Below are 56304 nucleotides of genomic sequence, written 5' to 3' on the forward strand. Positions count from 1 at the left end.
ACCGTAGCGCATGTCGAGGAACAGGCCATTATTCTGCTTCTTGCCCAGGTCGATCCGGTAGCGCAGGCCGCCTTCGGTCAGGGTCCATTCATCAATGGGCTCGCCCACCAACCATTGGGTGAGACTTTGTGGCAGGTAGCGATGCTGCACGGCGAGTGTATGGGCCTTGCTGTGTTGCCAGGCTGGCGATGTCGTCAGCGCCAGCAGCGTCGCGATCAACCCGTCCAGGTGCGTGGGTTCCGGTTCCTTGAACAGCGAGACCAGCACCACCCCTTGTAACCAGTCGACAGTGACCTGCTCCAGGCCCGGCCAGCAGCGTCCGCGGCCATGGAGCAGGCGGCGGGTTTCTTCCGGTACCGATGCCAGGGCGGTCAGCAAATGGTCGTGAAGGGTTTGAAGGGCTACGCAATTCATTCAAGCAACGCCAGGGATTCGAAAGGCCGGCATTTTAACCAGCGTTTCAGCAGGTGCAATCTGTGGCGAGGGGATTTATCCCCGCAGGGCTGCGCAGCAGCCCTACCTGCCAACTCGGCGTGTCAGGAAGAATGAGTCTGCTGCATTGGGGCTGCTTCGCAGCCCAGCGGGGATAAATCCCCTCGCCACAAAGGCACTACTAACTGCCGCTGGTGGCCAGAATGCTCGCCACCTGTTGTGGCTGGCAATTGAGATAGGCCGAACGCTTGAGCCAACCCGGGTCCGGGTACCAGGAAAACATGAATTGCCCGCCCTTGAGTTTGTCGATCACCTGGCGCGCCACTTGCGGGCGTACGGCAGGGCAGCCCTGGCTGCGCCCGATACGGCCCTGGCGCACGCTCCACAACGGGTTCACGTAGTCGGCGGCATGGATCACGATCGCCCGATCACGGGCCAGGTCATTGAAGCCCGGCTCCAGGCCATCCATGCGCAGTGAATAGCCGTGGGTGCCCTGGTAGCTTTCCTGGGTGCGAAACAGTCCCAGGCTGGATTGATAGCTGCCCAGGCGATTGGAAAATTGCGTGGCGAAGTTTTCTCCCGAATTCTGACCGTGGGCCACCAAGTCGCGCAATACCAGCTTCTTCTGGCGCAGGTCGAAGATCCACAGGCGCCGGGCCGTGGAGGGTTGCGAGTAATCGATGACCGCCAAGTGGCGGGCGTGGCCGGCACCATTGGCGACCGCGCATTGCATGGCGCTCAAGGCACTTTTGAGCGCCAGGGGATTGAGTTCCGGCGCTGCCTGGGCGAGGCTGTGGTAAAGCGTTTGCGGCTTTGGCTTTTTTTCGGCCAGCGCCGGGCTGCAAATGATGCCAAGGCCCAGCATGACCAGGCAGAATCGGCGCAAAAAGCCCGATACAGGCGAAGGGGTTCCAACGTGGTGTTCGTTCGCGGCATCCCGTCCGATTTCGTTTGTCTGCATGATGGCGGGTCGTACCTGTCGCAAAATTCACCGTCAACGAGACGGCCATGGATTGGAGTAAAGCAGTTGTTCAAAAAGTCCGCATGTTACCTGAGCCTTTTATTGCTCACTGCGCCATTGGTCGCCACAGCCGAAGACAGCGATCCGGCACTGGTGCAGACCACCCTGGCGCAATGGGTGGTTGCGTGCCCGGACGTCGCGGTGGGTGCCGACTTTCCGACGTTGCTCGACTTGCAGGCGTTCTATCAGCAAAACGCAGGCCAGGCAGTCTGGGCGGACGACGAACGACGGGCGGCGTTGCAGGTCCAGTTGCAACAACTGGCCGATGACGGCCTGGATCCGGCCCGCTATAACCTGCCGGTCGAGGGGGCAGTCCAGGCCACTCACTGTGCCGACATCGCCATCAGCCAGCGCTACCTGCAAGCCTTGCATGACCTGCGTTTCGGCTACCTGCCTCAAGACCGGCTGGAACCGGTATGGAAGGCCAACCCACCGCCCCAGGATCACCCCGCCGTGGTGCTGGCCATCGCCGGACTGGGCCGGCAGAACCTGGCCGACGCTTTTGAACAGGCACGGCCGAACCTGGACCTTTACCGCAACCTGCGCGGCCTCTATGCCCGGCTGCGGCAACAGCCTCTGGCCGAATGGCAAGCGGTGCCGGGTGGGCCGTTGCTGCAACCGGACAAACAGGACGCCCGCGTCCCCGCCCTGGCCCAACGACTGTTCAACGAGGGTTACCTGAGTACGCCGCCGCAGGTGAGCGACGAGCATTACAGCCCCATGCTGGTGGCGGCGATGAAGAGTTTCCAGGCCCAGCATTCGTTGCAGGCCGATGGCGTGGTGGGACCGTGGACCGTCACCGAGCTGAACATCAGCCCGGCCATGCGCCGCGAGCAGTTGCGCATCAACCTGGAGCGCATGCGCTGGCTGGCCCAGGACGTGGAGACTGACAGTGTCCTGGTAAACGTGGCAGCGGCGCAGTTGACGGTTTACCAGGGTGGCGCGCCAGTCTGGCAAACCCGCACCCAGGTGGGGCGTGCGCAACGGCAGACACCGTTGCTCAAATCCCACGTCACCCGGCTGACGCTCAACCCGACCTGGACCATTCCGCCGACCATTATGCGCGAAGACAAACTGCCCGAAATCCGCCGTGACCCGGAGTTTCTCGCTCGCCACAACCTGAGGATCCTCGACAGTGATGGCCTGCCGTTGCTGGCGGAGGATATCGACTGGGAGCACCCGGGCAACCTCATGCTGCGTCAGGATCCAGGTCCGAAGAACCCGTTGGGCAAAATGGCGATCCGTTTTCCCAACCCGTTTTCGGTGTACCTGCATGACACACCGAGCCAGTCGTTGTTCAGCAAGGGCCCGAGGGCCTTCAGTTCAGGCTGCGTGCGGATCGAGCAAGTGATGCACTTGCGCGACCTGCTGGTCAGCCCGGCCGAACGCGCACGCACCGACACTCTGCTGGCCACTGAGTCGACCCATGAATTCAGGCTGGCCCGACCCGTGCCGATCCTGCTGGGGTACTGGACAGTACAAGCGGACAGCCAGGGCCAGGCGGTGTACATCCCGGATATCTATGGGCGTGACGTGACGCTGTCGGCCGCCCATGGTCGGGCGCTCTGAGCGCTTAGTTCCGAGCGCTTAATTCCGAGCTCAGGCGCATACAGTCGCGGGCGCGTGGGTGTTTTCGTCGAGCGTTGCGAACAAGCGCTGGCCGATAACATCGGCGGCCTGCAAATGTTGTTGCGGATCGGCGGTTTCCGAGTCGAGCAAACGCTGGGAACTCACTACCTGGGCGCCGCAATAACCGAAAATGCCATGGTCGATTTGCGTGGTCATCGCCTCACCGTAGCCGTGGCGCTGGAAGCTGTCGGCATCGGCGCCACCGACGCCTACCAAATGGATCCGCAAGTGCCCCAGCTTCTGGATAAACGGCTTGTCGAGGCTGAAATCGAACGCCCAGCTGTTGGAAAACACCCGGTCGATCCAGCCCTTGAGCAGCGCGGGCATGGACCACCAATAAATCGGATAGACCAGCACCAACGCGTCGGCACGGTCGATTCTGGCTTGCTCGGCCAGCACATCCGCGGGTGGCAAGGCCTCGCGGTGGTGCACAGCGTGGTCGGCAAAACTGAAGCGTGGCTCGAAGCCTTCGGCAGCCAGGTCGGCGATCTCGAACGTATCGGCAGGGTTGGCGCGGGTGATGCCCTCGGCGATTTTCCCGGCCAGGCTATGAGTGAGGGAGCGCGGATCGTGGTGAGCCACAACGATGAGTGCATGCATGGCGAAACTCCTTCTGGTCACGAGGTCTTGATGACAGGTATGCTTAAGTTACGCTTAGTAAGTTACGGTTGGTAAAGTTAGCATGTCAAGCACTGACGAACATTCGCAGCCTGCACCTCGTCGTCGTTTATCCCGGCATGACCGGCAGCGCCAATTGCTCGATGTCGCCTGGCGACTGGTGCGCGAGGAGGGCAGCGACGCCCTGACGCTGGCCCGATTGGCGGACCAGGCGGGGGTGACCAAGCCCATCGTCTACGACCACTTCATTAGCCGATCCGGGCTGCTGGCAGCGCTTTACCAGGATTTCGACGCCCGTCAGACCGCGCTGATGGATGCGGCCCTCGACGCCAGCGACGCCACCCTGCAAAGCCGGGCGGCGGTGATCGCGTCTTCCTACGTCGAGTGCGTGCTGCTGCAAGGCCGGGAAATTCCCGGGGTGATCGCGGCATTGACCAGTTCGCCGGAGCTGGAGCGCATCAAGCGCGAATACGAGGGTATTTTTCTCGACAAGTGTCGCGCGGTACTGGAACCGTTCGCTGGCACGAAGGGCATCACCCAGGCCGGTTTGCGGGCGATGCTGGGGGCGGCGGAAGCACTGTCCAATGCCGCCGCCACCGGGGAAATCAGCGCTGCCGAGGCGAAGGAAGAGCTGCTGGCCAGTATTGTGGCGATGGTGACCAGGACCGCCGATAACCCTTCAAGCTGACCCACCGCCATCGCGAGCAAGCTCGCTCCCACAATGGAATGCTGGCGAGCCCCTCCTGCCATTACCACAATCCCCTGTGGGAGCTGAGCTTGCTCGCGATGACGTCAGTGCATTCAACATCTGCGCAAGCCGACCCATGGCTATCGCGAGCAAGCTCGGCTCCCACAACTGAACATGCACTCATCACTTACCCTTGTGGGAGCGAGCTTGCTCGCGATGATGGCGGCACATTCAGCCTATCTGCTAACTGACCGACTGATATCCAGAGCAAGCCCCTCCTGATGGCGGACTGCACTTTTATGAAGCCGCAGGCGCGGTGATCGCACCATCCCAAGGCAGTTGGCGGTGCTTGCGCAGCGGTGGCGGGCGCCGGTTGGCTTGCGGTGACTGAGCTGACGCCTTCGCGGGCAAGCCCGCTCCCACAGGGGATTAGCGGTGAATGCTCGACCGTGAATAGGGTGTGGAGAAGGTTTGGCACGCTCGCTGCAAGAGGCTATCCAGGCCCACCGCGAACACAGTCGAGTGGGCAGCCCCGTCGGTCAACGAAGATCGAGTGCCAGCAGGCCGGGGGATAACGGTAGGTCGGGGCGCAGTCGCCGGGCCGATACCGCACAGAACAGGCAAAGACGCCTGGAACCGCAAGGTTTCAGGCGTCTTTTTTTTGCTTTCAAAATCGTGATGGGCTTTTGTCGGGTGCTTTCTATGAATTCCAACGTTGCTTCTCTGAACAAGCTGCAAACGCTGATCGTGATCGGCAATGGCATGGTCGGCCATCACTGCGTCGAGCAACTGATCGAGCGCGGTGCCCTCAATCATTACCGCGTGCATGTGTTCAGTGAAGAGCCGATGCGTGCCTATGACCGCGTGCACCTGTCCGAGTACTTCTCGGGCCGTGACGCCGAGTCCCTGGCCCTCGGTGAGGCTTCGTTGTACCAGACCCCCGGTGTCACGTTGCACCTGGGGGTGCCGGTGCTGGAAATCGACCGTGATGCGCATCAGGTCGTGACCGCTCAGGATCGCATCAGCTACGACAAACTGGTGCTCGCCACCGGTTCCTACCCGTTCGTGCCGCCGATTGAAGGCGCCGAAGGCGATTCGTGCCTGGTCTATCGCACCCTGGAGGACCTGGACGCGATCCGCGCCGCCGCCAGCAACGCCCGCCGCGGCGTGGTGGTCGGTGGCGGCCTGCTGGGCCTAGAAGCGGCCAACGCCCTCAAGACCCTCGGCCTGGAGGCCCATGTGGTGGAATTCGCCCCACGGCTGATGCCGGTGCAGTTGGACACCCAGGGCGGTTTGGCCCTCAAGGCACGCATCGAGAAGTTGGGCGTCGGCGTGCACCTGTCCAAGGGCACCCAGTCCATCAGCATTGGTGAGCAGTACCGTTATAGGATGAATTTCGGCGACGACGATTTCCTCGAAACCGACCTCATCGTGTTTTCCGCCGGTATCCGCGCCCAGGATGCCCTGGCTCGCCAGAGCGACCTGCAGATCGGCCCGCGCGGCGGCGTGGTGATCGACGACCATTGCCAGAGCAGCGATCCGGACATCTTCGCCATCGGCGAATGCGCGGCCTGGAACGGCAGCATTTTCGGCCTGGTCGCCCCGGGCTACCAGATGGCCCGCAACGTTGCGGCCCGGCTGTGTGGCGAAAGCGCTGAAGCCTTCACCGGCGCCGACATGTCCACCAAGCTCAAGTTGCTGGGCGTGGACGTCGGCTCCATCGGCGACGCCCATGGCAACACCCCGGGTTCGCGCAGCTTCCAGTTCATCGACGAAACCAGCGCCAGCTACCGGCGCCTGGTGGTGGACGCCGACGGGAAACGCGTGATCGGCGCGGTGCTGGTGGGTGATAACAGCTACTACGACACCTTGCTGCAATACATGCAGAACGGCATCGCCTTGCCCAAGGACGCGGCCAGCCTGATCCTGCCATCGTCCGAAGGCGCTCCGACCCTGGGCCCGGCGGCGTTGCCCGAAACCGCCACGATTTGCTCGTGCCACAACGTCACCAAGGGCTCGATCTGCTCGGCCATCGACGGCGGCTGCACCGATCTGGGCCAGCTCAAGTGCGACACCAAGGCCGGTACCGGTTGCGGTGGTTGCGCGGCCCTGGTCAAGCAAGTGTTCGAGCATGAATTGATTGCCCGCGGCGTCAGCGTCGACAAGAGCCTGTGCGAACACTTCGCCTACACCCGCCAGGAGTTGTATGCGCTGGTGCGGGTGGAAGGCATCATCAGTTTCGAAGAACTGCTGGCCAAGCACGGTCGTGGTCACACCGGCTGCGACCTGTGCAAACCGGCGGTGGGCTCGATCCTGGCGTCGTGCTGGAACCAGCCGATCATGGACCCATCCCTGGTGGCGTTGCAGGACACCAACGACACCTTCATGGCGAACATGCAGAAAAACGGCACCTATTCTGTGGTGCCGCGTATCGCCGGCGGGGAAATCACCGCCGACAAACTCATCGCCATCGGCGTGGTCGCCAAGAAATACGATCTCTACACCAAGATCACCGGCGGCCAGCGCATCGACCTGTTCGGCGCCCAGTTGCACCAGCTCCCGGACATCTGGGCCGAGCTGATCGAAGCCGGTTTCGAAACCGGCCATGCCTACGGCAAATCCACGCGCACGGTGAAGTCCTGCGTGGGTAGCACCTGGTGCCGCTACGGCGTGCAGGACAGCGTGCAGATGGCCCTGACCATTGAGGATCGCTACAAAGGCCTGCGCTCGCCGCACAAGCTCAAGTTCGCGGTGTCCGGCTGCACCCGCGAGTGCGCCGAGGCCCAGAGCAAGGACGTCGGCGTGATCGCCACCGAGAAGGGCTGGAACCTCTACGTGGCCGGCAATGGCGGCATGCGCCCGCGCCACGCCGAGCTGTTCGCCACCGACCTGGATGACGAGACCCTGATCCGCTACATCGACCGCTTCCTGATGTTCTACATCCGCACCGCCGACAAGCTGCAACGGACCTCGGTCTGGCGCGAAAGCCTGGAAGGTGGCCTGGATTACCTCAAGGACGTGATCATCCACGACAGCCTGGGCCTGGGCGTCGAGCTTGAAGCACAGATGCAACTGGTGGTCGACCGCTACGAATGCGAATGGGCCAATGCCTTGAAGGACCCGGAGAAGCTCAAGCGCTTCCGCACCTTCGTCAATGACCAGCGCGGCGATCCGGACGTTCACTTCGTCCGCGAGCGCGGCCAGCGTCGGCCGGTTCACGCCCATGAACTCCACTTGATTCCCGTTACCGAGGAGGTGCTCTGATGAGCCAGTCAAACGTCGTTCGTATTCCCGCCCGCGATGTCGCCCAGCAACCCTTGCACTGGCGGGCCCTGTGCAGCCGCGACGATCTGGTGCCCAACTCCGGCGTGGTCGCCTGGCACGACGGCAGCCAAGTGGCGCTGCTGTACCTGCCTGAGCATCAGGACAAGCCGCTGTACGCCATCGACAACCGCGACCCCAAGTCCGGTGCCAACGTCATCGGCCGTGGCTTGCTGGGCAGCATCAAGGGCGACCTGGTGATTGCGTCGCCGATGTACAAGCAGCATTTCCGCTTGGAAGACGGCCATTGCCTGGAGTACCCGGAGCAAAGCTTGCGGGTGTGGCCGGTGCGGCTCAATGGTGATGTGGTGGAGATTGGCGAAGACTGATCCTAACCATCGGGTGACCTGAAAACTGCATGAAGACCTGTGGGAGCGGGCTTGCTCGCGATAGCGGTTTATCAGTCAATGTTGATGCTGCTGACCCAAAGCTATCGCGAGCAAGCTCGCTCCCACAGGGTAAAGCCTTGACTGACAGGCCTGGGTTCAAACATGCCTTTAGCTAAATGTGGGGATGAACAATGAAAACCGCCGCCCAACTGGTGAGACTCAAGAGTGTGCAGAACCAGCAGGTTCACAGCATCGCCCCCGAGCAGACGGTGCTCGAAGCGCTGCAGATCATGGCCGAGAAAAATGTCGGCGCGCTGCCGGTGATCGAGGACGGCCAGGTGGTGGGCGTGTTCAGCGAGCGGGACTACGCGCGCAAGATGGTGCTCAAGGGGCGGTCGTCGGTGGGGACGACGGTGCGCACCATCATGAGCGCACCGGTGGTCACCGCCGACAGCCAGCAGAGCATCGACCGCTGCATGGAAGTCATGACCGACAGCCACTTGCGACACTTGCCGGTGCTGGATAACGGGCAGTTGATCGGCCTGTTGTCCATCGGTGACCTGGTGAAAGAAGCGATTGTCGAGCAGGCGGACTTGATCCGGCAGTTGGAGCACTACATTCGCGGGCACTAAACCCCGCTGACTCCTTTCACTACCGGATCAAATGAACTACATGCTTGCCAGATATACCTGTGGGAGCGAGCTTGCTCTCGATAGCGGTGGACCCGTTGCCATTGATGTTGACTGGCCTGGCCCTATCGCGAGCAAGCTCGCTCCCACAGTGGCTTGTGTGTGGCTACTTGATCGTTCCCATCACCACCAAGAACCTCATTTGTTCGTTCGGTGACCTCCATGCTTCGATGGCCTTAATGAATCGGCCGCCAACCTAGACCGGATCGGCAGCGGGACGGTGCTGGCGCAGCAGTTCGATCTGCTGGGACGGGATCAACTCGCGCAACGCTTTATAGAGCGCGCGGGTTTCCAGCAGGTTCCAGATGCGCAGCATGGTTTCCAGCGCATCCAAGGGTTTGCTGATGAAATCCCGGGCGCCGAGGGCCAGGGCTCGCAGGCGCGTATCTCGGGTCGCATCGGCGGTCAGGACCAGGATCGGCAAGTAGTCGTTGGCCGGGATGCGTCGGTTCAGTTGCTCCAGCACGGCAAAGCCGTCGAACGCCGGCATGTGCAGGTCGAGGATGACCAGGTCCGGCTCGAAGCTGTTGAACAGGTCCAGCGTACGCAAAGGCTCGGTGCTGCTCAGCACATTGTGCAGCCCTTCGCGGGCCAGCAGTTGTTCCATCAGGTCCAGGTTGGGGCGCTGATCGTCGACGATCAGAATGCGCAAGTCGCGATTCATGCGGGCTCCGGTAGATAGTGCTCGAGGTGGCCGAGAAAGGCCTGGATATGGATGGGTTTGGTCAAAATCGCCGTGGCCCCGGCGTCGCGCAGGGCACGATGGGTCAGGTCGCTGGCATCGGCGGTGATCATCAGCACCGGCGTGGCCGCGGTGGCCGGGGACTGGCGCAGGCGCCGCAAGACTTCCAGGCCTTCCAGGTCCGGCAGGGTGACGTCCAGCAGGATCAGTTGTGGGCTGTGCTGGCGAGCCAGGTCGAGGCCCATCTGGCCTTGCATGCTCGATAACAGCTGAATGCCGGGCCGGCGCTGCATCAAGGTCTCGATCAGCGCGAGGCTCGACAGGTTGTCTTCGATGCAGAGGATTTTGCCGTGATAGTCCACGGGCGGGCGCGTCACTGTCAGGGCGGCGATGGGCGGTAAATGCGTGCCGATCACTTGGGTGGCGGGCAGTCGCAGGGTAAAACAGCACCCGTGCCCGGGCTCGCTGTGGACCTGCAGGCTGCCCTGCATCATCTCCAGCAGGTTCTTGCTCAAGGACAAGCCAAGGCCAGTGCCTTCGACCTGCGGATCGGCGCCCAGGCGTTCGAAGGGCTTGAACAGTTGATCCAACTGGTCAGGGGCGATGCCATGGCCGGTATCGTGGACGGCGATGCTCACCTGGTGGGCCTGGACGCTCACTTCGAGGCGCACCTCGCCGCCGGGTCGGTTGTATTTGATGGCGTTGGACAACAGGTTGAGCAACACCTGCACCAGACGCTGGCGATCGGCAAGCACACCGCTGTCGTCGGGCAGTGCAGGCAGGTCGACCAAGTGGATCCCGGCGTCGGCGGCCATGGGGGAAACCAGCGTCAAGGCTTCGTGCAGCACGGTCGCCAGGGCGATCGGTTCGATGTTCAGGGGCAGGCGTCCGGCCTCGATCCGGGCGATGTCCAGCACCTCGTTGATCAACGCCAGTAAGTGCTGGCCAGCCCGCAGGATGTGGCTGACCTGGGGACGTTGGCCGGCGGTGGAGTCCATGTCCAGCAGTTGAGCGAAACCGAGGATGGCGTTCAATGGCGTGCGCAGTTCGTGGCTCATGCGCGACAGGAATTCGCTCTTGGCTCGGCTGGCGCTTTCCGCTTCTTCACGGGCGGTGCGCAGGGCGATTTCGGCGGCGCGCCGGTCGGTGATGTCGCGGGTGATCTTCGAGAAGCCGCGCAGGGCGCCCGTGCCATCGTATTGGGCGGTGATGACCACGCTGGCCCAGAAGCGGCTACCGTCCTTACGGCAACGCCAGCCTTCCTCCATGTAATGCCCGTCGCGGGTGGCTTCGCGCAGGGCCATGTCCGGGTGCGCCGGGCATTCCTCGGGCAGGTAGAACAGGGAGAAGTGCTGGCCAATGATTTCCTGCTCGGTGTAGCCCTTGATCCGCTGCGCGCCGGCGTTCCAGGTGGTGACGTAACCTTGGGCATCCAGGGCGAAGATCCCGTAGTCCTTCACCCCGTCGATGATCAGCCGCAAGCGCTCCTCGTTATCGCGCAGGGCTCGCTCGCGTTCGGCGAGCAACTGTCCGGCCTCCACCAGCCGCGTGCCGAGCTGGCCGATTTCGTCCTGCTCCGGCGGTTGTGGCAATAAGGGTTGGCCCAAGGCCAGGCGCTGGGCGTTGCCTTGCACCTGCTGGACCCGGGCGACAATGCCCTTGGACAGGAACAGCACTGCGACAATGGCCCCGAGCAATCCGCACACCGCCGCCAGCAATGTGGCGAACAGCAGGCGCATGCGTGTGGCCGAGGCGGCGGCGCTGCGCTCGGCGAGCAAGCCATCCTCACGTACGCGCATGGCGCTGATCTGCTCGCGCAGCACGTCCAGCACTTGTTTGTTTTCGATCAGGATCGCGGTGATGGCGTCGGGGTCGTCACGCTTGCCGTTGCGCAAGGCGAGCAAACCGTCGAGTTTGTCGGCGATCAGCGGGGTGATGGTCTTGAGGTGCTCGCGCATCCTGGCATCGCGAATGTTGTGGTCCAGGCGCTGCAACGCCGCGTGGATCAGCGGCGTGGCCTGTTCGTAGCTGGGCAGGAAATCTTCGCGCCGGGTCAGCAGGTAACCGCGCACGCTGGCCGCGGCCTCGGCCAGCAGGGTGTGGACCGTCTGGATATCACCCTGGACGAGCAGTACCCGGCGCACATCCTCTTCGGCCCGTGCGGTCTGGCGTTCGGTGATGTAGATCAGCACCAGCGACAGCAGCAGGACCACCAGGGGCAGGGAAATCACCACCAGGGCCTTGCCCCGCAACGGCAGGTCGGCCCAGCGGCGGGCGGCGACAAACCTCATGGCCATTCTCCGGTGGGTTGCGCCACCAGCCCCAAGGCCACACCGCGCACGGCGGCCTGGGTCCGGTCGGCGGCGCCCAGTTTGCCGATGACCCGCTCGACGTGGGCCTTGGCCGTGCCGGGGGCGATGCCCAGCTTTTCACCGATCTCTCGATTGCTGAAACCGCCGGCCACCAGCCCCAATACCTGGCGTTCACGGGCGGTCAGGGCCTGGACCTGGGGCGTGCCACTGGCGCCACGCTCGGCCATGCGCCGCAGCAGACGCGCGCTGACGGAACTGTTCAGCGCCTCGTCACCCTGGGCGACCCGTTTGAGCGCGTCGAGCACTTCAGCGCGGCTGGCATCCTTGAGCAGGTAACCGACCGCGCCCGCGCCGATGGCAGCTTCGAGGTGATCGGGGCTGTCATCCATGGTGAATATCACCACTTTGATCCCGGGCTGACGCTGCTGCAGGAGTCGCGCCGCGCCCAGGCCGTTGAGGACCGGCATGCGAATGTCGAGAATCGCGATGTCCGGCTGTAGCCGCTCGCACAGGTCGAGAGCCTCCTGGCCATCGCGGGCCTGGCCGACGACCTCGAACCCCGGGCTGTCGGCGAGCATGCTGACAAACCCGGTGCGGGTGACTTCGTGGTCATCGGCCAGCAGCAGGCGCAAAGGACGGTTCATGGCTGTACTCCGGCGGACGGTAGCGGCACGCTGGCCAGCAAGCGGGTGCCACCGCCAGGCTGGCTGCAACAGGCCAGGTGGCCGCCCAGCAGGTTGGCGCGCTCCTGCATGGCGGCCAGGCCCAGGTGGTGGCTACCGTTGGTCTCGATGGGTTGTTCCAGGGCAAAACCACGGCCATCGTCTTCTACCCGCAGGCTGGCGTGGCCATCTTCCACCGCCAACCCCAGGCCCACGCGGCTGGCCTGGGCGTGCTTGAGAATGTTGTTGATGCCTTCCTGGGCAATGCGAAACAGGGCGATCTCGGTGTTGCCCGGCAGGCGCACGCTGCTGTGTTCGGCCCAGCTCACGGTCAGCCCCGCGTCACGCAGGCGGTCGGCCTCCTTGTCGACGGCTTTGTACAGGCCAAAATCATCCAGCACATGGGGGCGCAGGCCTCCGATCAGTTGTCGGCCCTCGCCGACGCAGCCTTGGGCCAGGTCGAGGATGGCTTGCAACTCGCTCGCCAGCGCCGGCGGCAGCGACGGGCAACGACCGGCGAAACCCTGCAAACGCTGATGCAAACCGGCCAGGTTTTGCGCCAGACCGTCGTGCAGGTCGTAAGCCACGCGCTTGCGTTCGTCTTCCTGGGCGCTGAACAAGCGGTGGACCAGCTCGGACATGGTCCGCTCGCGGGCCTGCAGCGCCTCGACCAGGCGGCTGTTCTCCAGGTGCGCCGCCAACAGCGTCGCCAATAATTGCAGCGACTCGATGTCTTCGTTGTCCGGCGCGCCGAGGGCCACGCTGTTGCCCAGCAGCAATGCCCCGAACGCCACGCCCTCTGAGGTGCGCAGGGGAATGCGCAGGACCTGGGGCAGGGCACTGCCGGGGGCTTCCAGCCAATTCGGGCCGAGTATCTGCGGCTGGGCCAGGTTGGCGAGCAGGTCGACGCGCTCCGCGCTGCCGTGGCTGGCGAGGGTGCGCAACGCGTTGTCCGGCGCCCATTCCAGCAGCAGGCCGTGGTCCATCGCCATGAACGCGCACGCCCGTTGCAGCGCACGCTGACGCATGGCCGGCAGTGGCAACTGCGTCAATTCATGGCCGGTGCCCAGCAGCAGGCCCAGGCGCGCGGCACGGCTTTGCGACTGGCGATACTGGCTGCGGATGGCCAGGGCGCTGCCGGGATCATGGGGCGGGCTTTGCATGGGGGGCTCCAGCATGGAAAAAGATCGAACGGTTCGCGGTGATGCCATTAGACCGTGTCACCGGCACCGGGCCTATCTGCCGAATGGCATAGGCGATTGGCACCGGTTGGCCGATGGCGAAGGCTCGGGAGGTCGGCAAAGTGGGCTCATTGAACCCCAAAGGAGTCTTCCGATGAAAATGAAAACCTGTGCCATTGCTGCTTTTTTCCTGCTGAGCGCGCCGCTTGTCCAGGCTGTCGAGGCCACACCTTATGTGTATCGCACAGTGGCCGAGCAACCCAAGAATGTGAACGACCGGGAAATCGCCGCGCTGTTCGACCGCTGGAACGCCGCGCTGCAAACCGGTAGCGCCACCGCCGTGACCGGTCTTTATGCCCCGGATGCGATTTTGCAACCGACGGTTTCCAACAAGGTGCGCAACACGCCGGCGCAGATCCAGGATTACTTCGAGCATTTCCTGGCGGGCAAACCGGTCGGACAAATCAACTACCGGGAAATCCGTCACCTGGGTCCCGACGCTGCGATGGACAGCGGTGTCTACACCTTTACGCTGACCCAGGCCGATGGTTCCAAGCGCGAAGTCCAGGCGCGCTACACCTTCCTCTATGAGCGCCTCGATGGCCAGTGGAAGATCATCAACCACCACTCTTCGGCCATGCCGGAAGTGCCGAAGACCTTGCATGCCAGTCACTGACAACAGCGCTCGCAAAAGACCTGCCTGTGGGAGCGAGCTTGCTCGCGATGGCGGTGTTTGTCAGAAACATAGAGGCTGACGGATACTCCGCTATCGCGAGCAAGCTCGCTCCCACAGGACTCTCGACCAATTCCATCCCCGTTTTTAAACATCCTTTGCATAAACAACTTGGATTCCTGCGCGAACATTAATTAGAATCAGTCTCATTTGAGACTTTGCGCAGGCTTCTGGACATGTGTGATGCAGTTACGCCGACGGAGCAATCCCTTCATGCGTTGTACCGTGACCATGGGAGTTGGCTGGAAGGCTGGTTGCGCCGGCGCATGGGCAATGCCTGGGATGCGGCGGACCTGCGCCAGGATACCTTCCTGCGGGTGCTTGCCAGCTCCCAGACCCTGGCGGATCTGCACGAACCCCGGGCTTATCTGCTGACCGTCGGTAAACGCCTGCTGAGCAATTTCTACACCCGGCGCAATCTGGAGCAGGCGTATCTCGACGCCTTGGCGAACCTGCCTGACGCCTGCGCGCCGTCTCCGGAACAGCGTTGGCTGCTGCTGGAAACCCTGCAAGCCCTGGACGAATTGCTCGATGGCCTGCCGTCCTTGGTGCGGCGGGCTTTTTTATGGAGTCAGCTTGAAGGCCTGGGTTATCGCGAGATCGCCGAGCGCCTGCAAGTCTCCGAGCGCACCGTGAAGCGCTACATGGCCCAGGCCTATGAGCATTGCCTGTTGGTGGACTTCTGATGTCGTCGACGCTATCCCCCGAGGCGCGTGAAGCGGCACGGGCGGCTGCCCGCTGGTTGACCCTGATGGAGTTCGATGGGGACGCGTTCGACTCGGCGGCCCTGCAACGCTGGCGCGACAGCAGCGCTCACCACGAGGCCGCCTGGCAGAAGGCCCAGCGATTGCGCCAGCGCTTTGCCGGAGTGCCTGCCTCCCTGGGCATGGCAACCCTGGACCGCCCGACGCTGGCCCGGCGAACGGTGCTCAAGCGGGCATTGGGCGTCGCGGCATTGGTCCCGACCGCCTGGCTGCTGGGACGGGAGCTGCCGCTGGAGGCCTGGCGCGCTGATTTGCACACCGCCACGGGCGAGCGACGGCGCTGGGCGCTGGTGGATGGCAGTGCGCTGCAACTGAACACCGACAGCGCCGTCGATCTGGACCTCAAGGCACGGCGCCTGGTGCTGCTGCGCGGTGAGATGGCCCTCAAACTCGCCGGGAGCACGCCGCTGTCCGTTCAGTCACCTTATGGGCTCATTACGGTCCAGCGTGGCGAGGTCTGCCTTCACTTGGGCGAGCGCGACTGCCGGGTGTCGGTGGTCAGCGGTTCGGCGCAACTGCAACCCCTGCACGGGCCACCGCTGAGCCTGGAAGAAGGTCAGCAGGCCAACGTCCAAGCCTCAGGCGCCGGCCCGGTGCGGGCGTTCGACGTGGCACAACTGGGCTGGCGTGACGGGGTACTGGTGGCGCAGGACCAGCCGCTGGGGCAATTCCTGCGGGAACTGAGCCGCTATCGCCCCGGCGTGCTGCGCTGGGACGAAACCCTGGAATCCCTGCGAATCACTGGCAGCTTCCGCTTGGACAACACCGATCGAATCCTCACGCTGCTGGCGGCCAGCCTGCCGTTGGACGTGCACATGCGCACCCGTTACTGGGTCACGTTGACGCTTCGTCAAACTTTGGCCTGAGGCTTGCGGTAACCCCCTGTGGGGAGGGAGCTTGCTCCCGCTGGGTTGCGTAGCAACCCCAAACCCGCCGCCGCGATGTGTCAGGTTGATGCAGTCTGCCTCGTTGGGGGCGCTGCGCCCCCGGCGGGAGCAAGCTCCCTCGCCACGGGGTTTGAGGCCTGTTCCGATTTTGTGTCCCCTTTTTTTGTCTCGCTTGTCATTCAAGGCAACTGAACAAAAACGAGAGCGCTTTCCAATGTCCGCAGTTGTCCCTTTGCGTGTGCGCCCGGCCTTTGCCGGCCGGCGTCCGTTGTTGAACCTGAGCCTCATGCTGAGTCTGGGTGCCAGCCCATTTTTCATGTCATCGAGCCAAGCCGAAGAAGCCGCCCGGCGCAGTTATCAGGTGCCGGCCGGCAGCCTCAGCGCGGCGTTGACCCGGTTTGCCGGGTTGGCGGGGGTCAACCTGTCGGTGGATCCGGCCTTGGTGAGCGGGCGCAACAGCGTCGGGCTTTCGGGGGAGTATGGGGTGGAAGAGGGGTTTGCCCGGTTGTTGCGGGGTTCGGGCCTGCAATTGCAACCGGTGGGGGAGCAGGCCTACATCCTGATGCCGGCGCCAGAAGGCGGCAGCCTGCAGCTGGCACCCACTTCGATTCTCGGCGCCACGGCGTCGACGGACAGCCCGGTGTACGCCGGCGGTCAGGTGGCACGGCGTGGTTCGCAAGGCTTGCTGGGCTCGCGGGATTTCATGGAAACGCCGTTCAGCATGACCACCTACACCAGCACGACGGTCAAGAACCAGCAGGCGCGCACCCTGGGCGACCTGATCGCCAGCGACCCCTCGGTCCGCACCACCAACCCGGCGGGTGGGCGCTATGAGCAGTTCACCATTCGCGGTTTCAGCCTGTTCAACAGCGATGTCGCGTACAACGGTCTCTACGGCATTCTGCCGACGTACACGATCGACATGGAGATGGCCGAGCGCGTCGATATCCTCAAGGGGCCGAGCCAGCTCATCAACGGTATCTCGCCGCGAGGCAGCGTGGGGGGCGGGATCAACGTGGTGCCCAAACGCGCCACCGACAAGCCCATCACTTCGTTCACCGGCAGCTATGCCTCCAATAACCAGCTTGGCGGGGCGGTGGATGTGGGTCGGCGCTTTGGTGAAGAAGACAAGTTCGGGATTCGTTTCAATGGCGTGAAGCAGGCGGGCGACACCGAATGGGATCACCAGAGTGTGGATCGCGAGATGGCGGTACTGGGCCTGGACTTTCGCGGTGAACGCCTGCGACTCTCGACGGACATCGGCCACACCGAACGCAACACCGACGCGCCCCAGGAACGCGTGCAGGTCGGCGTCAATGCCCAGATCCCTCACGCCAGTGATGTGCGCGACAACTACGCCCAGTCCTGGAGCAAGGCGCGCACCCAGGACACCTTTGGCACGGTGAACGCTGAGTTCGATGTCAGTGATTCGGTGATGCTGTATGGCGGCGTTGGCGCGCGCAAAAGCGACCACGATTTCCTTCGGCACAACGTTTCGGTGACCAACGACGCAGGGGATTTCACTGTCCAGCCCCGTGACTTTACCCGGGAAGAAAATGTCCGCACGGCCACGGCCGGGGTGCGCAACTGGTTCCATACCGGTCCGGTGAGCCATGAGGTCAACCTGGCGGCCAGCTATTTCTACATGGATTTCGAAAATGGCGGCGCCCGTTACGCCAACGGTCGCAGCAACCTGTATGACCCGGTGCAGACCCCGACGCCAAGCAACCCGACCCGCCAGGACGACAAGGTCTACACCGAGAACCGCTTCAGCGGCGTGGCGTTGTCCGACACCCTTGGGTTGTTCGAGGATCGCTTGCTGCTGACCCTCGGCGCCCGTTGGCAACGGGTGAAGGTTGATGACTGGACGAATAACGTCAAGGGCGACACCGCCTACGATGAGGAAAAGGTTTCGCCCTCGGGTGGCATCCTGTTCAAGGCGACTGACAAGCTGTCGCTGTATGCCAACTACATGGAAGGCCTGAGCCAAGGCAAGATTGCGCCATCGACGGCGGTGAACGAGGATGAGATTTTCCCGCCGTTCATCAGCCGCCAGGTCGAGGTGGGTGCCAAGTATGACGCCGGTCCGTTCGCCGTCACCGCTGCGGTGTTCCGGATCAAGCAGCCAGCTTACGCAACCGACGCCACGACACGCGTCTTCGGCCCCAACGGTAAGCGTGAAAACACCGGCGTGGAGCTGAGTGTGTTTGGCGAGCCGCTGAAGGGAACCCGCTTGCTCGGCGGCGTGATGTTCATCGACAGTAAACTGACTGACACCACCGACGGCAGTTTCGATGGCAACCGCGCACCGGCCACACCGAAATACAACGTCAACCTCGGCGCCGAGTGGGACGTGCCGACGGTACAGGGCCTGACCCTGACCAGTCGCGGCATTTATTCCAGCTCGCAGTACCTGGACCAGTCCAACACCAAGGAAATCGATGCCTGGACGCGCTTCGACGTGGGGGCTCGCTACGGGTTCAAGGTCGACGAAAAAAACATCACCCTGCGGGCCAACATCGAAAACGTGGCCGACAAGCGCTACTGGAGTTCGGCCGGCGCGTCGGATGACAGCGAGCCAGGCTTGACGCTGTCGACCCCGCGCACCTACCTGCTTTCCGCGACGGTGGATTTCTAGACCGATGTGCCGCTCCAGGGAGGGAGCTGACTGGGTTCAGATGTCGCGAAACAGATCGTGGGCATCCAACAGTCGCCAGGCGATCTCGGGACGTTTTTCCAGCCCACGGCGGATGGCGGCGGGAATCGACTGGCGAATCTTGCGGCACAGGCCGGGCTGGTCCTGGAATTCGATGGCGATGCCGCGCATGGTCCGCACTTCGTTGTAGCCAGGCTCGACGCGCAGGCGGATCCCCAGGTTTTCATACAGGCGCTGTTGCAGGCGCTGGAGTTCGTCGAGGCTCTGGATGTTTTCAAGGCGCTCGAGCAGGCGTTTTTCTTCCTGGCGGTTCAGGCATAGGATGCGCAGGTCGCTGCCAGGCGCTTGCAGCAAGGCATCACGCCCGCAATCGCAGACGCCGGGCGGGCAGGGGGGGCGGATCGGGATCGACGCGGTCATGGGCTCCACAAAGTCTGCTGCACAACGAAACAGCGAGCTTATCGCCGGCCCAGGCAATGTGATGCCTGGCGGCATGTGGGTCAAGCCTGTTGGAGCGGCCGCTGGTCTGGCGCAGCGGTGTGCCCCACCGTTTTATTGTGGGAGCGAGCTTGCTCGCGATAGCGTCGGATCAGTTGCATTGATGTTGACTGACCCATCGCTATCGCGAGCAAGCTCGCTCCCACAGGGATCCAAGTCGGACACAACAGGTGTGTTCGCTGAAATCCAAATGTGGGAGCGAGCCTGCTTGCGATAACGGTGGGCAGTCGAGGAAATTACAACCCCAACTCGGACAACCCCGGATGATCATCCGGCCGGCGGCCCAGGGGCCAGTGGAACTTGCGCTCGCTTTCCTTGATCGGCATGTCGTTGATGCAGGCGTAGCGGTTGTACATCAGGCCTTGCTCGTCGAACTCCCAGTTTTCGTTGCCATAGGAGCGGAACCAGTTGCCCGAGTCGTCGTGCCATTCGTAGGCGTAACGCACGGCGATGCGGTTATCGGTGAAGGCCCAGAGTTCCTTGATCAGTCGATAATCCAATTCCTTGGCCCACTTGCGGGTCAGGAACGCCTTGGCTTCTTCGCGGTTGTGCGCGAATTCGGCGCGGTTACGCCATTGGGTATCCAACGTGTAGGCCAGGGATACTTTTTGTGGGTCGCGAGAGTTCCAGCCGTCTTCGGCCAGGCGAACTTTCTCGATCGCCGATTCACGGGTGAACGGCGGCAACGGCGGACGAACTTCAGAAGAGGCAGACATGGCGAATCTCCAATGAGTTGATGAATGACACAGGGTTCAACGGTCAGGCGTGTAGCAAAATCTTGAGCATGTCCTGGGCGTGGTCAGCTGCGCTGTGGTCGCCCATGACCAGCGCCACGGTAATGGCGCCGTCGATCAGGATCAGTAGTTGACGGGCCAGGGCCTCCGGGTCTTCGACACGTTGTTCGACGCACAGCCGGGTCACGTAATCGAGCAGTTTCTGTTTGTGCATCTTCGCCACCTGGCGGACCGGATCTTGTGGATCGCCGGTTTCGCCGCTGGTATTGATGAAGGCACAGCCGCGAAAACCTTCGCTGTCGAACCAGCCCTTGAGCACGGTAAACAAATTGAGCAGCCGCGCAGTCGGTGTGGGCGCCTTGTCCACTTCGCTGCTGAACCATTGCATCCAGCGCTCGTCCCGCCGCTTGAGGGCGGCCACGATCAGGTCGTCCTTGTTGGCGAAGTATCGATAGACACTTTTCCGGGAGACGCCGGCGGTTTTCACCAGAAGGTCCATGCCGGTGGCGGCAATGCCACTTCTATAGATCAACTTTTCGGCGACATCGAGGATGATGTCTCGTGTTTCATTACCAGTGATTTCGTTCATGTGGCTAAAGTAGAATGATCGTTCTCCTTGGTCAAGTGTTTTTTTCTCGACCGACAGGAAGACCCGAACCCATCCATGGTGTAAGCTCATCCGTTCTTCGGAATCGACCTTTTGCGAGCCCTATGCCGTCGCTCTTCAAACGCTCCCAGCTGCCCAAGTTGCGCAGCTTTGCACTGACCGCCGACGCGGTGACCATCCTCGATGGCGCTGCCCAGTTCCGCCGTTGCCTGCTGGAGAAAATCGCCCAGGCCACCCAGCGCATCTACATCGTCGCCCTGTACCTGCAACAGGACGAGGCCGGCCAGGAAATTCTCGATGCCCTGCATGCCGCCAAAGCGGCGCGTCCGGAACTGGACGTGGTCGTGGTAGTGGATTGGCTACGGGCCCAGCGCGGATTGATCGGCGCCAAGAAGCAGCCGGGCAACTCGGCGTGGTACCAGGAACAGACCCGCACCCATGCCAGCGAAGTGCCGATCTACGGTGTACCGGTGCAGACCCGTGAACTGTTCGGCGTATTGCATTTGAAAGGTTTCGTGATCGATGACTGCGTGCTCTACAGCGGCGCCAGCCTCAATAACGTCTACCTGCACAAGTTCGACAAATACCGCTACGACCGCTATCACTTGCTGCAGAACACGGCACTGGCCGACTCGATGCATCACCTGGTGCAGCATGGCCTGATCACCTCCAGGGCGGTGCATCGTCTGGACCTGCCGAACCTGCCCAGCACCCGCAGTTTGCGCAAGGACATCGGTGATCTGCGCAGCCGCCTCAAATACGCGACCTATGACACCAGCGTCGGCAGCCTCGATAAGAGCGGCCTGTCGGTCAGCCCGTTGCTGGGCGTGGGCAAGAACAATCCGTTGAGCCGGGTAATCGGCGAGCTGATTGCCAGCACCCGCCAGCAACTGACCATCTGCACACCGTATTTCAACCTGCCCCTGGCCGTGACCCGGGAGCTCAATCGCGCCCTGGCCCGTGGGGTCAAGATCGACATCATCGTCGGCGACAAGACCGCCAACGACTTCTACATTCCGCCGAGCGAGCCATTCAAGATCATCGCGGCGCTGCCATACCTCTACGAAATCAGCCTGCGACGCTTCGCCAAACGGCATCAGCGCGCGATCGACAGCGGCCAATTGAACCTGCATCTGTGGCGTGACGGGGACAACACCTACCACCTCAAGGGCATGTGGGTCGATGAGCGCTACACCTTGCTGACCGGCAACAACCTCAACCCGCGGGCCTTTCGCCTGGACCTGGAAAACGCGCTGTTGCTGGACGATCCCAAGGGCGAGCTGCTGGCGCCGCACCAGGCCGAGCTTGAGCAGATCTACCGCCACACCCGCCGGATCGAGCGTTACCTGGACCTGGAAACCCTGCCGGATTACCCCGAGGCCGTGGCCCGGTTCCTGAAACGGGTCAGCCGGGTGCGGATAGAACGGCTGCTTTACCGGATCCTGTGAACACCCGCGCCATGTCGGAAAAAGACACCATCTCCATCCAGCTGGTGCGTGAGGCGTTGTTGCAAAGCTGCGCACCCGGGACGGCTACCGAGGAGGTCCTGAGCAAGGTCGGCATAGACCCGGCGCTGCTCGACGACGCCCAGGCGCGGGTCCCGGCCCATGCCTATGCGCGGCTCTGGCGTTTGCTGGCCCAGCGCCTGGATGACGAGTTTTTTGGCATGGACCCGCGCAAGCTCAAGTCCGGCAGCCTGGCGTTTCTCTGCCAGTGCGCCATGGCCCAGCCCACGCTGGCGAGCGGCTTGACGGCGGGACTGGGGTTTCTGTCGCTGATGCTCGAACACCTGCCGGCCCAGTGGATGCGCCAGCAAAGCCTGGCGGAGATCGTGCTGCTGGAAGATGACCAGGCGCCGCGCCGGGCGTTTACCTATTTTACCTATTGGATGATCGTCCATGGCGTGGCCTGCTGGCTGGCCGGGCGGCGCATTCCCATTCTGTCCGTCGAGCTGCGTTGCCCGGCGCCGGATTTCTGCGACGACTACCGGGTGATGTTCTCCCAGAACCTGCGCTTTGACCGACCGCGCACCCGGATGATTTTCGCCGCCGAATGCCTCGACCTGCCCATCCGGCGCAACGCCGATGAACTCAAGCGCTTCCTGGCCCGGGCCCCGGCCAACATCCTGGTCAAATACCGCGATCCGCAAAGCCTGGCCAGCCGTATCCGCCACGACCTGCGGCAATTGCCTGCCGAACAGTGGCCGGAAACCGAGGCCCTGGCCCAACAGTTGTGCGTGTCCGCCTCGACCCTGCGCCGCCGCTTGGCGGAGGAGGGCCAGACCTACCAAGGCCTCAAGGACAGCGTGCGCAAGGATCTCGCGATCACCTGGCTGGCCGAGCCCTCCATCAGCTTCGTCGAAATCGCCTCGCGCCTGGGCTTCGCCGATGCCAGCTCCTTCTACAAGGCGTTTCGCAAATGGTCCGGGTCCAACCCGGGGCATTATCGCAGCCTGATTCTCAACGAATCCGACTGATCCAAGAACCCCTGTGGGAGCGAGCTTGCTCGCGATAGCGTCAGATCAGCTGCATTAATGTTGACTGACACACCGCCATCGCGAGCAAGCTCGCTCCCACAAGGGGAGGGCTTTGTCTTGCACACTCATAAAACCGTCATTTTTCTTTGATAAAAGCCTGTGCAGGTGCCGGAAAAGCCGGGCCATCCATCAGGGTAGTGTATGCACGTGACCGTTTTGGGCAACGCATGAACGTATTGGTCACCGGCGCCGCAGGGTTTATCGGTTTTCATACGGCCAGGCGGTTGTGCCGCGAAGGCCATCAGGTCATCGGCATCGACAACCTCAACAGCTACTACAGCGTTGAGTTGAAACAGGCGCGGCTGGCGTTGTTGGCCGAATACCGCAATTTCCGCTTCCTGCGGCTGGACGTGGCCGACAAACAGGCGCTGCTGGAGGTGTTTGCGCAAACCCCATTCGAGTACGTCGTTCACCTGGCGGCCCAGGCTGGCGTGCGCTATTCCATCGACAATCCCGACCTGTACGCCCAAAGCAACCTGGTGGGATTCCTCAACGTGTTGGAAGCCTGCCGTGCCCACCGGCCGGCACACCTGGTGTTCGCCTCGAGCAGCTCGGTGTATGGCTTGAACGAACGCCTGCCGTATGCCACGACCGACCCGGTGGATCAGCCGGTGTCTTTTTATGCGGCGACCAAGCGCGCCAATGAACTGATGGCCCACGCTTACTCGCATCTCTATGGCATTCCCACCACCGGCCTGCGGTTTTTTACCGTGTATGGACCTTGGGGGCGGCCCGACATGGCACCGCTCAAATTCACCGAGGCCATCCTCAACGGTCGTGCCATTGACCTTTACAACGACGGCGCCATGTCGCGGGATTTCACCTATATCGACGACATCATCGAAGGCCTGGTGCGGTTGTTGCCGCGGCCGCCGGCCAATGAAACGGGAGTGCGCCACAAGCTCTACAACATAGGCTTCGGCGCGCCGGTGAAGCTCTTGCAGTTTGTCGAGTGCCTGGAAGAGGCCTTGGGCATCCCCGCGATCAAGCATTTCCTGCCATTGCAACCGGGCGACGTGGTCGACACGTGGGCCGACACCCGCGAGCTGGAGGAACACATCGGGTTTCGCCCACAAGTCGCGGTGCCCGTCGGCGTGCAGTCGTTTGTCGATTGGTACCGCGCGTATTACCGCGTTTAACCCCTCAGCTTTTTACAGGAGCGTCATGCACGAAACCCTTTATGTGTCGGTCCTGATTCCGGCAAAGAACGAAGCCGGCAACCTCATTGCGCTGCTGGAAGAAGTGCGTGCGGCGCTGGCCGACGAGGCCTTTGAAGTCATCGTGGTGGACGATGGCAGCACTGACGCCACCGCCGCTGAACTGCGGGCGTTGCAAGGCAGTGGCTATCGCCAGTTGCGGGTGCTCAGCCACGCCCGCTCCCTCGGGCAGAGCACCTCGATCTACCACGCGGCTGAGGTGGCCCGTGGGCATTGGTTGGCAACCTTGGACGGCGACGGGCAGAACGACCCGGCCGACCTGCCGAAGATGCTCGACCTGGTACGCGGTTCGGAGGGCACACCCGCCGGCGTCAAGCTGGTGGCGGGGCATCGCGTCAACCGCCGGGACACGGCGAGCAAGCGGTGGGCCTCGCGGTTCGCCAACAAACTGCGGGCCAGCCTGCTCAAGGACCAGACGCCCGATACCGGCTGCGGCATCAAATTGATCGAGCGCGAGGCGTTTCTGCGCCTGCCGTATTTCGATCACATGCACCGCTTTATTCCGGCGCTGATCCGCCGTCACAACGGCCGGATGCTGGTGCACCCGGTCAATCACCGTGAGCGTGGGGCCGGGGTGTCCAATTACGGCAACCTCGACCGGGCGCTGGTGGGCATTGTCGATCTGTTCGGGGTGTGGTGGCTGATCAAGCGCACCCGCCTGGATATCCACGCGCAAGAAACCGAGGTGTGACATGGGCAGAGAAACGTTGTGGCTGGCCGTTGGCTTCGGCGGGCAACTGGCTTTCACCGGGCGTTTTGCCCTGCAATGGCTGTACAGCGAATACAAGAAGCGCAGCGTGATTCCCGTGGGCTTCTGGTACCTGAGCATCATCGGTAGCGCACTGTTGCTGGCCTATGCCATTTACCGCGAAGACCCGGTGTTCATTGTCGGCCAGTCTTTCGGCTTCATCGTGTACCTGCGCAATTTGCAGTTGATCGCCAAGCAGCACGGGCAGGAAAACCGCGAACTGGCCGAGAAAGGCTGAGACGGTGCGAATACGATTGTCTTCCTCGCGGTTGGAGCTTCTGGCGCTTGTGGTGCTGGCTTTGATCATGGTCGGCGCGGGCCTGGGCTGGCGCCAACCGATGAACGTCGATGAAGAGCGCTTCCTCGGCGTTGCCCTGGAGATGTTGCAGAACGGCTCGTGGTTCATTCCCCATCGTGCCGGGGAAATCTACGCTGACAAACCGCCGCTGTTCATGTGGGCGGTGGCGTCGTTCGTGCAACTGACCCACCTGCCGAAAGTCGCCCTGTACCTGCCTGCGTTGCTGGCCGGCGCCGTCACCACCGCGTGTCTGTATGACCTGGGCCGGCGCTTATGGGGGCGACGCGTGGGGGTGATCGCCGCGCTGTTGTTTCTCGCCACCTACCAGACCTACAGCATCCTGCGTACCGGGCAAATCGATGGTTTCCTTGCGCTTTGGACCATCCTGGGGATCTATGGCTTGTGCCGGCATTTGCTGCTCGGCCCGGCGTGGCGCTGGTATTACCTGGCCTGTGGGGCGATGGGGCTGGGGATCATCAGCAAAGGCGTGGGTTTCCTACCGGTATTGATGCTGATTCCCTATGCCTATGGGCTGCGCCGAGGGTGGAAAGGCCTGGTGTCCATGCCGGGCAAGGCGGGCGCCTGGTGGCTGGGGCTGGTTGTGGCGCTGGCGGCGATCACCCTGTGGCTCGGGCCTTTGTTGTGGATCGTGTGGCAGGGCAGTCCCGACAGCCTGGCCTATGCCCAGGAGATCCTGCTGAAGCAGACGGCGGGGCGTTATGCCAATGCCTGGGAGCACCGCGAACCCTTCTGGTACTTCTTTGTCCAGGTGATTCCGAAGTACTGGCTGCCGATCTTTTTCATGCTGCCATGGCTGGTGCCGGCCTGGCGCAGGCAGTTGCTCAAGCACGACGGTCGGGTGCTGGTGCTGCTGGGGTGGGTGGTTCTGGTGCTGTTGTTCTTCAGCCTGAGCAGTGGCAAGCGCAAGCTTTATATCTTTCCCGCGTTGCCGGCCTTGATCCTGCTGGTGGCGCCGCTTGTGCCGTGGATGCTGCACCGTTGGTTCAGCCGGTGGCCGAGGGGCAGGGCGGTATTCGCTGCCTTGACGGTGGTGTGGTTGTGCGCCTGGTTTGCGCGCGGTTTCATCGAGCCCTACAGAGAAGGTGTCAACCCCCACCAGACCTTGATGCGTGATGTCGCGGGGCTGACTTCAAATGCCGAGTTGGTGCTCGTGGGATGGCGCGAGGGTCATTGGCTGTTCGCCCGGCAACCCATCGTGCATTTTGGCTTTTATAATGGCAACTCCCTGGAACAATCTGCCACTTGGCTGCGCAGCCACCCGCAGGCCTTTGCCTTGGTGCCAGGGCGGGACCTGGCCCGCTGCTACGACCCGCAAAAGGCGCGTCGGGTTGGCGATACCTCGCGGGCCGAGTGGTTCCTGGTGGGGGCGGATGCGGATAACCAGCGCTGCCAGTCCCCAGCGCCGGAGAAGGTTTATTCATTTGCCTGGAAGCAGCCCTTGTAGTGGCTGGACAGCCGCCATCGCGAGCAAGCTCGCTCCCACATTGGGTTGCGGGCGTTCACAAAACTCGTGTCCACCACATATCCCCTGTGGGAGCGGGCTTGCTCGGAAAAGCGGTGGTTCAGACACATCATGATCGACTGTCAGGCCGCCATCGCGAGCAAGCTCGCTCCCACATGAGTGCTTGGGCGGTCACAGAATCGAGGCCCACCACCAATCCCCTGTGGGAGCGAGCTTGCTCGCGATGACGGCCTGGCTGGCACCACATCCCTCGAACCATGGCCAAACCAGTCAAGCAACTTGATGGCTTTGACCATTGCCGCGACCGCCCTTCGGCGCGAGTATTTGCCTGCTCTTCACGGTTCCCCCAACCAATAAAAAGTACAGAGGGATTCTGGTCATGCGCGATTATTCGTCCGCCACGTCGCAGTTCGATTACCTGCCCACCGTCAACGCCGCACTGCACGGCTCGCTCGAGGCGCTCAATGCCTGTGTCGAGTGTTGCGACCGGCATGCGTTGCCGGGTCGCATCGCCTTGTTCTGGGAGGGCCGTGACGGCAGCGACGCCACCTGGACCTACCGTGACCTGCAGGACAACGCCGCGCGGTTCGCCAATTTTCTACGCGCCCAAGGCGTCGGCCAGGGCGACAAAGTGGCCGGCCTGCTGCCGCGTACCGCGGAACTCTTGATCGTGGTACTGGCCACCTGGCGCATCGGGGCGGTGTATCAACCGCTGTTCACCGCGTTCGGGCCCAAGGCCATCGAACACCGCCTCGGCAGCTCGGGCGCGCGGGTCGTCGTCACCGACGCCGTCAACCGTCCCAAGCTAAACGAAGTTGCCGGTTGCCCCACCATCGTCACGGTCGGCGGCGAAAAGGGCCAGGGCATCGTGCGCGGCGACTACAGTTTCTGGGCCGAAGTGGCGAACCATTCCAGTGAGTGCGAACCGCTGATGCTCACCGGCGAAGACCCGTTCCTGCTGATGTTCACCTCCGGCACCACGGGCCCCGCCAAGGCGCTGTCGGTGCCGCTCAAGGCCATTGCGGCGTTCCAGAGCTACATGCGCGACGCGGTGGACCTGCGCCCTGAAGACGCCTTCTGGAACGTCGCCGACCCCGGTTGGGCCTACGGCATTTATTTTGGCGTGACCGGGCCGCTGGCCATGGGGCATCCGATTACCTTCTACGATGGCCCGTTCACCCTGGAAAGCACCTGCCGGATCATCAACAAATACGCCATCACCAACCTGATCGGTTCACCCACGGCCTATCGCCTGTTGATTGCCGGCGGCGAGCAGTTTGCCCGCTCGATCAAGGGTAAGCTGCGCATCGTCAGCAGTGCTGGCGAGCCGTTGAACCCGGAGGTGATCCGCTGGTTCGCCGACAACCTGAACGTGGTAATCCACGACCATTACGGCCAGACCGAACTGGGCATGGTGCTGTGCAACCACCATGGGTTGGAACACCCGGTGCACCTGGGCGCAGCCGGTTTCGCCTCGCCGGGCCACCGGATCGTGGTGCTGGATGAAAACCAGCGCGAGCTGGGCGTGGGCGAACCGGGCATTCTCGCGGTGGACCGCAGCCAGTCGCCCATGTGCTGGTTCGCCGGTTACGAAGGCGCGCCGACCAAGGCCTTCGTTGGTGATTACTACTTGAGCGGCGACACCGTGGAACTGAACCCGGACGGCAGCATCAGCTTCGTCGGCCGCAGCGACGATGTGATCACCACCTCCGGCTACCGGGTCGGTCCGTTCGACGTGGAAAGCGCGCTGATCGAACACCCGGCCGTGGTGGAAGCGGCGGTGATCGGCAAGCCTGATCCGGAACGCACCGAGTTGGTGAAGGCCTTCGTGGTGCTCAGCACCCAATACCGCGCCTCACCGGAGCTGGCCGAGGAACTGCGCCTGCACGTGCGCCAGCGCCTGGCGGCCCATGCCTATCCCCGTGAAATCGAATTTGTCAGCGACTTGCCGAAAACCCCAAGCGGCAAGTTGCAGCGCTTCATCTTGCGCAACCAGGAGATCGCCAAGGTTCAAGAGACTTTGGCGCACAACGTTTCAGCTTGAACCCAAGGAAACCATGATGCAGATCGACAACAAGATTTTCCTCGTCAGCGGCGGTGCTTCCGGCCTTGGCGCGGCCACCGGTGAAATGCTGGTCAAGGCCGGCGCCAAAGTGATGCTGGTGGACCTCAACGCCGACGCTGTGGCTGCCCAGGCGCAAAAGCTGGGTTGCCAGAGCGTGGTGGCCGACATCAGCAACGAAGCCGCGGCTGAAGCGGCGGTCAAGGCCACCGTCGATGCGTTCGGCGGTCTGAATGGCCTGGTGAATTGCGCCGGTATCGTGCGCGGCGAGAAGATTCTCGGCAAGAACGGCCCCCACGCACTGGCCAGCTTCAGCCAAGTGATCAACGTCAACCTGATCGGCAGCTTCAACTTGCTGCGCTTGGCGGCTGCGGCCATTGCCGAAAGCGAGGCCAACGCCGACGGCGAGCGTGGGGTGATCATCAATACCGCTTCGGTAGCAGCCTTCGACGGCCAGATCGGCCAGGCGGCTTACGCGGCCTCCAAAGGCGCCATCGCCAGCCTGACACTGCCGGCCGCCCGTGAACTGGCGCGCTTCGGTATCCGGGTGATGACCATCGCGCCGGGCATCTTCGAAACCCCGATGATGGCCGGCATGACCCCGGAGGTGCGCGACTCCCTGGCCGCCGGCGTGCCGTTTCCGCCGCGCCTTGGGAAACCTTCCGAGTACGCGGCGCTGGTCAGGCATATCATTGAGAACAGCATGCTCAACGGCGAGGTGATCCGTCTCGACGGCGCCTTGCGCATGGCAGCCAAATAAGTCTGGAGGATTCATGATGTCCAACGATCCTATTGTCATCGTCAGCGCCGTCCGCACCCCCATGGGCGGTTTCCAGGGCGAACTGAAAAGCCTCACCGCCCCGCAACTGGGTGCCGCCGCCATCAAGGCCGCCGTGGAGCGTGCCGGCATCGCGCCGGGTGCGGTTGAAGAAGTGCTGTTCGGTTGCGTGCTCGCCGCTGGCCAGGGCCAGGCACCGGCACGTCAGGCCGCGCTGGGCGCCGGGCTCGACAAGTCGACCCGCTGCACCACGCTGAACAAGATGTGCGGTTCGGGCATGGAAGCGGCGATCCTGGCCCATGACATGCTCATCGCCGGCAGCGCCGAGGTGGTGGTGGCCGGCGGCATGGAAAGCATGTCCAACGCGCCGTACCTACTGGATCGCGCCCGTGGCGGTTACCGCATGGGCCATGGCCGGGTGCTTGACCACATGTTCCTCGACGGCCTGGAAGATGCCTACGACAAAGGTCGATTGATGGGCACCTTCGCCGAAGATTGCGCCGAGACCAACGGTTTCAGTCGCGAGGCCCAGGACGCCTTCGCCATTGCGTCCACCACCCGCGCCCAGCAGGCGATCAAGGACGGCAGTTTCGACGCCGAGATCGTGCCGCTGCAGGTCATGGTCGGCAAGGAACAAGTGACCATTCGCCACGACGAGCAGCCACCCAAAGCGCGGATCGACAAGATTTCGTCGCTCAAGCCGGCGTTCCGCGAGGGCGGGACGGTGACGGCGGCCAACGCCAGTTCCATTTCCGACGGCGCCGCTGCCCTGGTGCTGATGCGCCAGAGCCAGGCGGTCCAGCGCGGCCTCAAGCCTTTGGCGGTGATTCACGGTCACGCGGCGTTTGCCGATACCCCGAGCCTGTTTCCCACCGCGCCGATTGGTGCCGTGAAGAAACTGATGCAAAAGACCGGTTGGTCGTTGGATCAAGTCGACTTGTTCGAAGTCAACGAAGCCTTTGCCGTGGTGGGTTTGGTGACCATGGACAAGTTGGAAATCGCCCATGACAAGGTCAACGTCCACGGCGGCGCCTGCGCGCTGGGCCATCCGATTGGCGCGTCTGGCGCGCGGATCCTGGTGACATTGTTGTCGGCCCTGCGCCAGAAAGGCTTGAAGCGCGGCGTCGCGGCGATCTGCATCGGCGGCGGCGAAGCCACGGCCATGGCCGTCGAATGCCTGTATTAAGGAACCCCCATGCTCCCGACTGAAGAACAGACCCAAATCCGCGACATGGCCCGGCAGTTCGCCCAGGAACGCCTGAAACCGTTCGCCGCCGAATGGGACCGTGAGCACCGTTTCCCCCGAGAAGCCATCGCTGAAATGGCCGAACTGGGCTTTTTCGGCATGTTGGTGCCGGAGCAGTGGGGCGGTTGTGACACCGGTTACCTGGCCTACGCCATGACCCTGGAGGAAATCGCCGCCGGCGACGGCGCCTGCTCGACCATCATGAGCGTGCACAACTCGGTGGGTTGCGTGCCGATCCTCAAGTTCGGCAACGATGAGCAGAAAACGAAATTCCTCACGCCTCTGGCCAGCGGCGCGATGCTTGGCGCTTTCGCTCTGACCGAGCCCCAAGCCGGTTCGGACGCCAGCAGCCTCAAGACGCGGGCGCGCTTGGAGGGCGATCATTACGTGCTCAACGGTTGTAAGCAGTTCATCACCTCCGGGCAGAACGCCGGGGTGGTGATTGTGTTCGCGGTGACCGATCCGAGCGCCGGCAAGCGTGGCATCAGTGCGTTCATCGTGCCGACCGATTCGCCGGGCTACAGCGTGGCGCGGGTCGAAGACAAACTCGGCCAGCACGCGTCCGACACGTGCCAGATCCTCTTTGAGGAGGTGAAGGTGCCGCTGGCGAATCGCCTGGGGGAGGAGGGTGAGGGCTACAAGATCGCCCTGGCGAACCTGGAAGGCGGCCGGGTGGGCATCGCGGCGCAAGCGGTGGGCATGGCCCGCGCTGCGTTCGAGGCGGCCCGTGACTATGCCCGGGAGCGCTCCAGTTTCGGCAAGCCGATCATCGAGCACCAGGCCGTGGCGTTCCGTCTGGCCGATATGGCGACCCAGATCGCTGTAGCCCGGCAAATGGTGCACCACGCCGCCGCCCTGCGGGACAGTGGCCAGCCGGCTTTGGTGGAGGCGTCCATGGCCAAGCTGTTCGCCTCGGAAATGGCCGAAAAGGTCTGCTCCATGGCGTTGCAGACTCTGGGCGGTTACGGTTACCTCAACGACTTCCCGCTGGAGCGCATTTATCGCGACGTGCGGGTCTGTCAGATCTACGAAGGCACCAGCGACATTCAGCGCATGGTCATTTCGCGCAATCTTTGAACAGGAGTCCTGCATGAGCTACGAAACGATTTTATTGGAGATCAAGGACCGCGTCGGCCTGATCACCCTCAACCGTCCCCAGGCGTTGAACGCCTTGAATGCGCAGATCGTCAGCGAACTGAACCAGGCGTTGGATAGCCTGGAGGCGGATCCGAAGATTGGCTGCATCGTGCTGACGGGCTCGAAAAAAGCCTTCGCAGCCGGTGCCGACATCAAGGAAATGGCTGAGCTGACTTACCCGCAGATCTACCTGGACGACCTGTTCAGCGACAGCGACCGCGTGGCCAACCGCCGAAAGCCGATCATCGCGGCGGTGAATGGTTTTGCCTTGGGCGGTGGTTGTGAGCTGGCGTTGATGTGCGATTTCATCCTGGCCGGTGACAATGCCAAGTTCGGCCAGCCGGAAATCAACCTCGGCGTGTTGCCGGGCATGGGCGGCACCCAGCGCCTGACCCGGGCGGTGGGCAAGGCCAAGGCCATGGAAATGTGCCTGACCGGGCGCTTTATCGACGCGGTGGAAGCCGAGCGTTGCGGCATCGTCGCGCGGATCGTGCCGGCTGATGAACTGCTGGACGATGCGCTGAAAACCGCAGCGCTGATCGCCTCCAAGTCGGTGCCCATCAGCATGATGGTCAAGGAAAGCGTCAACCGCGCCTTTGAGGTCAGCCTGTCTGAAGGCGTACGTTTCGAGCGCCGGGTATTCCACGCGGCGTTCGCGACGCAGGATCAGAAGGAAGGCATGGCGGCGTTCGTGGCCAAGCGGGCGGCGGAGTTTCAGGACAAGTAATGCGGCGTACTCACTGACGCCATCGCGAGCGAGCTCGCTCCCACAGTGGATCTGCGGTGTAGGCAATTTTTATGTACATCACTGGACCCTGTGGGAGCGGGCTTGCTCGCGAAGAGGCCGATACATCCAGCATCTCAGTGACGGACCCACCGCTTTCGCGAGCAAGCCCGCTCCCACATGGGATCTGGAGTGTATTCAGCATCTGCATACACCACCAAACCTGTGGGAGCGAGCTTGCTCGCGATGCTTTCCCAGCCATCACACCAGGTAGTTTTTTAACTCCCGGGCGATGACCATCCGCTGTATCTCGCTCGATCCTTCATAGATCTGGGTGATCCGCGCATCCCGGTAGTAGCGCTCTACCGGATAATCCTCGAGGTATCCGTAGCCACCGTGAATCTGTATGGCCGAGGAGCAGACTTTCTCGGCCATTTCCGAGGCGAACAGCTTGGCCTGGGAGGCTTCCGACAAGCACGGCTTGCCGGCGCTGCGCAGGCGGGCGGCGTGGAGGATGAGCAGGCGGGTGGCGTTGATGCGGGTGTGCATGTCGGCCAGCAGGTTGGCGATGCTCTGGTGCTCGATGATCGGCTTGTCGAACTGGACGCGATCACGGGCGTAGGCCAGCGCCGCTTCAAACGCTGCGCGGGCAATGCCCAAGGCTTGCGCCGCGATGCCGATGCGGCCGCCTTCCAGGTTGGAGAGCGCAATCGCCAGGCCTTTGCCGCGAGCCCCTAGCAGGTTGGCCTCGGGAACTGTGCAGTTGCTCAAGGTGACCGCACAGGTGTCCGAGGCGCGAATGCCCATTTTGTGTTCAGTGCGATCGACGATGAACCCCGGCGTATCGGTAGGCACCAGGAACGCCGAAATGCCTTTCTTGCCCAGCTCCGGGTCGGTCACGGCAAACACGATTGCCAGTTTCGCCCGTTTGCCGTTACTGACGAACTGCTTGGCGCCATTGATCACCCACTGGCCATCGCGCAGTTCGGCCCGGGTGCGCAGGTTGTGGGCCTCGGAGCCAGCCTGGGGCTCGGTCAGGCAGAAGCAGCCAATGGCCTGTCCACTGGCGAGCTCGGCCAGCCACGTCTGTTTTTGTTCATCGGTGCCGAAATTCAGGACTGGCCCGCAACCCACCGAGTTGTGGATGCTCATCAGCGCCCCGGTGGCACCGTCGCCGGCGGAGATCTCCTCCACGGCCAGGGCATAGGCCACATAATCGACGTAGGTACCGCCCCATTCTTCCGGCACCACCATCCCCAACAGGCCCAGTTCGCCCATCTTCGCCACCAGGCCGTCGTCAATCCAGCCGGCTTTTTCCCACGCCTGGGCATGGGGGGCGATTTCACCACGGGCGAAGTCCCGGGCCATGTCGCGGATCATCACTTGTTCTTCGGTCAGTTCGAGGTCGTGCATGGCTCAGTTCCCGTGGTCGTCGAAGCCGTCGAAGAAACTCGTCACATGGTCGGCGTCCAGCGCCTCCAGGGTCGGCGGGTTCCAGCGCGGGCTCTTGTCTTTGTCGATCAGCAAGGCGCGCACGCCTTCGATCAGGTCACCGCGTTCGAACCATTGCCGGTCCAAGTGCAGTTCCAGAGCAAAACAGTCTTCCAGGCTCAAATGCCGGCCGCGCCGCAGCATTTCCAGGGTCACGGCCATGGCCAGGGGCGAGCGGCTGTCCAGCACGTCGGCGGTCTTCAGCGCCCATTCATGGCTGTTGGCGACGGTGACCTGGCGCAACTGCTCGACCATGCTCGGTAAATCGGGCAGGGCAAAGAAATGGTCAATGGCCGGCCGTAAGTCGGCCAGAGGGGGCGCAGGGAGCTGTTGCTGGCCGAGTTTGGCCAGCAGGTTTTGCAGGTCCTTGAGCGGCATGTCGTGCCACTCGAGCCGATCGAGACGTTCGTTGAGTTGCTGAAGTTTGTGGCTGTCGAGGTACCAGTCGGCGAGCCCGCAATACAACGCGTCGGCGGCCCGGATCTGTACGCCGCTGACACCCAGGTAGATCCCCAGCTCACCGGGAATGCGCGGCAGGAAATAGCTACCGCCCACGTCCGGGAAATAACCGATGGCCACTTCCGGCATGCCCAGGCGACTGCGTTCGGTCACGACCCGCAGGTCGGCGCCTTGCACCAAGCCCATGCCGCCGCCCAGCACGAAGCCGTCCATCAAGGCGAGAATCGGTTTGCGGTAGTGGTGGATCGTCAGGTCGAGGGCGTATTCCTCGACGAAGAAATCTTCGTGCAGGGTGTCACCCTGCTTATAGCTGTCGTACAGCGAGCGGATGTCACCGCCGGCGCAGAAGGCCTTGTCGCCCGCGCCACGCAGTACCACGGCGTGAATGTGTGGGTCGAGTGCCCAAGTATCGAGTTGTTGCTGCAAGCTGCGCACCATGCCCAGGGTGAGGGCATTGAGGCCGGCGGGGCGGTTCAGGGTCAAATGGCCAATGTGATTGCGAACGTCGACCAGCACCTCATGGGTCACGGATTCGATGGTTTCCGCAGCTTGGGATGAAACCTGAGCTGTCATCGCTAACTCCCTGCTTTTATTGTTTTTTATGAATTGTGTCGCGCGTACCCATGCAGGATCGTACCAGTGCAAATTTGCCTTGCACAACCGGGATACGTGCAGGTCCTGTCTGCATATTTATAGCAGCCACAGGCTCAACCGCGACGTGAAAGAACCTCCGTGATGCTGCGGCGCTTGGCATTTCGTTCGCTGACGTGGATCAATTGTTCGAGATCTTCCGGGGTGACGTCGAAGAAGGCTTCCATTTCCGCCAAAGCCAGTTTCAGGTCTTCTGCGGTGATGGCCTGCCGGTCGACGGGAGGGTGGTCGGCCGGTATGACGGCCACCGGCTCGCTGGCGCGCTTGGGATAGCGCACCCGCGTCAGGTTGTTGTAGGCCAGCGCAAAGGCGAGCAGCCCGAAGCCCGCCAGCATGGCCGCGCCGACGGCCTGCCAGTCCAGGGCAATGATGGCCGAGTCCGCCAGCACCAAAGTCGCCGCCAGGGCGCCTGCCGGCGGGTGCAGGCAACGCAGCCAGCACATCAACACCAGTGCCATGCCGGCCGCCAGGCAGGCGCTGCCCAGGGTTCGGTCCAATACATGAGCCACCAACAGCGCCACGACCGACGCACACAGGTAACCGCCGACAATCGACCAGGGCTGGGCGAGGGCGCCCGAGGACACGGCAAACAACAGTACGGCCGAGGCGCCGAGGGGGCCGATCAGGTGCTGCGCTACCTCAAGACCAAAGACCTGGCCACATAGCCAGACACTGAACATCGTCCCCAACGCCATGCCGATGGCGGCGCGGCTCCATTCGGTGGGACGGGTATTGATAGCGGCGGGGAACCAGCGAGAAAGCATTAAGCGAGAATCCAAAAAACGAACAAAAAAAGGGGCTTACGGGAAAGTCCCAGAAAGCCCTTTAAGTGTTCCAACAGTTGGGGGAGGAACGGTACACAGTGTGCCGCTCACAACCTCCGCTTACAAATTCATATTAATGCTGGTTGAGTGCATTAATTTTGAGGTAAGGCTCGGGCTCAAGCGCTTCTTGAGGCAGGAAACCACGTTTGCTGGGCAATGGGCAGGTTGCGTGACTGGCCGCGACCCATCGGGAAATAGGTGAAGCCCTTGTCGGCCATGCGTTCCGGGTCGAACAGGTTGCGACCGTCGAAAATCACCGGGGCCTTGAGCCGCTGCCGGATCAAGTCGAAGTCCGGCGCCTTGAAGGGCTGCCATTCTGTGCAGATAACCAGTGCGTCGGCCCCCGGCAACACCGACTCTGGCGTGCCCATCAGCATGAGTCGGGTCTCGTCGGGATAGAGCAGTTGCGTCTGCTGCATCGCCTCCGGGTCAAACGCACGGACACTGGCCCCCGCGGCCCAGAGCGACTCCAACAGGGTGCGACTCGGCGCATCGCGCATGTCGTCGGTGTTGGGCTTGAAGGCCAGGCCCCACAACGCGAAGGTCTTGCCGCGCAGATCGCCCTGGTAGAACGCCTTGATCCGCTCGAACAGTTTGTGTTTCTGCCGACCGTTGATGGCTTCCACCGCTTGCAGCAGGTCGCTGGAGCAGTGGGCCTGCTCGGCAGTGTGGATCAGCGCGCGCATGTCTTTGGGAAAGCACGAGCCGCCGTAGCCGCAGCCCGGGTAAATGAAGTGGTAGCCAATGCGCGAGTCGGCACCGATGCCCAAGCGCACGGATTCGATGTCAGCCCCCAGGTGTTCGGCCAGTTCGGCGATCTGGTTGATGAAGCTGATCTTGGTCGCCAGCATGCCGTTGGCGGCGTATTTGGTCAGCTCGGCGCTGCGCAGGTCCATGAACAGGACCCGGTCGTGGTTGCGGTTGAACGGTGCGTACAGGTCGCGCATGGTTTCGCGCACTTCATCACGTTCGCAGCCGATCACGATGCGATCCGGACGACGGCAATCGGCGACCGCCGAGCCTTCCTTGAGGAATTCGGGGTTGGAAACGATATCGAACTGCAGCAAACGACTGGCCTTGAGCAGGCATTTGTCGATGTGCGCCCGCAGAACGTCACCGGTGCCCACCGGCACGGTGGACTTCTCCACCACGATGAGCGGTTGCTCGCGATAACGGGCGACGGCCTCGCCAACGGCCAGGACCTGGCTCAGGTCGGCACTGCCATCGTCCCGGGAAGGCGTGCCCACCGCGATAAACAACACCTGGCCGTGTTGCACGGCAAGCTGTTCGTCACAGGTGAAGTGCAAGCGTCCGGCCTCCAGGCCTTCACGCACCAGCGTGGCCAGGCCGGGCTCGAAAATGCTCACCTGGCCTTGCCGAAGGCTGTCGACCTTGCGTTCGTCGATGTCCATGCACACCACGTCATGGCCTACCTCGGCCAACACGGCGGCTTGCACCAAACCTACGTAACCACTTCCGAATACACTGATCTTCATGGCGGATTCCCTGGATCATTCCGAGTAAGCGACATGCACAACCAGCGTTCGCCGCAGTGCGCTTGGTTCAGAATAAGTCGGGGATATTGCAGTTCACTTACAGTCCGCTGAAGTCTTGCGCCGTCAATCGGTACGCTGCCGGCAATTGCGCGACGAACTCGCCCACCACTTCCCGAGTCAGGCTGACAATGTCTTCCACCCGCTCCATTCCGGCGCCGGTCCGCCAACTGGCGACGATGTCCATGACCGATGGCAGCGGCACGCCGTCCACCAAGGTCAATGTGCCTTGGGCCAGCTCGCCGACCACCAGCGCCGCGGGCATGGCGCCGATGCCAAAACCGTCGCGAACCAGGCGGGTGATGGCCGAAGCTGAGTTCACGCAGTTGATGCGCGGCGAGACGATGTTGGCCGAGTGCAGCAGGTTGAGGATGTCCTGGTGGGGCCGCGAGTTGCGCGAGAACGTCACGATGCGTTCCTGGGACAGGTCTTCCAGTGACGCATAGTGTCGGTCATAGGCGGAGCCGGTGCGCACCACCCAGTGCATCGGATAACGGGTCAGCAGTGCGTTGCGCACGCTGTCCAGGCGCAGGATGTCGGTCTGGAAAATGATGTCCTGGTAGCCTTTTTCCAGCTGTGAGCAGAGGTTGCTTGCGGTATCGGCCGACAGTTCGATCTCCAGGGCCGGGTAGCATTCCATCAGGCGTGTCACCAAGGGGCTGAGCCAGGTGTGGATCACCGTATCCATCGCGCCAATGCGGATCCGGCCGCGCACCTGGCGCGGGTCCTTGATCACGGCTTTCATGCTTTGCATGGTGTCCATGATGCGCTCGGCGTACTCCAGCACGCGCTGGCCTTCGGAGGTCAGCGACACCCCTTTGGAGTCGCGCACGAACAAGCGCACGCCCATTTCGTCCTCCAGGGCGGCGATCCGGCTGGAAATGGAGGCCTGGGTGGTGAATAGCTTTTCCGCGGTGAGGCGAAAGCTCTTCAGGCGGGCCACCCAGACGAAGGTTTCGAGAAACTTGATGTTCACTTCGGAGTTCCCTTGGCACAGTCATGAAACATGGAAACAGTGGCGACGGGCCTATCCCCAACCTGTGGGAGCATGGCTTGCCCGCGATGAAGATAACTCGCTCTTCCTGGAACTCGAGGTGCGTGCATCGCGAGCAAGCTTTACTCCCACAGGGAGGTCCCCTCGCACAGTGGCCAGGCAGGTTTCATATTCTTCATTGCTCGGCATTAGCCATGTACAGGACGACTTCTCGCAACTCGGCTAAATCCGGAACATTATCGATGGCCGCTTCAGGCCGGCACCATGGATAGTCCAACTTCGATGCCCAGGCCATGACCATCGGCAGATCGGTCGCCGGCAGGGTCTTCATGTGTTCGATGGTGATGGTCAATCCCTCGACCAGTCGCGACTGCTGATCGAACTGCCAGTCATACAGGCCACAACCGACCCGCGCCTCGCCGCTGTTCTTGTCTGACATCGCCACCAGCCATCGGCACTGGAACGCCTCCACGTTGGCTGGTGGCGGGGCGGCCAGGCAGAACGTGTAGACGTTTTCGAAGGTCTGGCCGAAGCGAGTGACCAGCACATCGCCAATGGCGGTACGGCCCTCAAGGTGGTCGGGAAAGCTGATGGAACCGGTGCGCACGACCATGTCCAGAATAGCAGCCGGCATAAAGGCCTGGTCCAGCAGGTGCGGGCGGTTGCTGTCCTTGGCACGGATGTACTGTTGAATCGAGCGCTGAGCAGTGTTCATCGTGTCTCCCTTCAGGTTGAAAAACAGCCTCGTCCGAGGCCTACAAATCACTGTTCCATAAGTCCGTCACCAGCATGCAGCCAGGGGCGTGAGTGATGCACAGCGGTGGACGCGAGGCCTGGACCACCGATTGAGGTGTCACCCCGCAGGCCCAGAACACCGGGATCTCGTCCGCTTCAACCGGCACGGCATCACCGTAATCCGGCGCGTCCAGGGATTGAATGCCGATCAGTGACGGATCGCCGATGTGCACCGGGGCGCCGTGAACATTGGGCATGCGCCCGGTAATCTGGATCGCCTGGATGGCGGCGGCGGCTTTCATCGGCCGCATGGTTACCACCATCTTGCCAGACAGGCGGGCAGTGGGGCGCGTGTCGATGTTGGTCTGGAACATCGCCACATTGCGCCCCAACTCAATGTGCCGCAAACGGATGCCGGCCTCCAGCAAGGGTTGTTCGAAGGAGAACGAGCAACCGAGGGCGAAGGCCACCAAGTCGTCCTGCCACAGGTGTTCGATGTCCAGCGGCGATTCGCTCAATTCGCCGTGGCGATAGACCCGGTATTGAGGCACTTCATGACGGATATCGATGGCGGCGCCCAGGTTGCGGAAGAACGGATCCCCTGGCTCGGTCACGTCCAGCACCGGGCAGGCCTGGCGGTTGAGGGTGCAGTAGCGCAGGAATTCATTGGCCCAATCGCCGGGCAAAATCACGATATTGGCTTGCACGCGACCCTGGCCCAGGCCACTGGTATGGCCCTGGTACTGGCCGGCGGCGATGCTTTGGCGCAGGGCTAGAGGCGTGCATTGCTGCAGTTGTTCGAAGGACGTCATCACGGGTTCTCCAAGTGTTCGTTCGCTACTTTGAGAACACCGCGGCGATGACGTCCAACAAGGAATATTGGTACCCCGCGACAACTAAAAGTTATTCGAGCGGCGCTTGGCTGTTCAGACCGGGGGCCGCCACCATGCGCTGCGGCCCGACATCGACGGCGTACTGGCTGACCACCTGGCGACTCATCTGGACGATGTTCTCGATCAACTCCAGGCCGACGCCAGCGCGCCAGGACGCAACAACGTCCAATTGGGGCAGGGCGGTACCGGGTTCGAGCTGGATCAATTCGCCGCTGGCCAGGGGCTTGGCCACCAGCGCGGCCGGCAAGGCGCCGATGCCGAAACCGTCGCGAATCAGCCGGGTCATGGCTGAGACCGAATTGACGCAACTGACCCGCGGCGCACTCACGCCATGGGCGTACAGCAGGTTGAGCACGTCCTGATGCGGTCGCGAATGCTTGACGAAGGTGATGATGCGCTCACTGGCCATCTCCACCAGCGACGCATAGGGCCGGGCATAGATCGACTGGCTGGCGGCGATCCAGTGCATGGGGTAATGCCCCAATTCCAGGTTGCGCACGCTTTCGTGGCGGACCAGATCGGTCTGGAACACGATGTCCAGGTAGCCTTTCTGCAATTGCTCACAGAGGTTGCGGGCGGCGTCGGCGGTGATTTCGATTTCCACGGCGGGGAAGGCCTGCATCAGCATCGACATCAACGGGCTGAGCCAGGTGTGGATCACCGTGTCCATCACGCCGATGCGCACCAGGCCTTGCTGCGGGCTGCTGGTGTCCAGTGACTGCTTCAACGCCCGTTGGACGTCGAGCATCTGTTCGGCGTAGTCGAGCACCTTGAGGCCTTCAGGTGTCAGCGAAACCCCACGTGAATCGCGCACGAACAGGCGCAGGCCCAATTCCTCCTCCAGCGAGGCGATCCGGCTGGAGATCGCCGCCTGGGTGCTGAACATCTTCTCGGCGGTGAGGCTGAAGCTTTGCAGCCGGGCGACCCAGACGAAGGTTTCGAGGAATTTGAGGTTCATGAAGGCTCTCGGGAGGCGTGTGGTTCTTATGATTGCAATTGTTACTCCAGATCGGGCCATCGAGCGCATCAATTTTTCTTATGTCCGATCCGGCTTTTTTCCCGTTTGACGCTGCGCGGATCCGCCGCAAAGAATCCGCTCCACGACGCAGCCCCACTGCGCCGGCATCCCCATGACAACAATAACGAGGCGTGCGCACAGCCCCTGGAGGGTTCGCTCGCGCCCAAAAAAGGAGCGCGCCATGCAACACGCCACATTCCCTCGATGGACCTGCACCTCGGCGGGCACCTTGCTCGGCTTGAGCCTGATCGGCGTGCCGTGCGCCCAGGCTGACTTCATCGCCGACAGCAAGGGCAGCCTGGAGGCTCGCAACTTCTACTTCAACCGCGACTTTCGCCAGGAAGGGGCACGGGACAAGGCCGAGGAATGGGCCCAGGGCTTTCTGCTGCGGCTGGAGTCGGGATACACCGCCGGGACCGTGGGGTTCGGCCTCGATGCCTTGGGCATGGCTGGTTTCAAGTTGGATTCCGGGGGCGGCACGGCCGGCACCAATCTGTTGCCAGCGGATTTGTCGGGCGGTTCCCAAGACCGTTATGGCGAACTGGGCCTGACCGCCAAGGTGCGCCTGTCCAAGAGCACCTTGAAACTGGGGACGTTGCAGATCAAGGACCCGGCGGTGAGTTCCAACGACACGCGCCTGTTGCCGGGAACGTTCAAGGGTGGGTTACTGAGCGTGCAGGAAATCGAGCGCTTGAAACTGACCGCGGGGCAACTCACGCAGATCAACTTTGTCGACTCCACCGACTACCAGGACATGACCGCCAACCGCATCGGCGGCAGCAGCGACAGGTTCCAGTTCGCCGGGGCGGACTATCAGTTCCTGCCGAACCTCACGGCGCAATACCGCTACAGCCAGTTGCAAGACATTTATCAGCAAAACTACCTCGGGTTCGTCCACACCTTGGACATGGGCGCAGGCCAGTCATTCAAGAGTGACGTGCGTTATTCGCGCAGTACCGAAGACGGTAGTTTTCGCGAACTCGACAACCAGGCCTTCGGCGCCATGTTCACCTACAGCCTGGCGGGCCATGCCTTGGGCCTGGGCTACCAGCGCATGAGCGGCGACGATCCGTTCCCCTACATCGGTCGCAGTGATCCGTACCTGGTCAACTTCGTGCAGATCGGCGACTTCGCCAACGTCGACGAGCGCTCCTGGCAAGCGCGCTATGACTACAACTTTGCGGCCATTGGCGTACCCGGGTTGACCTTCATGACTCGCTACATCACAGGCGACAACGTCCAGCGCAGCGCCGCGGGCGAAGGCAAGGAATGGGAGCGCAACACGGACATTGCCTATGTGGTGCAAGACGGCACATTGAAGGGGCTGGGCTTGAAATGGCGCAACGCGACGGTGCGCTCGAATTTTGGCAACGATCTGGATGAGAACCGATTGATCGTCAGCTACACGATGGCGCTGTGGTAAGAAACCCACCGGCAAATTGTGGCGAGGAAGTGGCCACCGCGTCTTCGACGCCGCGCCGCCGAGCGGGAGCAAGCTCCCTCGCCACAGGGTCACTACCTCTGAATAACACAGCATGGCACTCGATGAATGGCGTCGTTGCCTGTATACAGGTGCGCGTCTAAAGGGATTTACCGGGAAAACAAGGAGCTGTTGCTGTGATTTACCTGATACGCCATGCCACCCCGCTGATCGACTACCAGCCCTGCAATGCCCGTTCGGCCAAGCTTCTGCTGGATGAATACAACCAGACCTCCTCTATTGATGAGGCTGAAATTGCAGCATTCCTGAGCCAGCCGGACGTGTCTCAAGTGCTCCTGGCGAGCGAAGCCAACATCCTGTCCTCGCCCGTCAATAGAGCCTACGCGACGGCATGTAGGTTGTTCGACGTGGCGCGTATCCGACAGGATGCTCGATTACGCGAGTATGACCTGCGCTTAAGCAGTATTCCCGTCCTCAGGATGGGCTTGAGGCATTGGTTCGCGTTGCACAGGATTCTGTGGTTGCTGGGGATTTCACTGGGGGCCGCGACCCGAAAAGCCGAACACCAACGGGCGCTTGGTGTGGCCGATGAGCTTTACAACAGCTGCGATGAGCCAGGGAAGATCACAATCATTGTCTCCCACGGCATGTTCCTCAGAACCGTCAGGAAAACCCTGCAAAAGCGCGGCATGCAGGCGCGCAGGATATATCGGTCGGGGTGTTTTACCGTCGAGTCGTTAACGCCATGACGGGGATTGCTCGGCCACCAAAAGCAATGACTGCGGCACCGGACTTTGTGGGTGCTGCGGTTCCTGCAGGCCCACCAGTCGAAACCCCGCCATGTCCAGGGCATTGAGCCAACTGGACAAGGTGCGCAAGTACCACGGCATGGGTTGCCATTGGCCCTTGAACCCATCGAAGGTTTCTTCGCGCCAGCCGTCCTGATAGTTACCCGCCGCCACCGTCCAGGGATGCAGCGTCTGGATCACTAACGCGCCGCCCGGGCGGAGCAGGGCGTTCATCGCGGTGAACAACGGGATGATGTCCTGATGCAACAGGGCGAAGTTGGCGCAGATCAGGTCATAGCCGCTGCCGACGTCCACCTTAGCCTCCACCAGCGCTTCATAGCTGGCCAGATGCACCGGCGAGGAACCTGACGTCCGAGCCGCATCGACCAGCGTCGCGTCGCCATCCACACCCACTGCTTCGATGCCCCGTTCAGCCAGCGCTCGCAACAACCAACCTTCGCCGCAGCCCAGATCCAGCGCGCGCTCGGGCTGACGGCTCAGTACCGCGAGCAGCATGGCCTGGTCGGTGACCGTTTGACGACTTTCAATGGCACCGGTGCGGATGGCTTCGATCCAGGCTTGGGCGTTGTGGTGCCAGCTTTGGAGGAGGGTGGTTTCGGAGGTCGACATGTATCCAGCTCCGCAGTGAATGGGGTCAGCATAGGACAATCGTTGGCCCAGGTCACAGCGGCCGATCAAGAAACAACAGGCGTGCCGCCAGCGCTGCCATGACCCCGGCAAAACCATATGTGCCCAGGCGCCTTGAAATCCCGCCGCTTGCCAGTTTCGCCCTGAGCTGCGCGGCGCAAACACCCAGCAGGGTATGGAAGACGAGGGCAATCAGTGCCAGCAACGCTCCGAGGAAGATCAACTGCAGGCTCACGCCGCCGGCCTTGACGTTGACGAACTGCGGCAGGAACACCATGAAGAACAGCAGCGCCTTAGGATTCAAGAGGCTGTTGAGGGCGCCTCGGCAGAAGATTTTCCACAGCGAAGCCGCCTGGAGCTGGCTATCCTGCGTCGCGGCCGGCGTTCTCAGTGCTTGCCAGGCCAGCCACAGCAGATACCCGGCCCCGGCCAGGCGCAGCACGTCGAACGCTGGCGCCCAGCTCATCACCAGCGCGCCAATGCCAGCACTGACCATCAACGTCATCAGCACGTCCGAAAAGGAAATGCCGAGGGCGGCCGCGACACCGGCACGCCAGCCGTGGGCCAACGCGTGGCTGGTGACGAAGGCCATGTTGGGCCCCGGAACGATCAGCAGAAGCACGACAGCAACCACGAACAGGTAGAGATTGGCGGTATCCGGCATGGGGATCGCTCCGTGGGATGAGCCACGACAGTAAGCGAAGGGCGAGGAGGGCGTCAGTTACAGTCCGGGCCTATCTGATAGCAACAGTCGTCTCTCGCGATGAATCCACCGAGCCTGGCGAAAACACCAGCATGCCCAGTGCCTAACGCTGCGCCGCAGCCGGCCTTACGACGCTGCGAATCAGTAAAGCGAATGTTTCAATGACCTCGTCCTCGCCATGGCGCCCCCGTACCAACGCGCCGGACAGGGCTTCTCCCGCGCCAACCAGGCCAATGCAGCATCGCTCAAGTTCGTCCGCTGGCCACGTCGTGTGAGGTTCGAGCACAGACATGAACATCTGCACACAGTTATCCAAGAGCTCCTGGAATACCGCCGCCTTCTCTTCGCTGCCTGCCAGGGCTGCGCCCACGGCATGGAATTCATCGGTGTTATCGGCAGCGCAATGAATGTAGGCGCTGGCAAGGACCAGGGCCGTCTCCTCCAGGCTCCGGGCAGTCTTGGACATGGCGTCACGGAAAGCGCTGACCCGCTCGGTATCGATCCACTTGTAGAGCTCGATCAACAGACCCGAACGGGTACCGAAATGATCGTAGACCACCGGTTTGGACACGCCGGCGCGAACGGCCAGATGCCCCAAGGTCAAGCGATCCGCGTCTTCCTCGCGCACGATCAATAACGCGGTATCCAGCAACTGTCGCCGCCGTTCGGCTTTGGCAAGCCGGCGGGGAGGGGAACTGATGGGGCTGTGCTCAGTGTTTTTCTGCACGTTTTCGTTCCTGGCCGATAAAAACCTACCAATGGTAGGTTCAAGTATGTGATGGTGTGTTAGCTTACCTACTGAAATTAGGTTTAAACCAGAGACAAGGAGAACACACCATGTCACTTGATCCTATCTTGCTAATGGGTGGTTCTGGCGCCATTGGCCATCACACCGCCCGGGCGCTGCGCGCCGCTCATCCCGACGTACCGCTGTTGATCGGTGGTCGCGACCTTGCCAAGGCTCAGCGCGCCGCCGAGCACATGGGCGGGGCGCGGGGCGTGTTGATTGACTCCGCCGCAGATGACCTGGGCCTCGGCGATCGCCCGGTCAGCGGCGTCGTGGTCTTTTATATGGACCACGCCCTTGCCGGATTGCGTTTTGCGCAAAAGCGCGGCGTGCCGCACCTCAGCATTTCCTCCGGCGTTTTCGAGATCGCGCCGGAAATTGCGACGTACATGCACAGGCCTGACGCCTCGCCCATTGTCCTCGGTTACGAATGGCTGGTAGGCGCGACGACAGTGTCGACGCTGAGCATTGCCCAGGCATTCGGCCGGGTTCACGACATCCGTATCAACGCACTGGTCGATGAGCAGGACACGGGCGGCCCGACCGTCGCCAGCGATTTTGAACACCTGAACAAAATGCTGCCTGCCGCGCTGACACGGCGCGACGGTGTCTTCGTCTGGCGCGAAGGGGAGGCGTCCAAGGCAAGCTTCCATGCGGTGGATGGTACGGAAATCGAGGCTTCCGGCTTCTCGTCCATTGATGTCGTCGGCCTGGCGACGGCGACGGGCGCGCCGAATGTCCAGTTCAACCTGGCCACCGCGGTGAGCTCAAGCCGACGCCAAGGCAGGCCGATGTCTACCGAGATCATCATCGAACTCGTTGGCGAGGGCCTCAAGGGCGAGCCGCTGCATACACGTCATGCGGTCATCCACCCGGCAGGCGCTGCACCTTTGACCGGCCTCAGCGTCGCAATGACTCTGGAACGGCTGCTCGGCTTGGACGGCCAGCCACCGACTCCGCCAGGGCTTTATTTCCCTTATCAACTGTTGGACGCCGCCGCGTATCTGGAGCGTCTGCAGGAGGAGGGCGGTGAGTTACGCAGGCTGCAGGCGTAATCAACTAGGCAATCCCGTGTGCTGACCGTTTCCTCGGTGGCTTCTCAAAAAGACACGGGTCTCGAAAGTCAGGCCGCCTGAGGTGACGGCCTGACGGTCTTGACTCAATGGCTATGCCCGGTGTGCCTTCGCTTGGCGTAGCCGCAGGCTGTGAATCCATACGGCGACCAACCGGGCTGGTCAAGATTCTGCTATCAGGGGTAGACCTGCTTCTTGGTATCTCTGTCAAGCACGTAGGAGTTCACCTTAATCTGCATTTGCTCGCTCCCAGAGACACCGATCATCGATGTCGACGCTGACCACGTGGCCAGGTAGCGCTTGCCAGCTTCCAAACGGATGTCCGGGGCACTGAAGCCGCATTTGCCTCCACCGGTACCCAGTTTATTCATCGAGACCCAACACCATTCCAAAGAGTGCGTGCCTGGCGTCAGCCGAATGGCTTGGTAACCGAAGTACTCCAGGATTGAATGCTTACCGGCATAAGGTAAGGATTGGCCATCAACCCGGGTTGCCAGGAGCAGGCGATGGAACGGCACACCGAGGTCCCGATACTGCATCGTCTCGAAGTAGATAACCGGGGCATCGGCCACTCCGTCGGACAAGTCCAGGACCCGAAGGGTCGGATCCTCTAAATTGCCGGCAAAAGATCTGTACTGATAGTTAGAGCAAGCGGAGAGCAGCAGTAGGGCCGCAGCAGTTCCCAATAGGCGAAACGTCATCGAATCCTTCCTGGAGGTGACATTAGAGGGCGCGCAGTTTAACTGCATCCGACTGCGGGGAGGTACCCACCGGGCTACAGCTTTCCGGCCCAAACCTCAGGTTTGCGTGCTGTCCAAGGCAAAGCACGCTCTAGCTGACCTGCCAGACGCAACAGCACGTCCTCTCGACCAAAGCCCCCTGAGAACTGCATGCCTATAGGCAGACCACTTTCTGGATCAAACGCCAATGGCATGGACATGGACGGAGATCCAGTCACATTCGCTAACGCGGTGAAGGGGGAGTGGGTGAATACGCGATCCATCCAGCCCCTGCCATCCAGGTGCTGCTGACCCTCGTTATAGGTGCCTATTGCAGGGGGCAGCGCTGGCAACGTCGGACTCAACAGGACGTCATACTTGCAGAAGAAGTGCCCCATGCTGCGGGTCACGAGATTTCTGAAATGCATGGCCTCAAGCAAATCAATGGCAGTAAGTTGACTGCCCATCTGATGCAGCGAAAGAGTGGCGGGCTCAAGAGTGCTGGCGGCAATGGGGCGGCCAGTTCCTGCCGCGATGGCGTTGAGCCAGGCAGCGGTATTGGCTGACCAGAACCGCGCATTCATTTCGACAAAGTTGTCCCAACTCAGACCAATGTCCAAACAGACTTCTTCCACACAATGACCCAGGCCTTGGAGCTGGAGAGCAACATCGCGGGTCGCTTCTGCGACCGGTGCGACGGAGCGAGTGGCGTTCAATGGATGCAGGAGAAGGCCAATCCGTAGTGATCCGGGCTCGCGAGTCGTTTCCGCTAAATAGGAACGCTGTGGCTTGGCAATCTCAAAAGGATCACCGACGGCTACCCCCTCGATTGCATCCAGCAAAGCGGCACTGTCGCGCACGGTTCGACTGATCACACCATGCACTGCAAGCCCAGCCCAAACCTCGTCCACCGCCGGTCCCATTGAAACTCTGCCCCGACTGGACTTAAGCCCAAATAATCCGGTAGAGGCCGAAGGGACGCGGATAGAACCACCGCCATCGGTGGCATGCGCCGCAGGTACCAGGCCAGCGGCCACCGCAGCGGCCGAGCCACCACTTGATCCGCCAGCGCTGCGGCTTAGATCCCATGGGTTGCGTGTCGGCCCCGAAAATACCGACTCAGTGGTTGTACTGGCAGCCAACTCGGGCGTGGTGGTTCTGCCAATGGTAACCAAACCTGCCTGCCGCAAGCGGGTCATCAGGTTCGAGTCCTCCTCGGCGATGCACCCGGCAGCCAAGCGACTGCCCAGTTCATTCAAGTGCCCTTTGGCGGTAAGACCCAAGTCCTTGACCAGAAAGGGTACGCCCATGAACGGCCCGGTAGCTGCCTGAGGTTCATTCTCCCAAACCTCAACCACCGCATTGATCTTTGGATTGAGCTGCTCAATAGCGGACAGTGCCGCAGAATTGACTTCGGCTTGGGTGACTTGACCGCTGGCGATCAGCTCAGCGAGACCCAGTGCATCGTATTCGGCGTATTCAGCGGTTCTCATCGCGTTCTCCGAGCCATTTACCTGGCAAAGCGGTATGATTACTTGTCGGTATCGTACGATACCTATTGGTATAGTAAGATACCGTTTAGTATCGATGTCAAGCGGAGAGCACCATGCGGCCCGAACGAATTCCACAGTTAGCCCCCCGAGAAAGGATTCTCGATGCAGCCGAAGAGCTATTTTTCAATGAAGGCATCAGTCGAGTGACGGTGGACGCCATCGCGGCAAAGGCCAAGTCAACCAAGATGACCGTCTACCGGCATTTCGATTCGAAAGACGCTCTGGTGCTTGAGTGGCTGCGGCTGCTCGTCGATAAATATTCCGAGGTTTTTGAAGCGCTTTCGACACAGTACGTCGGCGATCCCAAGGCGCAGATTCTCGGGTTTGCCACGTTCATCGCGCACGATCTTTCGGTGGCGTCTTATAGGGGCTGTCCGTTTACCAATTCACTGGCGGAAATACCTGAGCCAGAAAGTCCTGCCCGCCGCCTCATCGAAGAACATAAGAAACGTCAGTTCCTCCGGCTGGTGGATCTCTGTGTCAAGGCTGATTTGCCCGAGCCGAACGAAGCGGCGATGGAACTCATTTACCTGATGGAGGGGGCTCAGGTCGTTTCGCAGAACAAAAGCATCGAGGGCGTCGGTGAGAACCTGATGAAGATGGTTCGAAAAAAGATCGCCGGTTAGGTGAAGGGCAATTGGCTGGCCCCATTTCGTGGTTCGGACGGCTTCGCCGTTCATCCGATGCGGGTTACGTCAGCTCTATTTCTTGATACTGTAACATTCAAGTATCTAGAAAGTAGGTAGCATGCAATTAGTCCATATGGTTTTAGGCCCTTTGGGGGCAGGGAAATCGACGTTCTCCAGGCAGCTAAGTCGACGCGGAGCCCAACTGCGGCGTGAGCGGGTCATGCGAAGGAATATCGATAAAGGCGAGAACTACGCTTCTGAGGTAACGGGGCCCATGTTTGATTTTATGGAGTCCCGATTTGAACATCCTTCTCCACAAGAATTGGAGCAATGTTGCAATGTCTGACAACGAATCTACTGCACCTGCCGCGAACGGCTCGACGCTTGACCGCTGTATTCGCTTCTCCCGGGCATACACCTCCGCAGCGCGGCGGGTTGATGCCAAGCTCTCTGCCGTCCATGGCCTGAGCTTCGGTGACTTCATGATCCTGTACCACTTGAAACATGCGCACAATGCTCGGCTGCGGCGAGCGGACCTGGCTGACAGCATGGGGCTGACAGCATCGGCGGTCACCAAATCCCTGCTGCCGCTTGAAAAAATAGGGTTGGTGTCTCGCCAAAGTGACCCACGGGATGCGCGGGTAGGTTACGCCTGCCTCACGCCAGCAGGCGATCAGGTTTTTGCCGACGCGAAGGTCTCGGCGGAGTTCGCTTGCCAAGAGGCTTATGAGGCGATGGTGGAGGAGTGGAGCAAACCTGGTCAGGGATCGAACAGCTAACGCTCAATCAGCTCGCGTGCGTGCTTGGCAATGGCCAGGCATGACGTAAGGCCGGGGGACTCTATGCCGAACAAATTGATCAGCCCCGGGACGCCATGCTCGCGCTGACTGCTGATCATAAAATCGCGGGCAGGCGCGCCAGGCGCCGAGATCTTCGGACGAATCCCGCTGTAGTCCGGTTGCAGGCTACCGTCCGGCAAGTCGGGCCAGTAGCTGCGAATGGCTGAGTAGAACCCGTCTGCGCGAGCCGGATTGACTTGGTAATCCTCGGTTTCGACCCATTCGGTGTCAGGACCAAAGCGAGCCTGTCCACCTAGATCGATGGTCATGTGCACCCCGAGACCGTCGGCTTCGGGCGCCGGGTAGATCAGATGCGTGAAGGGCACACGTCCGGATACGCTGAAGTAACTGCCTTTGCACAAATAGTCACGCGGCACCGCGTCCGACGACAATCCATCTATGCACCGGGCCACCGCAGGGGCATGAAGGCCCGCTGCATTGATTAGCCGGCGGCATGAAAGCTCCATGGGGGATTCTCCTCCGACGTTAAGGAGAAATCCGTCGGCTGTCACCCTTGCACGGAGCAGTGGGGCATGGAGCGCGATGCTGGTGCCGGCCGCCTCGGCGTTCCCTTGCAACGCCAACATCAGCCCATGGGAGTCGACGATACCGGTCGAAGGTGAATGCAACGCAGCGATACACTCAAGCGCAGGTTCCAGCGCCGTGGCCTGATTACGATCAAGCAGACGCAGGTCATCCACACCGTTTTCATGCCCTCGCTTGAGCAATAACTGAAGCTGAGCTACTTGCGCCTCAGTGTTGGCGACGATCAGCTTTCCGGTTTTACGCGTCCTGACCCCGTGGCTATCGCAATATGCATAGAGAGCATGTCTGCCCTCGACGCTCAGTCGGGCTTTCAAGCTCCCGGGAGGATAATAGATCCCCGCGTGGATGACCTCCGAGTTACGCGAGCTTGTGCCAATACCGATTGCTGCTCCAGCTTCAATCACCAGTACTTCGTGACCTGCCAAGGCCATTTCGCGTGCGACGGCAAGACCGACGACACCCGCACCCACGACTACGCAATCGATATCGACACTCACCGTCACGACTCCTTTCAATCGTTAGATACCACTCACGCTTATTCCTGACGCAACAGCACCCTGGTCACCCGACGCTCTTCAACCTCCATCACGGTCATGCTCCACCCTTGGCAACTGAGCGTGTCGCCAATGATCGGCAAACGATCCAGCAGGCTCATCACCAACCCGGCAAGCGTCTGGTAATTCTCTGTCGCTTTCGCCTGGAAGCCAATGTGCTCGCGGACCTGACTGAGGTTCAGGGCACCGCTGACGAGGAAACCTCCATCCTGAGCGATAATATTCGGGCCTTCGATTTCACTGGCATCCGGCAGTTCACCGGCAATGGATTCCAGGATGTCAGTCATGGTGAGGAGGCCGACGAAGTCACCGAACTCGTTCACCACGAACGCGATGTGGGTCGACTCCTTACGCATTTGCTCCAGTGCATTGAGTATCGTGAAGCTGTCGAGCAGGTTGATGGCTTTGCGCGCCATGACTTCCAGATTCGGCTGATTGCCCGCCAGTATTTCCTTGAGCAGTTCTTTCTTATGGACAAAGCCTAGCGGCTCATCCACGCGTCCTTCCCGAATCAACGGCAAGCGTGAGTAGGATGAGTGCATCAGCGCCGTACGGATTTCTTCCGTTGTATTGGCCAAGTCGAGGTGGTCAATTTGCGCACGAGGCGTCATCACGCTGCGTATCGGGCGCTCGGCCAATTGCAGCACGCCACTGATCATAACCCGTTCGCGCCGATGGAAAACCTGCTCCGGTTCGTCGCCTTCCAGCATGTCGGCGATTTCCTCGCCGACTTCATCGGCCCCCAGCTTTTGGCCGCCCAGCAGGCGCAACACCGCATGGGCGGTACGCTCACGCATCGGCCGTAGACCTTGCAGGCTTTTCTTGCGACGGGAGCGCGCCAGTTGGTTGAACAGTTCAATCAGGATCGAGAAACCAATCGCGGCGTACAAGTAGCCTTTTGGAATGTGGAAACCCAGGCCTTCAGCCGTGAGGCTGAAGCCGATCATCATCAGGAAGCCCAGGCACAGCATGATCACGGTAGGGTGGCCGTTGACGAATTTTGTCAGCGGCTTGCTCGCAATCATCATCAAACCGATGGAGAACATCACCGCGATCATCATGACCGACAGGTGCTCCACCATACCCACGGCCGTGATCACCGCATCCAGGGAAAAGACCGCGTCCAGTACCACAATCTGCGCAACGATCGGCCAGAACATCGCATAGGCGGCATTGCCGGAACGCTGCGCCACGTGGCCCTCGAGTCGCTCATGCAACTCCATGGTTGCCTTGAACAACAGGAACACACCACCGAACAGCATGATCAAGTCCCGGCCCGAGAATGTCTTGTCGAAGACCTCGAAGAGCGGGTTGGTCAACGTCACCATCCAGGAGATGCTGGCGAGGAGGCCAAGGCGCATCAGCAATGCCAGGGACAGGCCGATGATACGGGCACGGTCGCGCTGTTCGGGCGGAAGTTTGTCGGCCAGGATGGCGATGAATACAAGGTTATCGATGCCGAGCACCAGCTCCAGCACGATCAAGGTCAGCAGGCCCAACCAGGCCGTGGGGTCAACGATCCATTCCATGGCTTATTCGTTCCCTCGGACGATCAATGCGAGGGAAGGGGGCTGCAACACGCGTATGCAGACCGCAGGGGCGCAAGAGAGAAAACGGTTCTTGGAAAGGCGACTGGGAGGTTCCTGGAGGGTGTTCATACAGACCTGGAAATAGTTGGGGAAGAAATCCTACAACGGTTTCCAATACTTCATACGAGGCGATTTATTACAGGATCTGACAGGGGGGATGAGAACGCTGCGTCGACATGTCCCCTTGGAGACATAGGCAGCTTGCACGGTGCATTCGAAGATGACGGTCGGGGAGTTTGCCCTGAACGAGATATCGGAGGATCACCGCGTGGACAGAACGACAACAAAAGCGCCGACGGCGGCGACGGCGGCAGTTAACCCATCAGGGATCAGTTACCAAACCGTAGAAAACGGTTACTTTGAACAACGTCGCCTGCAGCGTCACGCAGGGTTCTTCACTCTGCTTATCCTTGGCGTCGGTGCGGTGGTGGCGGGTCAGTATTCCGGTTGGAACCTTGGCTTGGCCCAAGGCTTCGGTGGCATGTTTCTGGCCTTGTTGATCATTGCCGTCATGTATCTGTTTCTTTGCTCGTCGATCGGTGAAATGGCGGCTGCGCTGCCGCATACCGGCGGCGCCTATTCTTTTGCGCGTACGACAATGGGCCCATGGGGAGGATTCAGTACAGGCCTTGCGGAGAACATCGAATTCATCCTGGCCCCTGCGGGGAACATGTTTTTCATGGGGGCCTACCTGACTGCAATTTTCGGTACTGGCCCCGAATGGCAACCTGTCTGGTGGGTCGTCGGTTATGCCTGCATGCTGCTGCTTTCGAATCGGGGTCTAGGGGTTTCGATGCGCGCGGTCGTGCTCATTACCATCGCGGCGGTGTCGGTGTTGGTGGTGTTCTTTATTGCGGCTTACCCGCATATGGATTTCACCGGTAATGCCCTGAACCTTGCAGCTGACGCCGCAGGCAAACCAGTTGAAGTGCAGGGCGGTAACGGGCCGTGGCTGCCGTTCGGACTGACCGGCGTCATGCTGGCATTGCCGTTTGCCGTCTACATGTTTCTGGCCATTGAACAATTGCCGTTGACTGCCGAGGAATCGCATAACCCGACCCGGCATTTGCCGCTGGCATTGGTTTGGGGCACCGTGATTCTTGCGGTACTGGCATCGGGTGTGTTGTTTTTCAGTGCATCGATCGGCGGCGGCAGCTTCTTCATGAGTACGTCCTCGGAGCCGCTACTCGATGGCTTCCGGGAGATTTTCGGGCACACCGCAAGCAAGCTGTTGTCAGCAGTGGCCGTGCTGGGTCTGGCGGCGTCGTTCCTGGCGGGCAGCTTTGCCGCAGGACGCAATATCTATTCGCTGTCGCGTGCCGGTTACTTGCCAACCGGGCTATCGGTTACGCACCCGACCCGCAATACGCCGAATATTGCACTGGCCACCGGGGCGCTGGCTGCCCTGGGTATCCTGATGCTCTGCTGGTTTACTTTCGGCAAGGATAACAACGCACTGATGGGTGGAATTCTGGTGAGCATGATTGTGTTCGCCGGAATGATTTCCTACATCTTGCAAAGCCTCGCTTACATTCGCTTGAAGCGCTCCTTCGCTAATTTGCATCGGCCTTATCGCAGTCCTTACGGAATATTCGGAGCAGTCGCGGTGATCATCATTGCAGTCGCGACACTGATTTATCAGTTTCTCGATCCTCTCTATAAATGGGCGGCCCTCGCAGCTGCTTGCTGGTACCTGATCGGGATTGCCTATTTCGCTTTCTATCGTCGTCATCGCCTGGTGTTGTCACCTGAAGAAGCATTCGCCGTAAGTGGCGGTCGTGAAGGAAATCCGCAAAATGACTAATGTTGAACGATCCAAAGGCAAGGGCCGTCTGGCCGGAAAAGTGGCCATTATCACCGGCGGCGCCGGTGGATGCGGCGCTGCCGCAAGCCGGTTGTTCGCGGTTGAAGGGGCCAAGGTAATCATTATCGACTTGAATGAGGATGCCGCCGTCAACTTGGCGTCGCAAATCATTGCCGATGGTGGCCAAGCACTGGGGCTAGGCGCCGATGTCTCGCAAGCCGTTCAGGTTCGTGAAGCTATCGCCCGAGGGCTGGCAGAATTTGGCCCGGCGGACGTGCTTTTCAACCACGCCGGCACCTTGATCGTGAAACCTTTTCTGGACGTGCAGGAGCATGAGTGGGACTGGCTTATGGCCGTGAACGTCAAGAGCATGTACCTGGTCACTCAGGCGGTGCTTCCACAAATGCTCGCCAAAGGCTCGGGCAGTATCGTGTGCACTTCGTCGATCTCCGCGCAGTATGCGACCCCAGGCGAGGTCGTATACAACGCCAGCAAGGGCGCATGCCAGATGTTCGCGCGAGCCATTGCCGTCGAGTTTCGTGATCGTGGTATCCGCTGCAACGCAGTCGCCCCGGGTTTTATCCGTACCCCTCACGGCGAGCGGGAACTGCGCGATCTGCAACTGATGGGAGTGGATGCCAGTGAAGCGGCAATCAAGTTGCAGCAAGGGCGGCTTTGCGAGCCGGAGGAGGTCGCACGTGCCGCGTTGTTTTTAGCCAGCGACGATGCCTCATTTGTCAGTGGAGCGCAGCTGTTTGTGGACAATGGTTTTTCAGCGGTTTAAACCAATCGTGGCAAGAAATATGCTTGCTCTTTATCGCTGGGTTAAGGGTGCGCTCGCTGGTTGGGCGCACTGGATAAAGACAAGGGGATGGCATGGCAATTTCAGTTCCGGATGGCAGATGTGGCATGGATGCCGCACCCGTCCTTGACGCATGGCACTGCGCGACGCCCGGTTTGGTCGCATTGCTGCAGTGTGATGGCTTTGCCCGACAGTTGGATGAGGCTTTGTGGGCCGTTGTGAATTTCGACCAGAGCTGCGTGCTGTTTTACCCAACGGATGGCTCACCGGTGTTACTGCACAACAATCTGCAAGGTATTTGCGAACCGGGGGCGATGCACAGCTATCTTAACGGTACGTATTTGCTGGACCCGGTTTATACCGCCTGCGCTCACGGTCAGGCGACCGGACTTTATCGCATGAGCGAATTGGCCCCTGACGCTTTCTTCGAGGGTGATTACTTCAATTCCCCCGATGTGCATCCCTGTATTTCCATGCAGTCGGGCACATTAGCTGAAGAAATTGTATTTATTTCTGCGTTGCCGGGCATCGGCCACCTT

General features: G+C 61.5%; 53 protein-coding genes (2 of these 53 running past the window's edge). 28 read left to right on the forward strand and 25 right to left on the reverse strand.

Features of this window, described 5'->3' with window-relative positions:
* Together AC3A5O_RS19600 and AC3A5O_RS19605 are read right to left on the reverse strand one after the other, a co-directional pair.
* Positions 1-414: the start of a class I SAM-dependent methyltransferase gene (locus AC3A5O_RS19600; RefSeq protein ID WP_305481516.1), read on the reverse strand. The gene continues 552 nt to the left of window position 1, outside the view; 414 of the gene's 966 nt are visible here — the first part of the coding sequence; its start codon is at positions 412-414; its stop codon lies off the left edge, out of view.
* Positions 415-613: 199 nt separating this feature from the next.
* A complete protein-coding gene (locus tag AC3A5O_RS19605) occupies positions 614-1297 on the reverse strand; it encodes a murein L,D-transpeptidase catalytic domain family protein (RefSeq protein ID WP_487753620.1) in 684 nt (227 codons plus the stop codon).
* A gap of 162 nt (positions 1298-1459) precedes the next feature.
* On the opposite strand from AC3A5O_RS19605, the gene AC3A5O_RS19610 reads away from it, so the two are divergent.
* Positions 1460-3022 (forward strand): L,D-transpeptidase family protein, encoded by a 1563-nt coding sequence (locus tag AC3A5O_RS19610; RefSeq protein ID WP_487753593.1) that lies wholly within the window; start codon positions 1460-1462, stop codon positions 3020-3022.
* A 30-nt stretch (positions 3023-3052) separates the two neighbouring features.
* Here the strand turns inward: AC3A5O_RS19610 and AC3A5O_RS19615 are convergent, their stop codons facing one another.
* The gene (locus tag AC3A5O_RS19615; protein ID WP_122568573.1) at positions 3053-3682 is read right to left on the reverse strand and encodes an NAD(P)H-dependent oxidoreductase; all 630 of its coding nucleotides are present in this window, start codon (positions 3680-3682) and stop codon (positions 3053-3055) included.
* An 82-nt stretch (positions 3683-3764) separates the two neighbouring features.
* On the opposite strand from AC3A5O_RS19615, the gene AC3A5O_RS19620 reads away from it, so the two are divergent.
* From AC3A5O_RS19620 to AC3A5O_RS19635, 4 genes are all read left to right on the forward strand, one after another.
* Complete coding sequence (locus AC3A5O_RS19620) at positions 3765-4388, forward strand: TetR/AcrR family transcriptional regulator (protein WP_487753594.1); 624 nt, start codon at positions 3765-3767, stop codon at positions 4386-4388.
* Positions 4389-5090: 702 nt separating this feature from the next.
* A complete protein-coding gene (gene nirB, locus AC3A5O_RS19625) occupies positions 5091-7652 on the forward strand; it encodes a nitrite reductase large subunit NirB (RefSeq protein WP_122568575.1) in 2562 nt (853 codons plus the stop codon).
* Entirely contained in the window at positions 7652-8038 is a 387-nt protein-coding gene (gene nirD, locus AC3A5O_RS19630; protein ID WP_122568576.1) for a nitrite reductase small subunit NirD, read from the forward strand. Before nirB ends, nirD begins: the two co-directional genes overlap by 1 nt.
* Positions 8039-8229: 191 nt before the next feature.
* Positions 8230-8670, forward strand: coding sequence for a CBS domain-containing protein (locus tag AC3A5O_RS19635; protein WP_003202071.1), 441 nt, complete (start codon positions 8230-8232; stop codon positions 8668-8670).
* 253 nt (positions 8671-8923) lie between these two features.
* On the opposite strand, the gene AC3A5O_RS19640 is transcribed toward AC3A5O_RS19635, so the two are convergent.
* From AC3A5O_RS19640 to AC3A5O_RS19655, 4 genes are read right to left on the reverse strand one after another with little or no spacing between them, the layout of a single operon-like run.
* A complete protein-coding gene (locus AC3A5O_RS19640) occupies positions 8924-9391 on the reverse strand; it encodes a response regulator (protein WP_092164443.1) in 468 nt (155 codons plus the stop codon).
* Positions 9388-11700, reverse strand: coding sequence for an ATP-binding protein (locus AC3A5O_RS19645; protein ID WP_305481520.1), 2313 nt, complete (start codon positions 11698-11700; stop codon positions 9388-9390). Before AC3A5O_RS19645 ends, AC3A5O_RS19640 begins: the two co-directional genes overlap by 4 nt.
* Positions 11697-12365: a response regulator gene (locus AC3A5O_RS19650; protein WP_487753595.1), complete on the reverse strand. Its 669-nt coding sequence runs from the start codon at positions 12363-12365 to the stop codon at positions 11697-11699. The genes AC3A5O_RS19645 and AC3A5O_RS19650 overlap by 4 nt, the downstream gene beginning before the upstream one ends.
* Positions 12362-13546, reverse strand: a complete 1185-nt coding sequence (locus tag AC3A5O_RS19655) for a sensor histidine kinase (RefSeq protein ID WP_487753596.1) — start codon at positions 13544-13546, stop codon at positions 12362-12364. The genes AC3A5O_RS19650 and AC3A5O_RS19655 overlap by 4 nt, the downstream gene beginning before the upstream one ends.
* Before the next feature lie 172 nt (positions 13547-13718).
* On the opposite strand from AC3A5O_RS19655, the gene AC3A5O_RS19660 reads away from it, so the two are divergent.
* From AC3A5O_RS19660 to AC3A5O_RS19675, 4 genes are all read left to right on the forward strand, one after another.
* Positions 13719-14240 (forward strand): SgcJ/EcaC family oxidoreductase, encoded by a 522-nt coding sequence (locus AC3A5O_RS19660; protein ID WP_122568580.1) that lies wholly within the window; start codon positions 13719-13721, stop codon positions 14238-14240.
* A gap of 233 nt (positions 14241-14473) precedes the next feature.
* Entirely contained in the window at positions 14474-14983 is a 510-nt protein-coding gene (locus AC3A5O_RS19665) for a sigma-70 family RNA polymerase sigma factor (protein WP_122568581.1), read from the forward strand.
* Positions 14983-15927, forward strand: coding sequence for a FecR domain-containing protein (locus tag AC3A5O_RS19670; protein WP_487753597.1), 945 nt, complete (start codon positions 14983-14985; stop codon positions 15925-15927). Before AC3A5O_RS19665 ends, AC3A5O_RS19670 begins: the two co-directional genes overlap by 1 nt.
* Before the next feature lie 235 nt (positions 15928-16162).
* On the forward strand, positions 16163-18586 hold the full coding sequence (locus AC3A5O_RS19675) for a TonB-dependent siderophore receptor (protein WP_487753598.1): 2424 nt from the start codon (positions 16163-16165) through the stop codon (positions 18584-18586).
* A 36-nt stretch (positions 18587-18622) separates the two neighbouring features.
* Here the strand turns inward: AC3A5O_RS19675 and AC3A5O_RS19680 are convergent, their stop codons facing one another.
* The 3 genes from AC3A5O_RS19680 to AC3A5O_RS19690 form a co-directional block, all read right to left on the reverse strand.
* The gene (locus AC3A5O_RS19680; protein WP_122568584.1) at positions 18623-19024 is read right to left on the reverse strand and encodes a hypothetical protein; all 402 of its coding nucleotides are present in this window, start codon (positions 19022-19024) and stop codon (positions 18623-18625) included.
* A 314-nt stretch (positions 19025-19338) separates the two neighbouring features.
* Entirely contained in the window at positions 19339-19818 is a 480-nt protein-coding gene (locus AC3A5O_RS19685; protein ID WP_060742285.1) for a nuclear transport factor 2 family protein, read from the reverse strand.
* Between the two features lie 43 nt (positions 19819-19861).
* On the reverse strand, positions 19862-20425 hold the full coding sequence (locus AC3A5O_RS19690; RefSeq protein WP_122568586.1) for a TetR/AcrR family transcriptional regulator: 564 nt from the start codon (positions 20423-20425) through the stop codon (positions 19862-19864).
* Positions 20426-20547: 122 nt separating this feature from the next.
* On the opposite strand from AC3A5O_RS19690, the gene pssA reads away from it, so the two are divergent.
* The 11 genes from pssA to AC3A5O_RS19745 all read left to right on the forward strand — a co-directional run bounded on the left by pssA (position 20548) and on the right by AC3A5O_RS19745 (position 32675).
* Entirely contained in the window at positions 20548-21891 is a 1344-nt protein-coding gene (gene pssA, locus AC3A5O_RS19695; RefSeq protein WP_487753599.1) for a CDP-diacylglycerol--serine O-phosphatidyltransferase, read from the forward strand.
* A gap of 11 nt (positions 21892-21902) precedes the next feature.
* On the forward strand, positions 21903-22919 hold the full coding sequence (locus tag AC3A5O_RS19700) for an AraC family transcriptional regulator (RefSeq protein ID WP_487753600.1): 1017 nt from the start codon (positions 21903-21905) through the stop codon (positions 22917-22919).
* A gap of 227 nt (positions 22920-23146) precedes the next feature.
* A complete protein-coding gene (locus tag AC3A5O_RS19705) occupies positions 23147-24118 on the forward strand; it encodes an NAD-dependent epimerase (RefSeq protein WP_122568629.1) in 972 nt (323 codons plus the stop codon).
* Between the two features lie 25 nt (positions 24119-24143).
* Complete coding sequence (locus AC3A5O_RS19710; RefSeq protein ID WP_487753601.1) at positions 24144-24887, forward strand: glycosyltransferase family 2 protein; 744 nt, start codon at positions 24144-24146, stop codon at positions 24885-24887.
* Position 24888: 1 nt separating this feature from the next.
* Positions 24889-25182, forward strand: a complete 294-nt coding sequence (locus AC3A5O_RS19715) for a lipid-A-disaccharide synthase N-terminal domain-containing protein (RefSeq protein ID WP_305471050.1) — start codon at positions 24889-24891, stop codon at positions 25180-25182.
* A 67-nt stretch (positions 25183-25249) separates the two neighbouring features.
* Positions 25250-26707, forward strand: a complete 1458-nt coding sequence (locus AC3A5O_RS19720; RefSeq protein ID WP_305471207.1) for an ArnT family glycosyltransferase — start codon at positions 25250-25252, stop codon at positions 26705-26707.
* 397 nt (positions 26708-27104) lie between these two features.
* Positions 27105-28769, forward strand: a complete 1665-nt coding sequence (locus AC3A5O_RS19725; RefSeq protein WP_487753602.1) for an AMP-binding protein — start codon at positions 27105-27107, stop codon at positions 28767-28769.
* A 16-nt stretch (positions 28770-28785) separates the two neighbouring features.
* Positions 28786-29547, forward strand: a complete 762-nt coding sequence (locus AC3A5O_RS19730; protein WP_122568592.1) for an SDR family NAD(P)-dependent oxidoreductase — start codon at positions 28786-28788, stop codon at positions 29545-29547.
* A 16-nt stretch (positions 29548-29563) separates the two neighbouring features.
* On the forward strand, positions 29564-30751 hold the full coding sequence (locus AC3A5O_RS19735) for an acetyl-CoA C-acyltransferase (protein ID WP_487753603.1): 1188 nt from the start codon (positions 29564-29566) through the stop codon (positions 30749-30751).
* 9 nt (positions 30752-30760) lie between these two features.
* The gene (locus tag AC3A5O_RS19740; RefSeq protein WP_305471058.1) at positions 30761-31888 is read left to right on the forward strand and encodes an acyl-CoA dehydrogenase; all 1128 of its coding nucleotides are present in this window, start codon (positions 30761-30763) and stop codon (positions 31886-31888) included.
* Positions 31889-31901: 13 nt separating this feature from the next.
* Positions 31902-32675: an enoyl-CoA hydratase gene (locus tag AC3A5O_RS19745; RefSeq protein ID WP_024617255.1), complete on the forward strand. Its 774-nt coding sequence runs from the start codon at positions 31902-31904 to the stop codon at positions 32673-32675.
* Positions 32676-32933: 258 nt separating this feature from the next.
* On the opposite strand, the gene AC3A5O_RS19750 is transcribed toward AC3A5O_RS19745, so the two are convergent.
* The 8 genes from AC3A5O_RS19750 to AC3A5O_RS19785 all read right to left on the reverse strand — a co-directional run bounded on the left by AC3A5O_RS19750 (position 32934) and on the right by AC3A5O_RS19785 (position 41230).
* Positions 32934-34085 carry an acyl-CoA dehydrogenase family protein gene (locus AC3A5O_RS19750; protein WP_122568594.1) on the reverse strand — a complete coding sequence of 384 codons (1152 nt, stop codon included), beginning with the start codon at positions 34083-34085 and terminating at the stop codon, positions 32934-32936.
* 3 nt (positions 34086-34088) lie between these two features.
* Positions 34089-35195 carry an enoyl-CoA hydratase/isomerase family protein gene (locus tag AC3A5O_RS19755; protein WP_305471061.1) on the reverse strand — a complete coding sequence of 369 codons (1107 nt, stop codon included), beginning with the start codon at positions 35193-35195 and terminating at the stop codon, positions 34089-34091.
* A gap of 134 nt (positions 35196-35329) precedes the next feature.
* Entirely contained in the window at positions 35330-36037 is a 708-nt protein-coding gene (locus tag AC3A5O_RS19760) for an HPP family protein (RefSeq protein WP_305471062.1), read from the reverse strand.
* 176 nt (positions 36038-36213) lie between these two features.
* Entirely contained in the window at positions 36214-37593 is a 1380-nt protein-coding gene (locus tag AC3A5O_RS19765; RefSeq protein ID WP_122568597.1) for a UDP-glucose dehydrogenase family protein, read from the reverse strand.
* Between the two features lie 97 nt (positions 37594-37690).
* Positions 37691-38626 carry a LysR family transcriptional regulator gene (locus tag AC3A5O_RS19770; RefSeq protein WP_122568598.1) on the reverse strand — a complete coding sequence of 312 codons (936 nt, stop codon included), beginning with the start codon at positions 38624-38626 and terminating at the stop codon, positions 37691-37693.
* A 193-nt stretch (positions 38627-38819) separates the two neighbouring features.
* Complete coding sequence (locus AC3A5O_RS19775) at positions 38820-39359, reverse strand: hypothetical protein (protein ID WP_305471065.1); 540 nt, start codon at positions 39357-39359, stop codon at positions 38820-38822.
* Between the two features lie 40 nt (positions 39360-39399).
* Positions 39400-40191: a putative hydro-lyase gene (locus tag AC3A5O_RS19780; RefSeq protein ID WP_305471067.1), complete on the reverse strand. Its 792-nt coding sequence runs from the start codon at positions 40189-40191 to the stop codon at positions 39400-39402.
* Positions 40192-40282: 91 nt separating this feature from the next.
* On the reverse strand, positions 40283-41230 hold the full coding sequence (locus AC3A5O_RS19785) for a LysR family transcriptional regulator (protein ID WP_122568601.1): 948 nt from the start codon (positions 41228-41230) through the stop codon (positions 40283-40285).
* A 241-nt stretch (positions 41231-41471) separates the two neighbouring features.
* Here AC3A5O_RS19785 and AC3A5O_RS19790 point away from each other — a divergent pair, with 241 nt between their 5' ends.
* Together AC3A5O_RS19790 and AC3A5O_RS19795 are read left to right on the forward strand one after the other, a co-directional pair.
* Positions 41472-42713 (forward strand): OprD family porin, encoded by a 1242-nt coding sequence (locus AC3A5O_RS19790; protein WP_487753604.1) that lies wholly within the window; start codon positions 41472-41474, stop codon positions 42711-42713.
* A 194-nt stretch (positions 42714-42907) separates the two neighbouring features.
* Positions 42908-43480: a histidine phosphatase family protein gene (locus tag AC3A5O_RS19795; RefSeq protein ID WP_122568603.1), complete on the forward strand. Its 573-nt coding sequence runs from the start codon at positions 42908-42910 to the stop codon at positions 43478-43480.
* Here the strand turns inward: AC3A5O_RS19795 and AC3A5O_RS19800 are convergent.
* From AC3A5O_RS19800 to AC3A5O_RS19810, 3 genes are all read right to left on the reverse strand, one after another.
* Entirely contained in the window at positions 43469-44149 is a 681-nt protein-coding gene (locus tag AC3A5O_RS19800) for a class I SAM-dependent methyltransferase (protein ID WP_122568604.1), read from the reverse strand. The genes AC3A5O_RS19795 and AC3A5O_RS19800 overlap by 12 nt on opposite strands.
* Positions 44150-44201: 52 nt before the next feature.
* Positions 44202-44831, reverse strand: coding sequence for a LysE family translocator (locus AC3A5O_RS19805; RefSeq protein WP_122568605.1), 630 nt, complete (start codon positions 44829-44831; stop codon positions 44202-44204).
* Positions 44832-44973: 142 nt separating this feature from the next.
* The gene (locus tag AC3A5O_RS19810) at positions 44974-45597 is read right to left on the reverse strand and encodes a TetR/AcrR family transcriptional regulator (RefSeq protein ID WP_487753605.1); all 624 of its coding nucleotides are present in this window, start codon (positions 45595-45597) and stop codon (positions 44974-44976) included.
* Positions 45598-45707: 110 nt separating this feature from the next.
* Between AC3A5O_RS19810 and AC3A5O_RS19815 the strand changes: the two genes are divergently transcribed.
* A complete protein-coding gene (locus AC3A5O_RS19815) occupies positions 45708-46712 on the forward strand; it encodes an NAD(P)-dependent oxidoreductase (RefSeq protein WP_122568606.1) in 1005 nt (334 codons plus the stop codon).
* A gap of 194 nt (positions 46713-46906) precedes the next feature.
* Here the strand turns inward: AC3A5O_RS19815 and AC3A5O_RS19820 are convergent, their stop codons facing one another.
* Together AC3A5O_RS19820 and AC3A5O_RS19825 are read right to left on the reverse strand one after the other, a co-directional pair.
* Complete coding sequence (locus AC3A5O_RS19820; RefSeq protein ID WP_122568607.1) at positions 46907-47431, reverse strand: hypothetical protein; 525 nt, start codon at positions 47429-47431, stop codon at positions 46907-46909.
* Between the two features lie 74 nt (positions 47432-47505).
* Complete coding sequence (locus AC3A5O_RS19825; RefSeq protein WP_487753606.1) at positions 47506-48942, reverse strand: amidase; 1437 nt, start codon at positions 48940-48942, stop codon at positions 47506-47508.
* Positions 48943-49055: 113 nt separating this feature from the next.
* Here AC3A5O_RS19825 and AC3A5O_RS19830 point away from each other — a divergent pair, with 113 nt between their 5' ends.
* Together AC3A5O_RS19830 and AC3A5O_RS19835 are read left to right on the forward strand one after the other, a co-directional pair.
* Positions 49056-49628, forward strand: coding sequence for a TetR/AcrR family transcriptional regulator (locus AC3A5O_RS19830; RefSeq protein ID WP_122568609.1), 573 nt, complete (start codon positions 49056-49058; stop codon positions 49626-49628).
* A gap of 302 nt (positions 49629-49930) precedes the next feature.
* On the forward strand, positions 49931-50410 hold the full coding sequence (locus tag AC3A5O_RS19835; protein WP_305471078.1) for a MarR family winged helix-turn-helix transcriptional regulator: 480 nt from the start codon (positions 49931-49933) through the stop codon (positions 50408-50410).
* On the opposite strand, the gene AC3A5O_RS19840 is transcribed toward AC3A5O_RS19835, so the two are convergent.
* On the reverse strand, positions 50407-51513 hold the full coding sequence (locus tag AC3A5O_RS19840) for an NAD(P)/FAD-dependent oxidoreductase (RefSeq protein ID WP_487753607.1): 1107 nt from the start codon (positions 51511-51513) through the stop codon (positions 50407-50409). The genes AC3A5O_RS19835 and AC3A5O_RS19840 overlap by 4 nt on opposite strands.
* 38 nt (positions 51514-51551) lie before the next feature.
* Entirely contained in the window at positions 51552-53099 is a 1548-nt protein-coding gene (locus tag AC3A5O_RS19845; RefSeq protein ID WP_487753608.1) for a TerC family protein, read from the reverse strand.
* Between the two features lie 280 nt (positions 53100-53379).
* Here AC3A5O_RS19845 and AC3A5O_RS19850 point away from each other — a divergent pair, with 280 nt between their 5' ends.
* From AC3A5O_RS19850 to AC3A5O_RS19860, 3 genes are all read left to right on the forward strand, one after another.
* The gene (locus AC3A5O_RS19850; RefSeq protein WP_487753609.1) at positions 53380-54963 is read left to right on the forward strand and encodes an amino acid permease; all 1584 of its coding nucleotides are present in this window, start codon (positions 53380-53382) and stop codon (positions 54961-54963) included.
* Positions 54956-55747 (forward strand): SDR family NAD(P)-dependent oxidoreductase, encoded by a 792-nt coding sequence (locus AC3A5O_RS19855; protein ID WP_122564749.1) that lies wholly within the window; start codon positions 54956-54958, stop codon positions 55745-55747. The genes AC3A5O_RS19850 and AC3A5O_RS19855 overlap by 8 nt, the downstream gene beginning before the upstream one ends.
* Before the next feature lie 92 nt (positions 55748-55839).
* On the forward strand, positions 55840-56304 hold the 5' portion of the coding sequence (locus tag AC3A5O_RS19860) for a helix-turn-helix transcriptional regulator (protein WP_122564750.1). Its footprint extends 447 nt past the window's final position; 465 of the gene's 912 nt are visible here — the first part of the coding sequence; the start codon lies at positions 55840-55842; its stop codon lies off the right edge, out of view.

Source organism: Pseudomonas sp. Soil_N_39, from assembly GCF_057655955.1.

Excerpts from the sequence above, each read along its gene's own strand:
- AC3A5O_RS19715 (WP_305471050.1), top strand. The coding sequence starts at position 24,889 with ATGGGCAGAGAAACGTTGTGGCTGGCCGTTGGCTTCGGCGGGCAACTG.
- AC3A5O_RS19660 (WP_122568580.1), top strand. The coding sequence starts at position 13,719 with ATGAAAATGAAAACCTGTGCCATTGCTGCTTTTTTCCTGCTGAGCGCG.
- AC3A5O_RS19830 (WP_122568609.1), top strand. The coding sequence starts at position 49,056 with ATGCGGCCCGAACGAATTCCACAGTTAGCCCCCCGAGAAAGGATTCTC.
- AC3A5O_RS19605 (WP_487753620.1), bottom strand. The coding sequence starts at position 1,297 with ATGCTGGGCCTTGGCATCATTTGCAGCCCGGCGCTGGCCGAAAAAAAG.
- AC3A5O_RS19725 (WP_487753602.1), top strand. The coding sequence starts at position 27,105 with ATGCGCGATTATTCGTCCGCCACGTCGCAGTTCGATTACCTGCCCACC.
- AC3A5O_RS19620 (WP_487753594.1), top strand. The coding sequence starts at position 3,765 with ATGTCAAGCACTGACGAACATTCGCAGCCTGCACCTCGTCGTCGTTTA.
- AC3A5O_RS19815 (WP_122568606.1), top strand. The coding sequence starts at position 45,708 with ATGTCACTTGATCCTATCTTGCTAATGGGTGGTTCTGGCGCCATTGGC.
- AC3A5O_RS19670 (WP_487753597.1), top strand. The coding sequence starts at position 14,983 with ATGTCGTCGACGCTATCCCCCGAGGCGCGTGAAGCGGCACGGGCGGCT.
- AC3A5O_RS19745 (WP_024617255.1), top strand. The coding sequence starts at position 31,902 with ATGAGCTACGAAACGATTTTATTGGAGATCAAGGACCGCGTCGGCCTG.
- AC3A5O_RS19740 (WP_305471058.1), top strand. The coding sequence starts at position 30,761 with ATGCTCCCGACTGAAGAACAGACCCAAATCCGCGACATGGCCCGGCAG.
- AC3A5O_RS19730 (WP_122568592.1), top strand. The coding sequence starts at position 28,786 with ATGCAGATCGACAACAAGATTTTCCTCGTCAGCGGCGGTGCTTCCGGC.
- AC3A5O_RS19720 (WP_305471207.1), top strand. The coding sequence starts at position 25,250 with ATGGTCGGCGCGGGCCTGGGCTGGCGCCAACCGATGAACGTCGATGAA.
- AC3A5O_RS19685 (WP_060742285.1), bottom strand. The coding sequence starts at position 19,818 with ATGTCTGCCTCTTCTGAAGTTCGTCCGCCGTTGCCGCCGTTCACCCGT.
- AC3A5O_RS19735 (WP_487753603.1), top strand. The coding sequence starts at position 29,564 with ATGTCCAACGATCCTATTGTCATCGTCAGCGCCGTCCGCACCCCCATG.
- AC3A5O_RS19755 (WP_305471061.1), bottom strand. The coding sequence starts at position 35,195 with ATGACAGCTCAGGTTTCATCCCAAGCTGCGGAAACCATCGAATCCGTG.
- AC3A5O_RS19645 (WP_305481520.1), bottom strand. The coding sequence starts at position 11,700 with ATGAGGTTTGTCGCCGCCCGCCGCTGGGCCGACCTGCCGTTGCGGGGC.
- AC3A5O_RS19680 (WP_122568584.1), bottom strand. The coding sequence starts at position 19,024 with ATGACCGCGTCGATCCCGATCCGCCCCCCCTGCCCGCCCGGCGTCTGC.
- AC3A5O_RS19750 (WP_122568594.1), bottom strand. The coding sequence starts at position 34,085 with ATGCACGACCTCGAACTGACCGAAGAACAAGTGATGATCCGCGACATG.
- AC3A5O_RS19775 (WP_305471065.1), bottom strand. The coding sequence starts at position 39,359 with ATGAACACTGCTCAGCGCTCGATTCAACAGTACATCCGTGCCAAGGAC.
- nirD (WP_122568576.1), top strand. The coding sequence starts at position 7,652 with ATGAGCCAGTCAAACGTCGTTCGTATTCCCGCCCGCGATGTCGCCCAG.
- AC3A5O_RS19705 (WP_122568629.1), top strand. The coding sequence starts at position 23,147 with ATGAACGTATTGGTCACCGGCGCCGCAGGGTTTATCGGTTTTCATACG.
- AC3A5O_RS19655 (WP_487753596.1), bottom strand. The coding sequence starts at position 13,546 with ATGCAAAGCCCGCCCCATGATCCCGGCAGCGCCCTGGCCATCCGCAGC.
- AC3A5O_RS19800 (WP_122568604.1), bottom strand. The coding sequence starts at position 44,149 with ATGTCGACCTCCGAAACCACCCTCCTCCAAAGCTGGCACCACAACGCC.
- AC3A5O_RS19710 (WP_487753601.1), top strand. The coding sequence starts at position 24,144 with ATGCACGAAACCCTTTATGTGTCGGTCCTGATTCCGGCAAAGAACGAA.
- AC3A5O_RS19665 (WP_122568581.1), top strand. The coding sequence starts at position 14,474 with ATGTGTGATGCAGTTACGCCGACGGAGCAATCCCTTCATGCGTTGTAC.
- AC3A5O_RS19650 (WP_487753595.1), bottom strand. The coding sequence starts at position 12,365 with ATGAACCGTCCTTTGCGCCTGCTGCTGGCCGATGACCACGAAGTCACC.
- pssA (WP_487753599.1), top strand. The coding sequence starts at position 20,548 with ATGCCGTCGCTCTTCAAACGCTCCCAGCTGCCCAAGTTGCGCAGCTTT.
- AC3A5O_RS19855 (WP_122564749.1), top strand. The coding sequence starts at position 54,956 with ATGACTAATGTTGAACGATCCAAAGGCAAGGGCCGTCTGGCCGGAAAA.
- AC3A5O_RS19805 (WP_122568605.1), bottom strand. The coding sequence starts at position 44,831 with ATGCCGGATACCGCCAATCTCTACCTGTTCGTGGTTGCTGTCGTGCTT.
- AC3A5O_RS19850 (WP_487753609.1), top strand. The coding sequence starts at position 53,380 with ATGACGGTCGGGGAGTTTGCCCTGAACGAGATATCGGAGGATCACCGC.
- AC3A5O_RS19820 (WP_122568607.1), bottom strand. The coding sequence starts at position 47,431 with ATGACGTTTCGCCTATTGGGAACTGCTGCGGCCCTACTGCTGCTCTCC.
- AC3A5O_RS19615 (WP_122568573.1), bottom strand. The coding sequence starts at position 3,682 with ATGCATGCACTCATCGTTGTGGCTCACCACGATCCGCGCTCCCTCACT.
- AC3A5O_RS19790 (WP_487753604.1), top strand. The coding sequence starts at position 41,472 with ATGCAACACGCCACATTCCCTCGATGGACCTGCACCTCGGCGGGCACC.
- AC3A5O_RS19690 (WP_122568586.1), bottom strand. The coding sequence starts at position 20,425 with ATGAACGAAATCACTGGTAATGAAACACGAGACATCATCCTCGATGTC.
- nirB (WP_122568575.1), top strand. The coding sequence starts at position 5,091 with ATGAATTCCAACGTTGCTTCTCTGAACAAGCTGCAAACGCTGATCGTG.
- AC3A5O_RS19785 (WP_122568601.1), bottom strand. The coding sequence starts at position 41,230 with ATGAACCTCAAATTCCTCGAAACCTTCGTCTGGGTCGCCCGGCTGCAA.
- AC3A5O_RS19825 (WP_487753606.1), bottom strand. The coding sequence starts at position 48,942 with ATGAGAACCGCTGAATACGCCGAATACGATGCACTGGGTCTCGCTGAG.
- AC3A5O_RS19700 (WP_487753600.1), top strand. The coding sequence starts at position 21,903 with ATGTCGGAAAAAGACACCATCTCCATCCAGCTGGTGCGTGAGGCGTTG.
- AC3A5O_RS19845 (WP_487753608.1), bottom strand. The coding sequence starts at position 53,099 with ATGGAATGGATCGTTGACCCCACGGCCTGGTTGGGCCTGCTGACCTTG.
- AC3A5O_RS19635 (WP_003202071.1), top strand. The coding sequence starts at position 8,230 with ATGAAAACCGCCGCCCAACTGGTGAGACTCAAGAGTGTGCAGAACCAG.
- AC3A5O_RS19640 (WP_092164443.1), bottom strand. The coding sequence starts at position 9,391 with ATGAATCGCGACTTGCGCATTCTGATCGTCGACGATCAGCGCCCCAAC.
- AC3A5O_RS19765 (WP_122568597.1), bottom strand. The coding sequence starts at position 37,593 with ATGAAGATCAGTGTATTCGGAAGTGGTTACGTAGGTTTGGTGCAAGCC.
- AC3A5O_RS19675 (WP_487753598.1), top strand. The coding sequence starts at position 16,163 with ATGTCCGCAGTTGTCCCTTTGCGTGTGCGCCCGGCCTTTGCCGGCCGG.
- AC3A5O_RS19780 (WP_305471067.1), bottom strand. The coding sequence starts at position 40,191 with ATGACGTCCTTCGAACAACTGCAGCAATGCACGCCTCTAGCCCTGCGC.
- AC3A5O_RS19760 (WP_305471062.1), bottom strand. The coding sequence starts at position 36,037 with ATGCTTTCTCGCTGGTTCCCCGCCGCTATCAATACCCGTCCCACCGAA.